Raw genomic sequence first — 56,080 nt, forward strand, 5'->3', positions numbered from 1 at the left:
CAACCAGGGCCAGCACAGTTCCCGCTGGCAGGCGATCATGTCGATCTCCGCGAAGATCGGCTGTTCGGCGCACACTCTGAATGAGTGGGTGAAGAAGGCAGAGGTCGACAGCGGCAAGCGGGCGGGCGTTCCAACCGATGTGGCCGACAAACTGAAGGCGCTGGAGCGGGAGAACCGCGAGCTGCGCCAGGCGAACGAGATCCTCCGCAAGGCATCAGCGTATTTTGCGATGGCGGAGCTCGACCGCCGGTCGAAGTGATGGTGTCATTTATCGACATGCATCGCGCGGAGTATGGGGTCGAGCCGATCTGCACTGTCCTGCCGATTGCCCCTTCCACGTATTACGACCACCTGGCGAAGCGGGCTGATCCGGCCCGGTGGTCGGACCGTGCCCGGCGTGACGCGGCATTGCGGCCCGAGATCCGGCGGGTTTTCGAAGAGAACTGGCGAGTCTATGGCGTGCGGAAGGTCTGGCGGCAATTGCAACGGGAAGGTTTCGACGTCGCCCGCTGCACGGTCGCCCGGCTGATGAGGAGCATGGGTATTCAAGGTATCATCCGGGGCAAGCCGCACAAGACGACTGTGCCCGACAAGAAGGCCCCATGCCCGCTGGATAAAGTGAACCGGCAATTCCGGGTGCCTGCTCCAAATATGCTCCGGGTGAGCGATTTCACCTATGTCGCCACCTGGAAGGGGTTCACCTATGTCGCCTTCGTTGTCGATGCCTATGCCCGCAAGATCGTTGGTTGGCGTGTCAGCACCTCGGCGCATGCCGGGTTCGTTCTCGATGCGCTGGAGCAGGCTGTTCACGAGCGGCGGCCGACAAAGGCGATGGGGCTTGTTCACCACTCCGACCGCGGCAGCCAATACCTGTCGATCAAGTACACAGAGCGGTTGGGAGAAGCTGGTATCGAGCCCTCTGTCGGCAGCGTTGGGGACAGCTATGACAACGCGCTGGCCGAAACGATCAACGGTCTCTTCAAGGCCGAGGTCATTCACCGCCGCGGTCCTTGGCGAAACTTCGAAGCGGTGGAATACGCAACACTCGAATGGGTGGACTGGTTCAACAACCGCCGTCTGCTCGAGCCTATCGGGAACATTCCGCCGGCAGAAGCAGAGGCCAATTTCTACGCCGCTCTGGAAACTGAGGCACGAGCCGCGTAACTAACTGAAATCAGCCTCCGGCAAACCCGGCGCGGTTCAATCCGTTCCCCGGATGCCACTCGACCTGCTGACCTAAACAGCCAGAATTTCCCGACATAGGACGTTGTCGACTCGAATGGTTCGGGGCGCACCGCGCCATTCGATGATCTGGTTCAGTGCCTTGACGACGCGTTCCGCGGGCAGCGAGAAGTCGACCGCGATGCCGAGCCCTTCACGGTTGAAGTCGTCCAGGCGTTCAGGAGCCGGAACTGACGCCCGCCCCCGAGGCGACCCGCCATGAAGCCCATCGACCAGACCTCATTCGGTGCCTCAGGCACGGCCAGTTCATCCGGCTTCTCCCGCTTCAGACGCTTGCGCGGCTTGATTGTCACCCGGCAGGGCATCCCGCAGGGATGTCCCGAGAGGGGCGCAGGTTCAGCTCCAGCTCACAGTAGATCCTGTAGACGCGCTTGTGATTCCACACGTGGCCTTGGACATTGCGCAGATACAGAAAGCACAGCCCGAAGCCCCGGGTCTTCCTCGCCTTCGTAAGCCCAAGCAGCAGATCGGCGATCTGCTCGTTTTCGTCATCCCGCTTCGGGCTGTACCGATAGCAGGTCTCGCTGACATCGAATGCCCGACAAGCCAGCGCGATGCTGACGCCCTTCATCGCCACCGCTTTCACGGCCAGCTCTCGGCGTTGAGCTGGCCGGATCGTTCGATCCTTCTTTCGAACCAGTGGCGTTCAGGATCTTACTTATCCGAGCGCCTCCTTGAGCAGGTCGTTCTGCATGCTGACATCGGCAAACATGCGTTTCAGGCGTCGGTTCTTTTCGGCCATAGCCGCTCGCCATTGTCCTCGGACCAATGGCGGACAAAGGCTCGCTCTCACTGATGAGACTGGCGTCCATGCCGCCATACCTCGCCCGCCACTTGTACAGCGTGGCGCTGCTCATCCCATGCTCACGGCACAGCTCGGCGGCTGGAACACCGCCCTCCATCTGGCGCAGCACACCCATGATCTGCGCTTCTGTGAAAGGTGTCTTCTTCATTGGAATCTCCTCAGTCATCCTGCCGAGAAAATTCTACTTCCGCATCCCCCTAAGATCGGGGGATTACCCTCTCAAGACTGCTTTGATCGAGACAAACTACCCATTCACTATCACATCTGCTGCCAGCGTATCCTCGACGACCCGACGTGCATTCGGGAGGTCGTTAGCATTAATCTTCGCTTCGGCTTCCTCTTCCGGCACTTTATAGAAATGCCAACGTTCGCGCAGGCGCACTTCGAGAACCTCGACAGGCACGTCCAAGCGGATAGAGTAGTCCCAGGATTTTGCGATGTCGCGCCAGATAGGGGCATCCAGGAGAAGGTAATTGCCTTCCACGATTACGATCTCGCAACCGGCTGAGATGCGTCCGGCGCCTGCAATTGACCGATCAGCCTCTCTGTCGAAAACGGGGAAATACACGACATCATCTGATCGAAGCGCGTCCAATAGGCGCAAAAGGCCCGCGGCATCAAAGCTGTCAGGCGACCCTTTGCGGTGAACAAGGTTCATTTCGTACAGAATGCCATTGTCCAGATGAAACCCATCCATGGGAACAACCGCCGCAGGGTTTCCGCGGTCTGTGAGATCCTGAGCGACCTTCGCAGCCAATGTGCTTTTGCCAGAGGCCGGTGGTCCGGCCAAAGCAACAAGCTTGCGCCGCCCGGAAAATGGCGCTCCCAAGATTAAATCCGGCAGCGCCTCGGTCGTTGACAGCACCGTGCTCATGCTGCGCCATGCGCGGGAGGTTCTTTGGCCCCGGTCATAAAGGCCACCGCGTCGGACATGGTGTAGTCCTTCGGGTCGATGGTACACAGGCGCTTACCCAGTCGGTGGATATGGATCCGGTCGGCGACCTCGAACACGTGCGGCATGTTGTGGCTGATCAGAATGATCGGAATCCCCCGGGCGCGCACATCTTTGATGAGCTCGAGAACCCTGCGGCTTTCTTTGACACCAAGCGCCGCCGTTGGCTCATCCATGATGATGAACTTGGTGGCAAAGGCCGCCGCGCGAGCCACAGCAACACCCTGGCGTTGACCGCCCGATAGCGTTTCGACAGGCTGCTTGATGGATTGCACTGTCATCAGGCCAAGCTCGGTCAGCTTTTCGCGGGCAAATTTCTCCATCGCTGGCTTGTCCAGCATCCGAAGGACAGTGCCCGCAAAGCCCGGTTTGCGCAGCTCACGCCCGGTGAACATGTTGTCTGCAATAGACAGTGCAGGAGAGAGTGCCAGGTTCTGATAGACGATCTCGATTCCCATTTCACGCGCTTCGATTGGCGAAGAGAACTTTACAGGCTTGCCTTCAATCAGGATCTCTCCTTCGTCTGGGACCGTGGCACCGCAGATTGCTTTGACGATCGAGGATTTGCCCGCCCCGTTGTCTCCGATTACCGCCAGAATTTCACCTGGGCGTAGTTCAAAATCGGAGTGGTCAATGGCGGTGACATGGCCATAGCGTTTGACGATTCCTTTGGCTTGGACGACAGGTGTCATGCGGAAACCCTCCGGATCCATTGGTCAATTGCGACTGCGATGATGATAAGCCAGCCGATGGCAAAGACCTGCCACAGCACGTCCACGCCGGCCATGCGAAGACCTGATTGAAAGACGCCCACGATCAGCGCGCCAAAGAGCGCGCCCATGATGGATCCACGCCCGCCGAAGAGAGAGATCCCCCCGATCACCACGGCCGTGATGGATTGCAGGTTCCCTTCATAGAAGGATTGCGGGGAGATAGAGCCGACCCGACCGATTGAGGCCCACCCGGCAATGGCGCAGACCAGCCCTGCCAGCATGTAGACCGAAACCAAGGTGCGTTCGGTTCGAATGCCGGACATTTCCGCCGCTTCCATATCATCGCCAATGGCATAGACGTGGCGGCCCCAGGCCGTTTTGTTCAACATGTACCAGAGCACGACGAAAATTACGATCATCAGGATGACGCCAAAGGTGATGCGCGCACCGCCGACCGTGAATGCATTGCCAAAGAATTTCAGGAATTCAGCGTTCTTGTCGATGTCTTGACTGCGAATGGACTGCGCGCCGGACAGCCAGAGGTTCAGCGCAAAGAAGATCGACCACGTGCCCAGCGTGGTGATGAACGGGGGCAGCTTGATCTTGGTAATCAACAGTCCGTTCATAGCGCCCGCAGCCATACCGCCCAAACAACCCAAAAGGATCGCCAGAGGGGACGGGACGCCCATATTCACGGCCAGATTGCCCATGATTACTGACATCAGGATCATGATTGCTGCGACAGACAGGTCGATGCCCGCGGTGATGATGATTAGCGATTGTGCCGCGGCCAGCATGCCGATGATGGACACTTGCTGCATGATCAATGACAGGTTGAACGCGGAAAAGAACCGCCCACCCGCGATGATCCAGAATGCCACCAGGCTTAGCACCAAGACGATGACTGGTACGAAGGTTGGGTTGTTGTGCAAGATGTGCTGGACGCGTTCCAACAATGTGTGGTGCCGGGGCGCGAACTGGGCGACCTTCGTGTCGCTGGACTCCAAGATCTGTTCGTAGCCTGCTTTGATTGTCATGGCGATCTCCCCCCGCCGCTAGCCTAAGCCTGGGCGTCGAGTCTGGTCAAAGATGTTGATGGATCGGTTGAAACCGAGGCGGATTTCGCCCCGGTTCCATTTGCTCAGGCAGGGGTTAGCCCCAGCATTTGTCCATGCCCTCGGCCGAGGTCAGCGACGGAATACCATCCACCGGTTCGTCCGTAATCAGCTCAACACCGGTGTCGTAGAAATCCAGACCCTCGGTGTTCTGCGGCTTGGTACCTGTTTCCGCCCAATTTTTGATGGCTTCGATACCAAGCGAGGCCATCAGCAGCGGGAACTGCATCGAGGTCGCGCCGATCACCCCCTCCGAGATGTTTTGAACGCCGGGGCAGCCGCCGTCCACCGACACGATCATCACATCGTTTTCGCGCCCCAGCGATTTCAGCGCCTCATATGCACCGGCCGCGGCGGGTTCGTTGATGGTATAGACCACGTTGATTTCAGGATCGATCTGCAACAGGTTTTCCATCGCAGTCCGGCCACCTTCTTCGTTGCCATTGGTGACGTCATTGCCGACGATGCGTGGATCGTCTTCGTCGCCAATGTCGGTCGGGTCCTTGATGTCGATGCCAAAGCCCTGAAGGAAACCATTGTTGCGCAGGTAGTCGACAGAGATCTCGGATGCGTTCAGGTCCAGCAGGGCGATCTTGGCGTTTGCAGCTTCGTCACCTAGTTTGGCCGCGGCCCACTGGCCGATCAGAACACCGGCTTTGAAGTTATCGGTGGCAAAGGTTGCATCCGCAACGCTGGCAGGTTCGAACGGGGTGTCCAGAGCGATGACCAAAGCGCCAGCTTCGCGAGCCTGGGTGATCACCGGTGTCAGGGCGCGGCTGTCGGTCGGGGTGATCAGAATGCCTTTGGCGCCGGATGCGATGCAGGTTTCAACCGCTGCGACCTGACTTTCTACGTCGCCATCGATTTTGCCGGCATAGGTGGACAGATTGATACCGTTTGCCTCAGCCGCTGCAGTCGCGCCTTCCTTCATCTTTACGAAAAACGGGTTGGTGTCAGTCTTGGTGATCAGGCATGCGTTGACTTCCGCATATGCCGCGCCAGCCATCGCGGTTAGGGAAATGACCGAAGATGTCATCAGTTTTTTCATGGTTTCCTCCCATCCATGTCAGTTCGAAACATTTGGCCGCCTCCCGCTGGCCACGCACCCGCACTGTCGCAGGCTGGACTATAATAGGCCCGATTCTGCAGTGTGCGTCAATAAGTTTGTAAACTTTACTAACTTATAGTCTCCAGCTATCTTTCCTTCAGATGGTAGGGGAACTATTGTGTCTGACATGGACGGCGACATCACAAACAGGCGGCGCGGAGGCGTGAATCAAAGCGGTCTACGTGACCATAATGAACGCCTGATCCTGTCGATATTTCAGCGCCATAAGTCGGTTCCCGCGGCCGAGCTTGCCCGCCGGACTGGCCTTTCAAAACCTACGGTCTCTGCAATCCTGAGAAACCTCGAAGCAGATGGTCTGGTCCGTCGGGGCGATCCGGTGCGCGGTAAGGTGGGCAAGCCGTCCATTCCTATCGAACTGAATCCTGATGGTGTGTTTTCGGTAGGACTGAAAGTCGGGCGGCGCAGCGCGGACTTGTTGTTGCTAGACTTCGCCGGAACGGTACGCGGGCAACTGCAAACGACCTATGGCTACCCAATGCCCGACGCGGTTTTCGGGTTCCTGGAAACTGGTTTGAAGGCCCTGCTCGGAGGCCTCTCGGAAAGTCATCGGAGCCGTGTGTGCGGAATCGGGATCGGGACGCCATTTGAACTCTGGAAATGGCACGATCTGACAGGCCTGGCCGCCGAAAAATTTCGCTCATGGAAAGATGTGAACTTTGAGAATGAGGTCGCCCGTTTCAGTGACCTTCCGGTCTATATGGTCAATGATTCTACGGCGGCCTGCCATGCGGAACACCTGTACGGACGGGGCAAGGAATACCGAGACTTTGCGTATTTCTTTATTGGAGCATTTATCGGGGGGGGGGTCGCGCTGAATGGAACGGTCTTCGAAGGTAGCCAGGGGAACGCTGGCGCTTTGGGATCTATGCGCACAACTGGCCCGTTGGGGGAAAGTCAACAACTGATTGATACTGCATCCCTTCATCTTCTCGAGGCACGCCTTGTCGAGGCCGGGTTGAATCCGGATCAGCTTTGGCAGGAGCCACAGGATTGGAGCAGCTTGACCCGCTACGTCGATCCATGGATTGGTGAAACCGCTCAGGAATTGGCCAAAGCGTCGCTTTCGATATGTTCGGTGATCGACTTCCAAGCGGTGCTAATCGACGGCGCTTTCCCTGTTGCGGTCCGCGAAACGCTGGTCGAACGGGTGCAGCGTTACCTTGTTAGTCAGGACAAACGCGGCCTGATCACCCCGGAAATCAAGGCTGGCACAGTCGGCAAGAACGCCCGCGGCATCGGTGCCGCCAGCAGCCCTGTCTTCGCGCAATACTTTCTGAATACGAATGCTGGGCTGGCTTCGATTTGACGTCGCAGTTGATGGGTGTTCTCCGCTGTCCCATTCGGGCGTGCAGGCCCGTTTCCCTTTGTCTTTTAACGCTTTCCAACACCAGTCGGGATCACGGCAACGGTCGGCCAGCAGTCCCTCGACCTCTGACAGACTACTCAGCAGTGCCCGCGCAACGGTATAATCACTGACTTGCCCGCCGGTGACGAACAAGCTCAGCGGACGGCCTTGGCTGTCACAGATGGCGTGCAGCTTGGTGTTTGTACCGCCCTTGGTCCACCCCTTCTCGGGACATTGCTGCGCAAGGCCCTGCCGGGCAGTGGATCGCCGGTCCGTGCGTGCAAGCTGAGGCCTCGGAGGCGCGACCGCCTCGCGCTTCACGGCAGGCGATACCACTTATTGGAAACCAGCTCCTTCAGCGCCGTCAGATCCAGCATCTGCGCGGTCAGCAGCTTTTTCAGCTTTGCGGTCTCGCCTTCAAGCGCCTTGAGGACATCTTTTTCTTTTGGACTGCGTTTCAAACGCGGCCAGCCGTTTGCCTGCGCGGCCTGGGGTATGCCGCCGGTTCCACCACCGCGGCTTGCCACGGGGGCCGGTCAGGTGAAGCTGGCGATGGTCTTCAGCGCGCCATCCAGCGCCTCTCCCTTTTCGTCTTGCAGGGCAGCTTCGCGCAGGCGGGCGACCCACTCGGGGCCGTCGTCGCGCGCTTCCACCATGCGCGCCCCGTCCAGCACCCGGGAAAACTTGCTCAGGCCCCGGGCGTGGGTGTCGGAGTAGCCCTTGATCAGGCGTCGGCAGCGGATCACCTCCACCGCCATGCCGTAGCGGGCGGGCAGGTAGCCCATCGCCATCGCCAGCCATGCGTCCAGATGCGCCTGCTCCACCGCGTGGCGGCGGGTGCGGCGGCGCCAGAATTTCAGCCCGCCGAGCACATAGAGCATCAGGAAGCCGCGCAGGCTGTCGGTGCGGATGCGGCGGCCCTTGCTGAACAGCTTCTCCAGCCGCGCCATCTGTCGCGGGTTGGCCTCCACCCTTGCGCCCAGGCGGGCAGGCAGGAGGCTTGCGATCTCCTCCGCCCGCGGGTGCAGGTAGTCGGTGAGGGTCATCAGCTTGCCGTCCGCCTTCATCTCGTCCTCGATCCGGCCAAAGCGGCTGGCCCGGGTCTTGAGGTCGGCCACCCGGATCACGTCGTCATAGGCCATGGCGTTGGCGATGTATTTCGCGGCCTCGCGGCTCAGCTCATACTCACGGTCCGCGCTGTCCATGGACAGTACCTGATCGAGGCGTGAGAGATATTCCCGGCCAAACGCCAGGTCCTGGAACTCCACAACCTTCTGCAGGCCGGGCAGGGCCATCTCCTGCACCGCTTCCGGCATGTCCGCCACGCAGGCGGCGAGCTTCCGCCATTTGCGCAGTTTGCCTGCGGGGCCATGCGGCTGGGCAGGTGCGGCGGGCGCGGGCGCGTCTGCAGGCCGTGGTTCGCCCTCTTTCGCCAGATCGAACCCGGCGGCAAAGGCGCGCAGGCTCGGCTCCACGCCCTTGCCCGCGGCACGGATCGCATCCTCGAAAGCGGAGCGCGGGAAGGGCAGGGCGCCGGAGCCTGCAAGCGCCCCGAAAAGCGACGCGGAAATCACCGATCCGGCCCCGGTAGCGGCGCGCTCCATGTCGGCCATGACCAGCTTGCGCGCCGCGGTCTCCGCCGCCGCGCGCACCTCGGAAGCATCGGCCATCCCGTCGCCCGGCACCATCTTTTCCGACACCGCAAGCGCGCGGTGGGTGGAGGCGATGAGCGTGGTGCGGTCGGGCGTCACAAAACCGCGCAGGATCGAGCGGCCGGCCTCCATCATCTCCGCAGCGATCATGATGTCGACGTCGCCGGGCGCGGGCGCGAGGGAGAACACCGGGTCCGGCACCGTCCCCGGCGCCATTTCGATGTAGTAGATCGTGGCCCCCGTGCGCTGAGCGACACCCGCGACGCTGGTGGCCTGTGCGTGGTAACCTTCAGCGCGGGCGAGCGCTTCGATCCAGCTTGTCAGGACCCCGCCGCCCTGGCCGCCGACGGCGAGGATGGCGAGCTTGATCACCTCGGTGGCGGCAGGGCGGGTGTCAGCTGGGTTGATGGGCAATTCGATGGTCATCAGGCGGCCTCCCCCGTGTTATCGCCGGAGAAAGTGAGCTGCCGCGCACGGCGGCGCGCCTGCAGCCAGGCGATTACCTTGCTGCGCAGGCCGGCCCGGTGGCGCTCCCGTTCGGAAGGATTATTCACCACCCGTGCCTCGTAGAAGGAGGGGCAGAGGATTGCCGCATCGGCCACCTCGCCGCAATTGCCGCAGCCGACGCAGGTCTGGTCGATATGCGCCACCGGGTCGTCGCGCAGCGGGTCGTCCAGCTTCTTCAGCGACAGAGACGGGCAGCCCGACAGCCGGATGCAGGCGTGATCGCCGGTGCAGACATCCTGATCGACGCCGAAACGGGGGATCTCCACCCGCGCGCCGTCCTTGATCGCCTTGTTGCGCTGCGGCTTTTCGCGCCGCTGCCGGTTCAGCATGCATTCCGAGGACGCAACGATCACCTTGGGGCCGTCATAATCGGTGGTCAGTGCCTCGCGGATGGTCGCGCGCATCTGTGTGACGTCATAGGTCCGGTCGATCTGTCGGATCCATTTGACGCCCGCGCCCTCCAGCGCCTTGGTGATCGGGTTGTTGGTGGATTTGCTGGCGTTCTGCGCGCGGCTGGACGGGATGTCCTGCCCGCCGGTGGCTGCCGAATAATAGTTGTCGACGATGATCGCCACGCTGTCCGACTTGTTGAACACCATGTTGCCGATCGAGGTACTGAGCCCATTGTGCCAGAAGCCGCCGTCGCCCAGGATCGAGATCGCCCGTTTCTCGCCGCCGCCGTCAAAGGCGGCGTTGGAGGCCGGACCAAGCCCGTAGCCCATGGTCTGGCCGCCGATTTCAAAGGGCGGCAGCGCGGCAAACAGGTGGCAGCCGATATCGGCAGAGATCTGGTGCTTGCCCAGTTCCTGCTCGACCAGCTTCATCGACGCAAAGATCGGCCGCTCAGGGCAGCCGGTGCAGAACCCCGGTGGGCGGATCGGCACTGTCTGGCTCAGGTCCGGGATCTCGGGCGCGGGCGCATTGGGCGCGCGCACTTGGCCCGGCAGCAGATGGGCGGCGTATGTGCGGAAGAAATCATCCAGCCCGTCCATCATCACCTGGCCGGTGTATTCGCCCGCCTTGGGGAAGATGCCCTTGCCTTCGAGCTTGGTGGAACTGCCCGCCTTGAACAGCATCGCGCCAAGCTGCTGCTCGATGAACTCGGGCTGGCCTTCCTCCACCATCAGGACCGCGTCCTTGCCCTCGCAGAACTCCAGCAGATCGCTCCTCACCAGCGGGTAGGCCACGTTCATCACGTAGAGCGGCACCTCGGTGTTGCCGCTGAGGTCCGCCAGCCCGAGCCGTTGCAGGGCGCGGATGACGCTGTTGTACATGCCGCCGAGGCAGATGAGGCCGACCTTGCCGTCTTTCGGGCCGAAGCGTTCGTTCAGGCCGTTGTCCAGAATGAACTTTTCCGCCGCGGGCCAGCGGTTTTCGATCTTGTCGTGCTCGTGCTGATAGGACATCGGCGGCAGCACCACGCGGGCAAAGTCGCGCTGCGGATTGGCCAGCGCGTCGCGCACGGTGAGCGGCGGTCGAAGGTTGTCGCGGCACTCGAAGCTGCCGGTCACGTGGCAGGAGCGGATGCGCACCATCAGCATCACCGGCGTGTTGGACGCCTCTGACAGGGCAAAGCCGTCGCCCACCGACTTCACGATCGACGGCAGGTTGGGGCGCGGGTCCAGCAGCCAGAACTGCGACTTCATCGAAAAGGCATAAGACCGCTCCTGCATGATCGAGGAGCCCTCGCCGTAATCCTCCCCCACGATCACCAGCGCGCCGCCGGTGACGCCGGAGGAGGCGAGGTTGGCCAGCGCGTCGGAGGCCACGTTGACCCCGACGGAACCCTTGAAGGTGACCGCGCCGCGGATCGGGTAGTGCACAGAGGCCGCCAGCATCGCGGCGGCAGCGGCCTCCGAGGCATTGGCCTCGTAGCGCACGCCCAGCTCGCCCAGCAGGTCCTGGGCGTCGGCCAGCACATCCATCAGATGCGAGATCGGCGCGCCCTGATAGCCGCCGACATAGCCGACACCATTCTCCAGAAGAGCCTTGGTGATGGCCAGGATGCCCTCACCGGTGAAGGTATGACCCTCACCCTTGCGCAGATGTTCGACCTCTGCCTTGAACGACCTTTCGGCCATCGGCTCCTCCTTGAGTAATTTGGTGTTCTATCAGATCTGGTGGATCCGCACATTGCGCAGGACGGTTTGCAGCGTGGCGGTGAACTGCCGCCGTTCCTCCAGCCCGATGCCCTCGAACATCTGCTGGTAGGCGGCGGCCACATGCGGCCACAACTTTTCATGGGCGGCGCGGCCGGTTGGCGAAAGGAAGACGCGGGTGGCGCGGCTGTCGTCCGGGTCCGGGCGCCGCTCGATCAGCCCGTCGCGGGCCAACTGGTCCAGCGAGCGGCTGAGCGTCGATTGCTCCACCACCGCATAGACGGCCAGTTCGCGGATCAGCAGACCGTCGAGGACCGACAGCACCGCCAGCGTCCGCATCTGCGCCGTGGTCAGCCCCAGTGCCGCCATTTCGGTCCGCAAGCTGGCGTTGTAGCGGCCCATGATGCGGTTCATCAGATAGGGCGGGAAATTCTCCAGCCCGATTTCGCCCAACCGCGGCATTGGGTCCTGCGGGTGCGCTTCCGCAGCGTGGTCCGTGGTGTCGTCGCTCATGCTCCCATCCTCTTTGCCAGGTTGTATCCGGAGCCGCCGCCAAGGCCCGGTCCGGGGTGGGTCGAGGCCCCGATCAGCGCCAGGTCCTTCACTCCCGTGGCGTTATTGACCGATTGCGGGAAAGGGCGCCAGACAAAGAACTGGTCGAGTGTGCAGGCGCCGCCATAGGGGTCGCCGCCAGCAAGGTTCATGTTGAGCGATTGCAGGTCGGCGGGCGAATAGGCGCGCCGGGCCAGCTTTATCTGTTCGAAATTGGCGATATGGAGGGACAGGACTGCCTCGATCCGATCGGCAAAGGCCTCGCGGGTGGCTTCGGTCCACTCGGGGCTGGCGGTGATTTCGCCCGCGGCATCGCCCTTGATCACGCGCGGCGCATCCGGGATTTGCAGCCACAGGATGGCTTTGCCGTCCGGGCAGCGGCTGGGGTCAAGCCTATGCGGCTGGCCCACGCAAATGGTCGGGGTCTCCGGCAGCATGCCGCGCTCGGCCTCGTTGGCGGATTTCGACACGCTGTCGATCCCGTCGGCAAGATGAATAAGTGCCACGTCCTCCAGCCCTTCGGCGCGCCACTCAGGCTCCGCGTCCAGCGCATAGTGCAGCTGGAAATTGCCGCGCCCGTGGCGGAAGCTGCGCAGCGGTTCCGGGGCCATCTCTTCCGGCAGCAGGCGGCCATAGAGCTGCCCGGGCGTGACCGAGGCAATGACCGAGGCGGCGCGGATCGTCTCGCCCTCCGCGGTCTCCACCCCGCAGGCGCGGCCGCGTTCGGTGAGAATGCGGGTGACGTCGGTGCCGGTGCGGATCTCGCCGCCATTGGCCTCGATCAGCCGCCGGAATGCGTCTGCCGCCGCCCCTGCGCCGCCTTTCACCACCGGCGCGCCTGCCGCTTCCAGGGCAAAGGCAATGACCTGGCCCATCTGGCCCGAATAGGTGCTTTCGGGTGTAAGCCCGCAATGCAGCACCCAGGGCGCCCAGAGTGCCTGGACATCGGCGCTGTTATAAGACGTCTCCAGCCAGCCGCGCGCCGGCTGGAGAGCTTGGCCACCCCATGCCTTGAGCCCGTTCAGCCCCCGCTTCCACGCCTGTTTCGCGACCAGCTTCGCGGTCTGGCGCGACCACAGCGGCCCGCCGAGGAGGCCGAACAGAAACTCAGCATCCGCTTCGATGCCGCCCACGTCCTGCGCGTGACGCGCGCCGTCGCCGGACGAAAGCGCGTCAAAACGTGCCACATTGGCGGCGCGATCCATCTCCAGCACCACCGCGCGTCCGTCCGGACGCAGGACGGCGGTGGGGTGGGCGGTGTGGCAGAACTCCAGTCCGTGCCTTCCCAGATCCTCTGCCAGCTCGGCGTAGGCGGGGGAGGTGAGGAACAGCACGAAGGTCGCCGCCATTACATCGTGGTGGAACCCCGGCACGGTGATCTCGTCGGTGCGCATGCAGCCGCCGATCCGGTCCGAGCGTTCAAGCATCAGCACCTGCTGCCCCTTGCGGGACAGAAGTGCTGCGGCCACCAGCGCGTTGATGCCGGAGCCGATGATGATATGGGGGGCGGCGGCCATCTGGTGTCAGCCCTTTGGCACCAGCGCCAGCGCGCGGATCGGGCTGCCGGTGCCGCGGGCGATCTTCAAGGGGGCCGCAATCAGGATCGCGCCTTTGGCGGGCAGCTTGTCCAGATTGGCGAGCGACGCGAGCCCGAAGCAATTGTCGCGGTGCAAGAGGTTATGCGCCGGGTAGGGCGGATCCATCAGCCCGGCCTGACCCGCATCGGTGCCGATGCACTGGCTGCCCCAGCCGACGATCCCCTTGGAGAGCAGGTACTCCACCGCATCCGGCGTCGGCCCGGGGCTGTGCGGGCCTTCGGCATCTGCGTTGAGGAACGCAGCCTCGTCATGCGCGCGCGTGTCCCAGTCGGTGCGCATCACCACCCATTCGCCCTTGCGGATCTCGCCGTGCTCCGCTTCCCAGGCCTTGATCAGATCGGCGGTGAGCAGGAAATCCGCGTTCTCGGCGCTTTCCTTCGAACAGTCGATCACGTTGACCGGCGCCACCAGCCGCTGCACGTTCAGCGTATCGGTGAAGCCGTCCTCGTAATCCTTACCGGTGATCCAGTGGTGCGGCGCGTCAAAATGCGTGCCGGAGTGTTCGCCCAGCTTCAACCAGTTCCAGGCGAAGAACGGGCCATCCGCGTCATATTCGCTGATCTTGTGGATTTCGACCTTGGGGGTGTTTTTGGCGAAATCTTCCGGCAGTTGAAGGATCGGCGTGTCCGGCCCCAGCGTGCCGGAACAGTCCACCACTTCAATTTCACCCGAAAGAATCTTGGCGCCAAAGTCCGCCAACACGTTGTTTGAAGTCATTTTATCTCTCCTGTTGCCCGCGGTCTGGCGCCGCTTATTGGGTCGCAATAAAGAAACACTAGACAGGTTTATATGCATTTGCAAATATCAATCCATATTGAGTTGAAGGATAGAAGCAATGCCCGCAAGCGCGGACGCAGTGATCATCGGCAGCGGCCACAACTCCCTGGCATGTGCTGCGCATTTGGCCGCAAAGGGCTGGAGCGTCGCGGTTTACGAACGTGCGGGGGAGCCCGGCGGAGCGGTCAAAACGGGGGAGTATACCTTGCCCGGCTTTCGCCACGACTGGGGCGCGATGAACCTGTCACTTTTTGCAGGCTCCCCTTTTCACAAGGTCTACGGCGAGGAGCTTGCCCGCCATGGTCTGTCGTTCGCGCCCGCATCTGATTGTTTTGCATCGGTCTTTCCCGATAGCACCTGGCTGGGGGTGAGCAATGATGCCGCCGTTACCACGAAGCGCATCGCAGGCGAGGATCCCGCCGACGGCGCCGCTTGGGCGGAGCTGACCGAGGCGTTCCCGACACAGGCAGAGACGCTCTTTGGTCTGCTCGGCTCCCCCATCAGAAAGCGTGCATTTGCATCTTTGGGTTGGAAATCCTTCCGCGGCATGGGCGCGGGCGGCATTCTGGACCTGGGCCGCTTCCTCGCCGCATCGCCCCGGGGCTGGCTGGAGGAGACCTTCCGCTCGCCCAAGGTGCGCGCGCTTCTGGCGGCCTGGGGGATGCACCTGGACTTTGCCCCGGATGTCGCGGGCGGCGCGCTTTTTCCCTATCTCGAAGGCCAGGTGAACCAGGCCTTCGGCATGGTGCTGGGTCAGGGCGGGGCGGATGTGATGATCCGCGCCATGGCGGCGATGATTGAGGCAAGGGGCGGCTCGCTCACCTGCAACGCGGACGTGACGCGCATCCTGCAAGAGGGCGGCCGCGCGACGGGTATTGAGCTCGCCAGCGGCGAAGTGGTGCGGGCAAACAAGGCGGTGATTGCCAATGTCGCCCCCTCAGCGCTGCTGCGGCTCACCGGCGGCACGCCGGACAAGCGCTATGATAAGGGGCTCAGCAAATTCGCCCACGCGCCCGGCACGATGATGATCCATCTGGCGATGGACAGCCTGCCGGATTGGGCTGCCGGAGAGGATCTGTCGCGCTTCGCCTATGTTCACATGGCGCCCAGCCTCGACCAGATGGCGGCGACCTACGCGCAGGCCAAGGCGGGGCTCCTGCCCAGCGAGCCGGTGATCGTCTGCGGCCAGCCCACCGCCATCGACCCCTCTCGCGCGCCGGAGGGCAAGCATGTGCTGTGGCTTCAGGTGCGCATGGTGCCAGGGGAGATCATGGGCGACGCGGCAGGGCAGATCGCGGCGAAGGACTGGAACAGCGCGGCAGAGCCAATGGCGGAGCGCGCGCTTGATATCCTGGACCGCTACGCGCCGGGGGTGCGGGCGAAGATCCTCGGCCGCCACGTGGTGAGCCCCGCGATGCTGGAGGCCGACAACCCCAACCTCGTCGGCGGCGATCAGGTCTGCGGCAGCCACCACCTGTCGCAACATTTTATGTTCCGGCCCCTGCGCGGGTTTGCCGATGGCAGCACCCCGGTGCGCGATCTCTACCACACCGGGGCCGCGGTCTGGCCCGGGGCGGGAACCGGAGCCGGGGCGGGATACCTGCTCGGGCAGAAACTGGCCGGCGCATAGGGGCAAAAGACCCCGGCAAAGAAAACAAGCGCCGGCCGCCAACAACAGGGAAAACAAGATGAAACTGACAAGACGCGCGTTACTGCAATCCTCTGCTGCGGGGGCCATGCTGGCCGCCAGCGGCCTGCCCGTCCTCGCCAAGGAGATCGAGGAACTGGTCATTGCCTATCACGTCAACCTGCCCAGCTGGGACCCGACGGTGGGGCCCTCGGCGGTGAACCCGACCATTCAGGGCATCTACCAGTCGGTGTTTGACATGTTCATCCACCAGAACCCGGATCTGTCCTTCGATGCGGGCATCATCACCGGGTATGGCTGGAACGAGGACAAGTCGCAGATCTGGATGGACGTGCGCGAGGGCGTCACCTGGCACAACGGCGATCCGCTCACGCCGGAGGATGTGGTCTGGTCGCTGGAACGCGCGGGCGCGCCCGACACCGGCAACCCGATCCAGTTCATCTGGGGCAAGGTCGGCAACTACGCGATCGACGGCAACCGGGTGACGGCGGACGTGAAGGAATACGAGCCCACGATCTTCAAGTGGATGAGCTTCCTCACCGGCTATGTGCTGCCGAAGAAATATTACGAGGAGGTCGGCGCCGCGGGCTTCGAGGCCAAGCCGGTCGGCACCGGCCCCTACATGGTAGAGAAATTCGAGCGCAACGCCTACGTCCGGCTGAAGGCCAACGACAACTACTGGGGCGGCGCGCCCGAGTTTAAATCAGTGACCATCAAGTTCGTGACCGACGCCGCCAGCCGCGTTGCCGAAGTGGAATCCGGCAACGCCCATGTCACGTTGGAAATGCCCTACGAGGAGTTCGACCGCCTGAAAGGCAAGGCAGGGATCGACGGCACCGCCGCGCCGGTCTCCGACATCGGGATGATCTTTATCAACGATGTCGAGGCGATGACCGATCCCAATGTTCGCAAGGCGATGGCGCATGCGATTGACAAGCAGCTGATCATCGACCGGTTGCTGTCGGGTTATGGTGTTGCCATCGACACGTTGCAGACGCCGGATTACTCGGCCTTCGACGGCTCGATCAAGGTGGCCTACGACCCTGAGAAGGCCAAGGAACTGCTCGCCGCCTCGGGCTACGGGCCGGACAACCCGGTCAAGTTCACCATCCAGACCACCCGTGGTTTCAAGCCCAAGGATTACGAGATCATCCAGGCCATCGTCGGCCTCTGGCGCAAGGTCGGGATCGAGGCGGAGATCGAGGTCTACGAGATCGCCAAGCACTACGAGCTGCGCGCCGCCGACACGCTGGCGCCCGCGGCCTTCTACAACTGGGGCAACGCCATTGGCGACCCGGCGACCTCCACCGGCTTTGCCATGTTCGGCCCCTCGCCGCACTCCGTCTGGGACGGGGAGGAGCTGATGCAGAAGATCATCCCGCTTTGGGGCGAGCCGGACGAGGAAAAGCGCATCGCGGGCTGGAAGGACGTCGACCGCCACATCGCCGACAACGCGCTGGTGATCCCGCTGCTGCAATACGTCCAGCCGATCCTGCACAGTGCCGCGGTGAAGGTGACGCCGCATGCCTCCGGCGCGCTCTTGCCGCATCTTATGACGCGGGCCTGACGCCGACGCCGCGCATCGGGACAGGGCCGGACCCCTGGCCTGTCCTGGCCGCGGGGGCGGCGGCAGTGATGCCAGCCCCCGCGGCCCTTTTTGACGAAGCAACACTATCAAGGGAACGGAAATGCAGATCCTGCGCCGAGTACTCATCCGGCTGGCCGCCTCTCTGGTGACCCTGGCCGGGGCTGCCGTGATCGTCTTTGTGGTGATCCGCGTGGTGCCGGGCAATCCGGTGGCCATGATGCTGCCGCCCGGTGCCACCGCCGAGGATATCCAGCGGCTGCAAGAGCTGTACGGGCTCGACAAATCCATCTTCCAGCAGTTCTTGATCTGGATCACCGGCGTGCTGCAGGGCGACTTCGGCACTTCGATCTCGCTGCGCCAGCCGGTGGCGGAGCTGGTGCTGGGTCGGCTGCCCGCCACGCTGGAGCTGTCGGTGATGGCGCTGGTGATCGCCGTGGCCCTGGGCGGCGCGATGGCGCTCACCGCCACGCTCCGGCGCGGCACAAGGACCGAGGGCGCCATCGACGTTGCGGGCGGCATGGCGCTGTCGGTGCCGGATTTCCTCTGGGGGCTGGTGCTGATCCTGCTGTTCGGTGTGTTTTGGCCGCTGTTCCACATCTCGGGGCGGATTTCGCCCGCCGAAGGGTTTGAGTTCCAGACCAACTTTTACCTCTGGGAAAGCCTGTTGCGTCTGCGCTTCGACGTCTGGGCCGACATCGTCGCCCATATGTTCATGCCCGCGCTGGCGCTGGCGATCCCGCTGGCAGCGATCATCTCCCAGCTTCTGAAGCAATCTCTGAAGGAAACCATGTACCTCGACTATGTCACGCTGGCCCGCACCAAGGGCTATTCGGAAACCAGCATCATCCTGCGCGAGGCGCTGCCCAATGCGATCCTGCCGACGCTGACGCTGATCGGCGTACAGTTCACCTTCCTGATCGGCGGCACCGTCATCATCGAGCGGCTGTTCTCTTACGAGGGTCTCGGCAACATGGCGATCGACGCGGTGATCAACCGAGATCTGCCGCTGATCCAGGGCATCGTGATCCTGTTTGCACTGCTGTTCACTGTCGTGAACCTGCTGGTGGATATGACCTATGCCGCTCTGAACCCGAGGTTGCGCCATGCGTGATGCACGGGGAGAGATCCGCCGCTTGCCCGGGCCGCGGCTGTGGCTGGCGGGCGGCTGGCTGGCGCTTCTGGTGCTGGCGGCCCTTCTCGCGCCCTGGATCAGCCCGCATGACCCGCTGGCACAAGACCTCTTCGCGGGCCGACTGCCGCCGGTTTGGGAGACGGGCGCAGATCCGAACTTCCTGCTGGGAACCGACAGCCTGGGCCGCGATGTCCTGAGCCGCATCCTGCATGGCGCCCGCCTTGCGCTGGGTATCGCGCTGATCGCGGGCGCGCTTACCTGTCTCATTGGCGCCACGCTGGGGCTGATTGCCGGCTACTACGGTGGCTGGGTGGACCTTGCGGTGTCGCGGCTGGTCGATATCTGGATGGCCTTCCCGCCGGTGCTGTTCGCGATCCTGCTGATTGCGGTGCTGGGCACCGGCATGACCTCCATCATCATCGCCATCGTGGTGATCGACTGGACCCGCTTTGCCCGCGTGGTGCGGGCCGAGGCGATGGGGCAGGCGCAGATGGATTACGTCGCCTCCGCCCAGGTGGCAGGCCGCAGCCGCTTTGGCACGATGCTGGCCGAGATCCTGCCCAACGTGCTGCCAGCCATCGTCGCCCTGCTGACGCTGGAGATGGGCATCGCCGTGATCGTCGAGGCGATCCTGAGCTTCGTGAACCTCTCGGTTTCGACCGACGCGCCGACCTGGGGCGGCATGATCGCCGAGGGCCGCACCTCGGTGCATCAGGCGTGGTGGGTGCTGGTGTTCCCGCTTGCCACCCTGTTTCTCACCGTTCTCAGCTTCTCGCAGCTTGGCGAGGGGTTGAAGGACCATTTCGATCCGGTGTTGCGATGAGTTACCTGAGCATTGAAAACCTCGACGTGCGGCTGCGCGACGGCCCGCCGGTGCTGCGCGGCGTGAGCTTGCGCGTGGCGGCGGGCGAGTCCCGCGCGCTGGTCGGCGAAAGCGGCGCGGGCAAATCGATGATCGGCAAATCTGTGCTGGGTGTCCTGCCGCGTGCCCTTCAGGTGACCGGCGGGCGCATCCTTCTGGATGGCGAGGACCTTCAGGCGCTGCCGCCCCGCACCCGGCGCCAGCGCATCGGTGCCAAGGTGGCGCTGATCCCGCAGGACCCGCTCACTGCGCTCAACCCGTCGCGCCGGATTGGTCCGCAGATCACCAACCGGCTGGTCGATATCCTCGGCTGGTCCAGCAGGGCGGCCGAAGCCCGCGCGCTCGAGCTTCTGGAGGAGGTCCAGATCCATGAGCCCAAGCGGGTGATGCGTGCCTATCCGCATGAGCTCTCGGGCGGCATGCGTCAGCGCATTCTGATCGCCGCCGCCTTTGCCGCGGAGCCGAAGCTCATCATCGCTGACGAGCCGACCACCGCGCTGGACGTGACAGTCCAGAAGCAGATCCTGCGGCTGATCCGCCAGATGCAGGAGCGCCACGGCACGGCGTTGTTGTTCGTGACCCATGATCTGGGCGTGGTGTCCAAGGTCTGCCAGACGATGAGCGTGCTCTATGCTGGTAAGGTGGTGGAGGACACCGACGTGCGCGCCTTTTTCCGCCAGCCGGACCACCCCTATTCCGCAGCGTTGCTGGCGGCGACCCCGAAATACACCGACCCGGACGGCAGCCTGACCCCGGTGCCGCCCGGAGTAATTGCCGCAGTGGAGGCAGAGGTTGCCCGCAGCGACCGCGAGCGGGAGGCTGCCGAATGAGCGATGTAATCTACGATGTGCGCGATCTGCGCCTGAGCTTTCCGGATATGTCGAAAAAACCCCTCCTGGGACCTGCGCCGCGGATGGAGGTGCTGAAGGGCCTGAGCTTCCAGATCCCCAAGGGCGAAGTGCTGGGCATCGTCGGCGGCTCCGGCTCGGGCAAGTCCACCCTGGGGCGCGCGCTGGTGCGGCTGATCGAACCCGACAGCGGCAGCGTTACCTTCGAAGGCCGCGACATCACCCACGCTGGCGAGGATACGCTACGCCCGTTGCGCGCGCGGTTCCAGATGATCTTCCAGGACCCGATGTCATCGCTCAACCCGCGGCGGCAGGTGGGCGGCATCATCGCCGGGCCTTTGCGCGTGCAGGGCAGGGAGGACATCCCCGCCCGCGTGCGCGAGGCGTTGGACATGGTGGGCCTGCCGCAAAGCTTTGCCAGCCGTTACCCGCATGAGCTCTCGGGCGGTCAGCGCCAGCGCGTCGGCATCGCCCGCGCCATTGCGTTGCGGCCCGAGTTCATTCTCGCCGATGAGATCGTCTCCGGCCTTGATGTGTCGAGCCAGGCGCAGGTACTGAACCTCCTGGAGGAGCTGGTGCGCGAGCTGGGGCTGACGCTGGCCTTCATCAGTCACGACCTGTCGGTGATCCGGCGGCTGTGCAGCCGGGCACTGGTGCTCTACCGCGGGGACATCGTGGAAAACGCGGAGACGGCGGCGCTTTTTGCGGCACCGCAAGCCGCCTACACTCGAGAGCTGATGTCAGCGATCCCCCTGCCGGACCCGGATCAGGCCTGGGCCTAAAGCCCGGTGGTCCGCGCAAGCGAAGACCCGCCCGGCAGGGGATGCCGGGCGGGTTTCTCTTTCGTGGATGTTTCCCGAGGCGTGAGAGCAACACAATCCACATGCTCAAAGTCGCGCATCGCCGACGCGTGGGGGCGCGCAGGCGGTTCAGCGCGACGCTCAGTCCGCGATCAGGCCGGGCAGGAAGGTGCCCACCGCGGGCTGCCAGACGATCAGCGCGAGCACCGCCAGCTTGATGACCAGGAAGGGGGTGACCGCGGCGTAGATCTGCTTCATGCCGACGCCCTCAGGCGCCACACCGCGCATCACGAACAGCAATAGCCCGAAGGGCGGCGTCAAGAGGCCGATCTCCATCGTCAGCAGGTAGACCACGCCCAGGATCAGCTCGTTGATGCCAAGCTGCGCTGCCAGCGGCACGAAGACCGGCACCGTCACCATCAGCATTGAGACCTGATCGACGAAACAGCCGAGGAACAGCAGGATTACGATCATGCCGATCAGCACCATTGTGGGGGTCGGATCCACCGCGTTGATCGCCTTGATCAAGCCATTGGTGGCGCCGCTGAAGGACAGGATCTGCGCGAAGGTCTGGCTGGCGGCCATGATGAACAGGATCATCACCGAAAGCTTCACCGTCTCCATCAGCGCCTTGGCCACCTTGGACCAGCTCAGCGCCCGGTAGGCCGCCCCGGCCCCAAGCGCTGCAAGACAGCCAAGTGCGGCGGACTCGGTGGGGGTGGCGAAACCCAGCAGAAGGCTGCCGATCACCACCGCAAACAGCGCAGAGAGCGGCGCCACGTAGATCAGGAACGGCCTCCAGCGCTCGGCCAGCGTCATCTCCGGCAAGTCATCGGGCGGTGCAGCACTGGGGTCCAGCTTGCTGCGCACCACGATATAAAGCACGAACAACCCCGCCAGCAGGATCGCGGGCATCACTCCGGCAACCAGCAGGCCGGAGATCGAGATCCCGGCAAGGCTGCCCACAAGCACCGCCAACGCCGAGGGCGGGATCAGCATCGCAATCGCGCCCGAGGCCATGATCGGCCCCATCGCCATCGTCGGATGATAGCCCCGTTGCAACATCCCCGGCAGCATGGTTGAGCCCAGCATCGCGGTATTGGCAATGGTGGAGCCGGACAGCGCTGCAAAGATCGTGCCGCCAAAGACTGTGACCACCGACAGGCGGCCCGGCAGGCGGGTCACCACCCGCTCGATCGCCTCGATGGCGCGGTGGGCGATGCCGGTCTGGAACAGGATCTCGCCCATCAGGATAAACAGCGGGATCGGCGCCATCTGGAAATTCGCCACCGACTGGGTGGCATTGCGGGCCAGCTGCAACAGGCCGCGCTCGCCGCCCAGCACCTCATAGGCGCCGATCATGGTAACGGTGATGAAGGCAAAGGCCACCGGCAGGCCCGCCAGCAGCAGTGCCGCCAGCCCGCCCAGCATCAGCGAAAGGGTGAAGATCCAGTCCATGGCAGGTCCTTTCAGAGGCCGGAGAGCGGCGCGTTGTGCGGATCGGGACGAACCAGCTTGCGCAGGAATTCCACGGCGCAAAGCGCCATCGACAGGGGCAGCACGGTCAGCGTCCACCACTCGGGGAAAGTAAAGGCCGTGCGCACCATCGAGCCGCGCGCATAAGACTGCCACAGCGCCTGCAGCCCGGCCCAGCACAGGACCACGCAGGCCGCGGCTCCCAGCCCGCAGGCCAGCGCGGTTGCAACCCGGCGCGCGCCGGGCGGCAGGCCGCGTGTCACCAGGTCAACCTGCACGTGGGCGTTGCGCATCAGCACCCAGGGTGCGCCCAAGAAGGTCGCCGCCATCAGCCCGTATTCGATGGCATCCAGCGCGCCGTAGATCACCGGTAGGCCAAGGTTGCGCAGCGCCACGTTGAGCGGGATTACCAGGGTGATCGCGGCGAGAATGGCGGCGCTGGACACGGCAAGAGCCGTGAGCAGCGCGCTGAAGCACCGGGAGAACGTGGTCATGATGGTGTCACCGTATTGTCAGGAGCAAAAGGCTGGGGCCTGGCGGAGCGGGGCGGCACCGGTCTGATCCGGCCCGCCCCGTCCGGTCATTTCACCAGCAGGCAGGCCTGCAGTTTTTCGGCCATCTCCGGGTCGGTCTTCATTACTTCGCCCCAGCCCTCGGATTGCGCGGTGGCGCTCCAGAGGGTGGCGTTCTCGCCCTCGAAGGTGATGGTCTCGATGCCGGCGTTGGCTTGCGCCTCGGCCTCGGTTGCATTGCGGGCGAGATTCTCGGCGTTTTGCGCCTCGATCCAGGCGGCGCCGTCCTCGAGGACCGCGCGCTGCGCGTCACTGAGGCCGGACCAGGTGTCGAGGTTCACCAGGAAATTCACGTCCACCTGGTAGAAGCCCGGATCGACCCGGTAGGCGGTCTGCTCGTGCCAGCCGAGGTCCAGCACACCCTGGCTGGGCCAGCCGTAGCCGTCGATCGCGCCACGCTCCAGCGCGGTGTAGACCTCGCCCGGGGCGGTACGCACCAGCGTGGCGCCGAGCTTTTCGAACATCGCGCGGTAAACCGGTGTTGTGCGGATGGTGAGCCCCGACAGATCCGGCCCCTCCAGCGGTTTGGTCAGATACAGGTGGTAGTTCATGTGGTCGCCGACCCGGGCCAGATATTTGACGTTCATCTGCTGCTGGTGCATCCCGTCAATGATGTCATAGCAGCCGTTGGCCCGCTGATCCTGGATGGTGTTCTGCGCCAGGTGCAGTGCCTCGCCCGCAGGTAGCAGGTTCGGGTAGTAGGCGGTGGTGTTGTTGGCGATATCGACGATCCCTGCCTGTACCGCGTTTCCAAGCTCGAAGGGCGGCACCGCCTCCGGCCCGCCGAGGAGCTGGATCTGCACCTCCCCGGCACCGTTTTCGTTCACCCAATCGACAAAGGCCTCGAAGTCGCGGGAAAAGGTGGTGCCGGTGGCGAAGGCGGTCACCGCCTTCAGCGTGACCTCTTCGGCCTGGGCTGTGGCCCCGGTGAGGGTGGCGGCGCCGATCATGGCGGCGGTGGCGAGTGAGCGGTACGTCATTTCAGTCTCCCTGGGTAGATGAAAGCGCATGGACCCGGGGCTTCGGCGCCCGTTGTTTTCCCGTGCGAATAGGGAAAAGCCTAGAGAGAGCTTCGCATTGCTTCAAGATAGAAGTTTTAGGGTTGAAGTATTTTTATGTGCATATGCATTCGATTCTGGCAGGTTTCTGACTCTATGGCGCGGTTGGGCGCGTACAGCAAGGCGCGTGGTCCGCTCTTCATGGCAGACGGGGCGTTTGCGGTCGTGGCTGCAGCTTTGCGCGCTTTCCGAGGTTCTGGCGATGGCTTCGGGGGGGAATTCGTCGCCTGCGCCGAATGGGCCGCGCAATCAAAGCCGTTCCAAACCGAGGATGCGGTTTAGGTGGGCGAATACCATCTCTACCTGAATAGGCCCGTGTTTCTTAGACGCCTCCGGGTGTCAGTTTCCCTTGTCGTTCAATGTCGACAGGCGACTGCAGCCCGTTCTGCGCATGCTTGCGCTTTGGAGTGTAGGACATTTTGATGTAATCGAACAGAACCTGCCCAGCGACCGGGGCGTGGCTCATTTCGGAATGTCAGCGCGCTTGACTTTGTCTGGCTCACTTCTCACTTTTGATCATGACAAAGGATCAACCCGTCGCCAGAACCACCGTCGTCGCGGATCATGTCGATCCTCAGAAACGGTTCCAGTCATGGAGGGCGCATATCGAACCCTTCTTCGATGTGGCGCTACCGGGCGGCGAAGCTGACTCTGACTTTCATGCGCAGGTGGACGTGACGCTTATCGATCAGCTCATCGTGGGACGTTGCGCCGCATCAGAACAGACTTTTGAACGATCGCATCTGAAGGCATCCAAGGACGCGCACGACCATTTCATGATTCAGGTGTTTCACCGCGGCCACACCGAAGCCAAGTGCGGACGACATCGACCAACGGCCCTGCCTGGAGACGTGTGGATCCTGGATATGGCCGAGGACCTGAGCGCGAGGAACAGTGCCTTCGCGAACCTCACGCTGGTTCTGCCTCGCTCGCTGCTCGACCCCGGCGCAACGCTTGCGCGGCAGCATCTGCGCACAATCCCACGCGATCTGCCTATCGCCCGCCTTTTCACGGCCTATCTGAACAGCCTCGCCGACAGCGTTTCTACCATGACGCAGCAGGAGGCCGAGCAGATCGTGCCCGCTACCGCTGGGATAGTCACGGCCCTGTTGAATGCGAAGGACGGACGTGATCCTGACTTGGCCCGCTCGCATGTCGAAGAGGCGACGTTTCTGGTTGCGCGGCAATTGGTCGATCGGCGGCTCACAGATCCGTCGCTGTCGCCACAGGTGACCGCTGAAGGGCTGGGTCTTTCGCGGACCGCGCTCTACCGCTTGTTTGCCAAGACCGGCGGCGTCGCGTGTTACATCCGCAACCAACGGCTTCGGCGGAGTGCGCGCGACCTGTTTGATCCCTGCAAATCGCATCTTCGAATCTACGAAATTGCCCTGAAATGGGGTTTTTCCAGCGAAAGCGATTATTCCCGTTCTTTCCGTCGCCGCTTTGGCATCGCACCGCGGGATGCGCGTGTCGCCCGCTCTCTCGCACGATCACAGTCGGGCTTGGCGCTAGACCAGCCCGACGCTGTGTTGGAGCGCTGGTTGCTGGATCTGCGCTGACAGCTTGGCGTTCAGACGAACACGAAGTCATCAAAGCTGAGCTCGAACCGCTCTGCGCTGTCGGGCTCGATGGTGGCGAGTAGAATTTCTGGCGCTGAGGCAAAGCCGTCTGAGTCATAGGACAGGCTGCCCGTGCTGCTGTCGTAAAACAACCGGTCGTCGACATCGGCACTACCTAAAAAGGTGTCCTTGAACAGGGAGTCGAAATTGGAGGCGGTGATCCCCAATTCCTCGTCCAGAACGATCTGGTCACCGGTCTTGAACAGGATCACGTCCGCATCGTCGGACGTACGATTTGAAGCAGACAGAAGGTAGTGATCCGCCCCCGCCCCACCGTCAAGCGTGTCCGCTCCCTTGCCACCGACGAGCGTATCGTTTCCTTTGCCGCCGCTCAATTGATCCGCGCCAAAGCCCCCCCGCAGGATATCTTCGCCACGCCCGCCGGCCAAAACGTCGTCACCGCCTCCCCCCAGAAGCGTATCACTGCCGGAATTGCCACTCAGGTCGTCGGCGCCCTGGCTTCCCCGCAGTCGATCGGCGCGCAGACCCCCGGCAAGCACGTCATCGCCGCTCTGGCCCAAGAGCGTGTCCGCCCCGTTTCGGCCGAGCAGTATCGCACCGGTTTCGTCGGCCATCAGCCGGTCGTCGAACGCGCTGCCGATCACTTTTGTCACCTCTGCCGAGACACTCCCTGACCCGCCCTGACCAGTCGTGTAGCCCATGTAAGGAGGGGAGATTATGTAAAACGACGAATCCGCGCTGGCCCCGAACGACACGGCGCCGGTGGTGTTAGAGAAATCAAGTGTCAGCCCGCCATCGGTTCCCTGACTGCCGTCGATCAACGTCTCGGCGCCATCGTACAGCACCAGCCGGTCGTCGGCCTCGCTCGAGAATGCTGCGATGTAGGTGAATTGATCGCCCCGTACGAACACGTTGTTGTTGCCCGCTTCGGAGAAGAACGTGGCGCTGTCCCCCTTGACCACGATGCGGTCGTCGCCCGAACCGTCCGTGACCACTCCGCTATCGCCGAGCAGGCGCACCGTATCGTTGCCCCGTCCGGTTTCGACCGAAACCGCGTTGCCAGCCACGACAACCTCGTCGTCGCCATCGCTCGTCAGAACCCGCATGCCGTTCGCCGAGATGTTCAGCCTGTCATTGCCATTGCCGACCTTGATGTACTCCACGCTGGAGACGGCGGTGGTGCCACCGTCTGTGGTGACCGAGCCAAGTCCATCGGCGTCGAAACGGACGACGGCATCGCCATTGATCGCGCGAAAGTCTGCGGCGTCCCGACCTTTGCCACCGTCCAGCGTATCGGAGCCTGCGCTGCCATAGATCGTGTCGTCGCCCGCGCCGCCAAGAACCAGGTCATCGCCCGCGTTGCCAAACAGATGGTCGTCTCCAAGCCTGCCGCGGATGGTGTCATTGCCGTGGCCGCCGTTGACCCTGTCCGGTTCGTCGCCGCCGACAATCAAATCGTTGCGTACGCTGCCAAAGGCCGTGTTCTCAAGGTCATCGGCCTGCAGAGAGAGGCCATTGGTCTCGGTGTCGGCGGATACCGCATCCATGATCCCGCGCGCACGTTCAAGCGTATCTTCGACGGAGGTAAAACCTGTGAAATGCCCCAGCACCTCGCCTGTGACCTGGTCAATCACAAGGAACGTTGGATAAACGGTCAGGTCGTCGATCAGTCGAAGCTCCTGAGAGTCGAGGTAGTTGCCGGTTGTATAGACGTCTCGGTCAACGCCGAACCGCACCGCGTATTCCGCCAGATCCGCGACCGTCGCATTGTTGCCTCTGTCAGAGCCTTCCATCAGCAATGTCTTTGAGACAAATTCGTTGCCAAGCGCGGCGCTGTAGGCGTCTTCGAGATATCCCAGTTCCCGCGTAGGATTGCACCAGGTGGCCGCAAGCTCCACGATCGCGGGCCGCGTGTCCTTGGAGTCCAGAAGGTCCACAGTCTCACCGGCCTGATTGACGAACTCGAAATCGGGCATGACCGCGCCGGGTGAGGTCAACGCGGGATACTCGGACACGTCATACGTCAGTTGCCTGTCGTAAATCTCCTCGCCGTTTTCAGTCACGGTCACGTCGACTCGCTGACCGGCGGCGAAAATGTCTTCATTCACCTGCGGATCGAAGAGGAACATGATCTGCGTGTCGACAGACACGAAGGCGCGCACCCCCTCGGCGACCTCGACAGGGCCATTCTCCAGCGGGCCATTGACTGTGAAGGCAGTGCCATTCACGTCAATTTCGATCACCGCTCCGGTGTCAGGCAAACGGTTGAAACGCAATAGAAGTTGAATAGGATCGTCGCTCCCCGGCAGCAGATAATCCGTTACGTAGCTGTAGGTGATACGAAACTGCTGGGCCATGGGGAACCTTTCATGCGGGAGCGCACGGTCTGCGTCGGGGAAAGCGGTCCTTCCTCAACACGGAGGTTCTGAGAACCGGTGCGACAGCTGGCGCATAAAGCGTTTTTTTTGTAAGGTATGGAATTCCAAGATAGATACTTTGGCTGCTCGCATAAGACCATCGCAGAGTGTTCCATTTTTTTGACAGTGCGTTCCACCTCCTGCGACACAACCGGCGTCCCCTTAGTGCCAAGAAGCGGCCTCATCGCTTGCGAAAGGGCTAAGAGAAAGGGACTGAGACGAGCCGGTTGCTCTAGTTCGAGCAATGAGCAGCCAGGTTCACGCCCGACGCACCACCGTTTTCATAAAGTGTCGGATGCGCGCCTGCGACGTTCGGGATCACGTCTCCTGCAGTTGGGAGGCAGGCCGGTTTCCCGCCCTTGGATCATATGCTGGGTTGGCTGAAGGTGTTGTCGGCCTGGGTCCGCTCTGCGCTGGTGGCCACCAATCTGCGGTAGCACATGCGCTGTTCAAAGCAAGGGCGGCTGCGGGCTCACGCCGGACTTGCAGCGGTGCGGCAACGGGGGTGCAGCAAGATCGCCCGCAATCTCGACCGCCGGATGACTCCAGCCAGTCCAAAGCGGTCAGCGAGTTGAGAACCCTTGCAGGTGGACGCAGACATTCACGGTGTTCCGATCACGCGGGAAACCGCCTAAATATCCTTAAATCCGCTCTTGGGGGGCAAAAGCCTGCCGCACGCGATTTGCGAAGAACCAGTAACTGGACCGACTGCGCACGAGGTCTGACTGTCGACGTCAGACTGGGGAACTGAACTGAAAAGGCAAGCTTCTGCCCGTCGGTCCACTCAAACTGCCGATAGATTCTGACAGTTCAGGGAGTGCTTTTGTTCCTCGCGATACCGGGCCAGCATCTCATATGCGCTGGTGCGCATGCCGCTGGCGCTGCACATCGCCCGGCCTGCCAGGGTGCAGGTCCAGTTGCTGATGCGCGCCGTAACGCCGTCTTCTGACGCAGTCACATGAAAATGGATCACGCCGTCCAGGATGCCGGTTACGGACTGATCGTCGAGTTGGTTGATTTTCAAAGCCATTTTTGTTTTCCTTTGTTGGCCAAGAGGAGGGTTTCGCCCTTTGCCCGTCCGCATTCAGACGAGACTTGTGGGGCGAGATGACGTCGTGGCAGCACGCACTGTTGTCGCGAGCTGACGGCCATATCTCGGGTATGTGTCCCCCGGAAACCGACCCGGCCTTCGGAGGACACATTGGCAATGCTTACTGCAGCTGCAGGTTTTCTGCGGAGGATTTTCCGCGCATCCGGTCTTCTTTCAGATCGAAGCCAACTTTGTCGCCTTCGTTCAGACCAGTCAGGCCAGAGCGCTGAACCGAACTGATGTGAACGAATGCGTCGCCGCTGCCGTTGTCCAGTTCGATGAAGCCGTAGCCTTTAGTTTCGTTGAACCATTTTACTGTTCCGGTTGTCATGAGATTATCCTTTCAATGACATGTGTGCCTGCCATGTATGGCCGGGCAGATTGCAGCCCCTTAGGCCGCAGGTTTTGGTGACTGGTCAGTATTGGCCAGCATGCACGCAATCGCTCTGAGTTCGGTCAGAACCGGGATTGGGGCGTGAATAGTCGGTCCGCCTTTAAGGGGCGGGATTGGTCGTGCGGCCATTGTGCGATTGTTTCGCATTGGCGTCGCGCACGGGCTTTGGTGTTGATCCGGCGGTCTAACGCCACGGACACCAGGTCTCTCTGATCTAATGGGAAGCTCGCGTAGAATAGCTACCGTTGTTTCTGCGCCCTCTGGGGCTATTCAAGGCAACAATCGGTAGATCACGGACGAGAATACTTTGCCGTTGATCGGGTCATCCACACGCGGCAATTCAGCCTTCCTAAAGGGCAAAGACTGAGAATGCAACACCTGATTTCGGTGCCGACGCGGCATCGGTGGCCGGGTTGCCTTGTGTGACATTTCGATCACCTGCGGGACGTCGAACATGGCTCTGTTGAATATGGTCAGTGCGCTTGGTTGGGACGGGCAAGGGGTAGGTCAGTGGATTGGCCGCGTCCCGGCGCCCGGCGCTTCGCCGCTCATTTGCCGGTGGAGGGAACTTAACCCGAAGTCTGCGCGTTTCCACTGAACGCGCGAGAGGAGCCATCATGTCGACGATTACCACGTTAAATCCCGCAACTGGCGAGACGATCGAAACGTATCCGCTGATGAGCAAGCAAGAGGTCATCCAAAAGCTGGAGGCCGCGCAGGACGCGTTTCTGGACTGGCGAAAGCTGTCCCATGCAGAGCGCGCGCCCTACCTGACCAAGATCGCGGAAACGCTCCGGGCCAACGCCGACGACTTGGCGGCGCTGATGACCCGAGAGACCGGCAAGCTGTTGAAAGACGGCAAGCGTGAAGTCGAACTCTGCGCCGCGATCTTTGAGTATTCCGCAAAGCACGGCCCCGATGCCCTGGCCGACGAAGAGCGCAGCTACGGCACAAACGGTGGGCGCGGCATTGTAAGCTACCAGCCAATTGGTGTGATCTACTCGATCCAGCCGTGGAACTTTCCGCTGTATCAGCCCGTCCGCGTGCTGGCGGCGAACCTGATGACGGGCAACGCCTGTGTGCTCAAACACGCCTCGATCTGCACCGGCTCGGGCCTGCGCTTGCGTGAGCTTTGCATCGAAGCTGGCCTTCCCGAAGATCTGTTTCAGGTCATCCTGATCGATCACGACACCAGCGACGAGGTGATCGCCCACCCTCTTGTACGCGGGGTGACGCTCACCGGCAGTGATGGTGCGGGCAGCCATGTGGCCGCGGTCGCTGCCAAGGCGCTGAAAAAGACGGTGTTGGAGCTGGGGTCGAACGACGCCTACCTTGTGCTGGAGAACGCCGACATCGAAACGGCGGTCAAACACTCTGTCATCGGGCGGGTATACAACAACGGCGAAACCTGCGTTTCGGCCAAACGGTTCGTGGTGGCGGACAAGGTCTATGACGGCTTTGTGTCTGCCTTTGTCGATCAGATGAACGCCATCAAGATGGGGGACCCGACGGACCAGGACACCCAACTGGGGCCGCTGTCGAGCCAAGATCAGTTCGATAGGGTCAAGGATCAGGTGGATGAAAGCGTGGCGAAGGGGGCCAAAGTGCTGTGCGGTGGCGAGGCCCCCGAACGAACCGGAGCGTATTATCCCGCGACTGTTTTGGTGGACGTGGAACCCGGAATGCCGGCCTATGATGACGAAATATTCGGCCCCGTGGCAGCCGTGATCCGCGCAAAGGACGACGAAGACGCGATGCGTATCGCCAATGATAGCCGATATGGTCTGGGTGGCGGGATTTTCTGCAAGGACGAAGCGCACGCTGTGAAGCTGGCACGCGACCACTTTGATACCGGCATGGTCCGCATCAACTCTTTCGGCGCGGCCGATCCGAATATGCCCTTTGGCGGCGTCAAGGATTCAGGCTACGGGCGCGAACATGGCGGCTTTGGCATGAAGGAATTCGTCAATGTGAAAGCGATCTTTTTGCCATGATCACACTCCATGCACTGCAATACTCCCGCGCCACCCGTGTTCTCTGGCTTCTGGCCGACCTGGGACAGCCCTGCAATCGCATCGACTATGACCGGACCGATGCCTTCCACGCACCGGACGCTTTGTCCAAGGTGCATCCCTTGGGTAAATCCCCGGTGATTGAGGACGACGGCGAGATTATCGCCGAGTCCGCCACGATCCTGCGATACCTGGCGGCCAAGTTCGACGACGACTCCCACACGCCGCCCCGCGGCACGTCACAGTTCTGGCAACATGAGGCGCTTCTGGATTACGTGGAGGCGTCCCTGGCCGAGGTTGCGCTGCGCGCCATCTTGCCTGCTTTTGGTGGCGAGCCCGTGCCAAAGGACGCCAAGACCGCGCTCGACACCCATCTCGATTATATCGCTCAGGCCATCGGCGACGGGCCGTTGCTGTTCGGCGACAAGGCGATGCTGGCGGATATTCAGCTGTCCTACATCGTTGCGCTTCTGGCGCGGTTTGACCTGTTGGCAGACCATCCCAAGGTCGCGGCCTACTGGGACAGCTTACAAACGCAGCCGGGCTACATCACCGCCACGCGATCCGCCGGACCGATGGCGCCGCCGGCTTGACCATACAGAAAGGACGTCCCATGCCCATGAATATCCTGATCGCCGGTGCAACCGGCAAGACCGGCCGAATTTTGACCCAAGACCTGCTGGAGCAAGGCCACAACCTGACCGCGCTTGTACGGGAAAGTTCAGATACCAGCAGCCTGCCAGAAGGCACCAAGCTTCGCCATGGCGATCTGACCGACTTGCAACAAGGCGCGTGTGACGGCGCGGATGTGGTGATCTTTGCCGCAGGCTCTGGCGGGGGGACCGGGCCGGAGATGACAGAGAAAGTGGATCGCGACGGTGCCAAGCGACTGATCGATCTGGCAAAGGACGCCGGTGTCGACCGCTTCGTAATGCTGAGTTCCATCGGTGCGGACCAGTCCGACCCGTCGGGCGATCTGGCGCATTACCTGAAGGCCAAACATGCCGCCGACGAACACCTCAAGAATTCCGGGCTGACCTATGCCATCCTGCGGCCGGTATCGTTGACAGATGGCGGTCGCAACGACGACGTCATCCTTGGTGATCAGGTCGACAAGTCAGCAAAGGCCAGCCGCGCCGATGTCGCTGCGGTCTTGGCTGAGGCCGCCACGACCGGCCGGTTGGACGGACAGGCACTGGACATGCAATCAGCCTGAAAAAGAACCCGCGTCCGGCCCTGCTGTCGCCGGACGCCCCATGATTTCACCTGCACAAGCTCGTTACACCATCCCAAGACCGTTTCTGCTCAATTCGGTCAAGGGTTTCACGTTATGAACCCAACGTGATTGCTTAGACGCATCAGCCATTGGGCCCCTACGACCTACAAGACCACGAATTGGCCGGCCTCCAATGAGGCACTGAGGCGGCGCGGTTTTCCATGCAGTCCCCTCTCATCGAAACTTCGTTTCGGCTACCGGGCAGCGGGACGGTGGTTCTCGTAGGACTGACTTGGGATCGACACTGACCAGCCTTCAGGCCCGGCGCCGCGGGGTGTCATGATGCCGCATCACCCTGAGCGCTGCGTCTCGCCGCGTGGTCACTGCCGTCAGTTCTTTCCCAGGGGGTTCTTGAGAACCACGTTGCCCACCATCGTACCCTGTCGCCTCAGGCCGGTGTCAGTTGATGTCCTGAACCTTCATGACCAGGTCGTTCCAGTTGCGCTGGTTTTCGATGTCATGTTCCAGCCCCTGATCCTCTGCGATGGTGAACCGCTTGATTGCCGGTGTCTTGTTGGTCGCCTGATAAAGCCAGTACGCTTCTGCCTTGAGGGCGTCGCGGATCGGCTGGTCGATGGATTCGTACACCATCTGCTTGCACGCATTGATCGCATGGACAGGGAAGCGGGCAATGCGGTTGGCCAGCGCGTCGACATAGGGGCCGATCTCATCCTGATCCAGTGCCTTGTTTATGGTGCCGAAGCGTTCTGCGTCATCCGCATCATAGTCCTGGGCGCTGAGGATGATTTCCAGCGCCCGGCCCAGACCCGTCTGCCGGGCCATCCGCGATGCGCCGCCGCCGCAGGGCAGGATGCCCATGCCGACTTCCATCTGCATGAATTTGAACTTGCCGCGGGCGGCAAACCGCATGTCCATTGCAAGCGCCAACTCGTGGCCGCCGCCACGCGTGAAACCTTCGAGTTTGGCAATAGTGGCCTGGGGTACCTTGCTGATGCGTTCGCAGATGATTTGCAGGTCCAGCATCCTGGCGTCCTGGCGCGACACGGCTTCGGTGGACATGTCCTTGAGCAGTTCGGTGTCGTAGTGGCTGACCCAGATTTCTGGGTTTGCAGACTGAAAGATCACGACCTTGAGCGACCGGTCCCGCTCGAGCTTCATCGCGAGATTGCTCAGATCCGCCAGCATTTCCTGGCCTTGGATATTCACGGTCTTGTAATCGAAGGTAACCGTGGCGATGGCCGCGTCGATCGCGACTGTGAAAGTGGTAAAGTTGTCGTAGTTCATTCTGGTCCCCAATCTGGCTGGGCGCCTTTCCCTGCAGGGCCGCCGAGGCAGCGTCTTGGGGCAGCGCGGTGAAAGAGCAATGCAGAAGCTCTCCTGCCAATGACCATATTTCCGATAATACCCGGCATTAATCCGTGGGTTATCGGTTCAGAATACCGATTATCTATATAATGTCGGGGGATCACGGGTGGAGCGCAAACAATGTCTGCCGCGCCCGAGAGCCTTTCAACACATGGGTCCCCATGGGTTCCGGGAGGGGATCCAGCAGGCTCGCGACTTGCTCGGAAACCAGAATGCTGCGCTTCAGCGGCTTGCAGAGGCTTTCAATGCGGTTGGCAATATTGACGGCTTCGCCAATGACGGTGAAGTCCAGCCGCCTGGACGCACCAATATTGCCGAAATACACCTCGCCAGCGTGCAGCCCGATCCCGCTCTGGAGCGGCGGCAGCCCTTGCCGGGGGAGGTCCGTTGCGTTGGTCTCTGTCAGGTGTCTGATTGCCTCTTGGGCCGCGCGGGCTGCGGCACGGGCTGCGCCGCCGCGGCCACGAAAATCATTCGCAGGAAAGATCGCCAGCATGCCATCCCCGATGAACTTCAATACATCTCCGCCATGTGCGGTCACAGCCTCGGCCATGACAGAGAAGTAACTGTCCAGCAGTGCCGCCAGTGTCTGACTGTCCAGAGTGTCAGCAAGACGGGAATAGTCCCGCATGTCGGATTGCCAGACGATAGCATCCACCACGACGCCAGTACCGCGCTTTATGGTGCCCTTGACGACCTTGCTCCCGGCTTCCCGCCCCAGATAAGTGTGGGAGATATTTTCGGTTATCTTGATCGCAATGTGCCGATCCACATGCAGGGAGAAGAGTTTCAAGAGCTGGTCCAGCTTCCGGATCTGGCTGTCTGCAAAGCCGCCCGCCTGGTGGGTCGCCAAAGTAACGGCATTGAAGCGTTCGCCACTGGCTGACAATGGAATTGCCAAGTATTCGGTAAAACCTTCGTGTCCCAGCGCTTGCAACAGTTTGCTTTCGGCCTTCGGCCCGGGCCGACGCAGTGGTTCCTTGACGATCTCGCCATGCTCCATCGCGCGGTACAGAGGATTTTTCATGTAGGCGTCCGTTCGTAGAACCTCTTGGCGGATCTGGATCTCGTCGCAGAAACCATCGGTGCTGCTCCAGTTCCAGGCATAACCTAGGGCTTGGGGGTGCAGGGTGCCGACGTTCAGGCTCAAGCGGCTGACACCCAGGCCTGCCTGCGCAAGCAAGCTTACAAAACCTTCGATCAAGCCGATCATGTCGGTGGCGCGGGAAGCATCACCGAGCAGCCACCGGCTGATAGCCTCCGCATCCATGCCATCCCCTGTTTCTAACGACAATTGGCAACGCCGCAGGAGGCTGACGCCGGGAGGGTAGTCTCTCGTGGAATGGCTTGCCATGAGGGCGTGGCCTTTTCTTCGGCAAAGAGAAAGGGCAGGCAGCGCAGCCGGTTTCGGTGCGCTGCCCGCAGCAGGTTTAGCGGAGCGGGCCGCTTAGATGTCGATGACAACCTTGCCGATGGCCTTGCCACTGGTCAGGCGGTCATAGGCTTTGCCAACCTCGGCGAAGCTGAAGGACATCTCGTCAAGCAAGGGTGTCATGGCGCCGGCGTCGACGATGTCAGCCAGTTTGGCCAGGATGTCGCTATGTTCTTGGCGCTTATGATCGTGGATCATCGGGATCAGCATGAAGATGATGTGCATCGACAGCCCTTTGAAATGCGCGGGGGAGAGGTCGAGTTCCAGCAGCGCGACGGTCGTTGCGACATGCGCATTGAGCGCCGCCGCCGCGAAGGAATTGGTCAGATTGCCGCCGCCGACGGTATCGAAGATCTTCCCGAAGCCAGCGCCGCCGGTGTATTTCTCGACGTATTCTGCAACCGGCTCCTCCATGAAGTCGATTGCTGTCGCACCGTAGCCTTCGATCGTCTCGATCTGCGCTGCGCCGGTGCCGGTCGAGTAGACGTCCGCACCAAGATGCCGGGCCAGTTGAACTGCCAGGTGGCCAACCCCACCGGCCCCGCCCTGCACGAGAACCTTGCTGCCAGCTTCCACGCCGGCCCGTGCGAGGCCTTCCCAGGCGGTGATCCCGACCAGCGGCATTGCGGCGGCTTCCCGCATTGAGAGGGTCTTTGGCTTGTGGGCAATTAGGCGGGCATCAGCGGGCATGTATTCGGCCAGAGCACCTTGCAAGTCCAGCAGGCCGCCGGCGCAGCCATAGACTTCGTCACCCGGTTTGAAACCGCTCACGCCTTCGCCGACCGAGTCGATCGTGCCTGCAAAGTCCATGCCCAGAACGGCGGGCAGACCGGGGGAGAGTGGAAGGTCCTTGCCCATGCTGCGGATCATCGTGTCGACAGTGTTCACGCTGGTCGCCGCTACGCGGACGACAACGTGGCCTGGCTTTGCTTCGGGCTTTGCGATCTCTGCAGACACGAACTTGGCGTCTGCGCCGTACTCAGTTAGGGTCATGGCTTTCATCGGGCTTCTCCTGGTGGAAGTTGATGAGGAACATCTAGATCATCTCCCCTGCCATGATAACTGAGCGTTCGGCGGCTTCAGTTTTTAGATTATCTATATAAATTTGCTTACCAGGCTCGGATGGCCTACCCAAACCTGAATGGCACCCGCCCGGTGGACCGGACCGGAAGCCCGCACAAAATGGTTGTATCGGTCAGCGTTCCAAAGTGTCTCAAACTGTCTCACCTTGAAACAGGTAAGCCCCTCGAGGCCCGGCTCGCCGGTCTACCTGATTGCAGTGTTGGGTGCTCTCCCCGCAACCTCTGGACAGTTATCTGAGCGGCACGTCAGCCGCAGTTCTGGGAGGAGCAGATGATACCAACACGGGAAGAACAGCATTGGATGTACCGCAACATGGTCACGAGCCGGAGGTTCGAGGAGGCCATCGCGGGGATCTATTTCGAAGGTAAATCGCCGGTGTTCAATATGGCCAACGGCCCGATACCCGGCGAGATGCACCTGTCCGACGGGCAGGAGCCGGTTGCGGTGGGTGTCTGTGCGCACCTGGCTCCCGAGGATGTGGTCACGGCCACTCACCGCCCGCACCATCAGGCCATTGCCAAGGGCGTGGATCTCGACCGGATGGCGGCAGAGATCTTCGGGAAGAAAACAGGTCTGTCCGGCGGGCGCGGCGGGCATATGCACATCTTCGATGCGGATGTGAATTTTGCCTGCTCGGGCATTATCGCGCAGGGCATGGGTCCGGCTGTCGGAGCGGCGCTGTCTCGCAAGATGCGCGGGCTGCCGGGTGTCGCCGTTGCATTTGTCGGCGAAGGCGCGGTCAACCAGGGTGCATGGCACGAGGCGATGAACCTGGCCGCGGTCTGGAAACTGCCCTTTGTCTGCGTGATCGAGGACAACGCCTGGGGCATTTCGGTTTCGAAAACAGCCTCAACCGCAATCGAGAACAACGCCGAGCGCGCCGCTGCCTACGGTATCCCGGGGCAGCGGGTCGAGGGCAATAACCCTTACGCCATATACGAAGCGGCGGGCGAGGCAATTGCGCGCGCCAGGGCCGGTGAGGGCCCCAGTCTGCTGGAAGTCGAAACCTACCGTCTGGCGGGCCACTTCATGGGCGATGCAGAAGGTTACCGGCCCGAGGGCGAGAAGGATGCGCTGTTCGAAAAGGATCCGATCCCGAAGATGCGCGCGCGGCTGCTGTCCGGGGGAGTGGCCACGGAGGCAGAGCTGGCGACGATCGAAGCCGACAGCGCGGCCCGCGTGGACGCCGCCATTCAATTCGCCCGCGAAAGCGAAGACCCGGCCCCCGAAGACGCGCTGACAGCCGTCTTTGCCTGAGCCCGAGGGAGGAAAACATGACCAAATCGAACGAAAGAAAGTTGACCATTGCCCGCGCCATGGCCGAAGCGATGCAGCAGGAAATGCAAATCGATCCTTCCGTCTTCGTGATGGGAGAGGATATTGGCGCGCTTGGCGGTGTTTACGGCAACACCCGCGGGCTGTTGGAGGAGTTCGGCCCCGAGCGGGTGCGCGACACGCCGATCTCGGAAACCGCCTTTATCGGGGCCGCAGTGGGGGCCGCGCAGGATGGCATGCGCCCGGTCGTCGAACTGATGTTCGTGGACTTCTTCGGCGTCTGCTTTGACGCGATTTACAACCTGATGGCCAAGAACACCTATTTCTCCGGCGGAAAGTTCAAGGTGCCGATGGTGCTGATGACGTCCACCGGCGGCGGCTATTCGGATGCAGGCCAGCATTCGCAATGCGTCTACGGTACTTTTGCGCATTTGCCGGGGATGAAGGTGGTAGCGCCGTCCAATGCCTATGACGCCAAGGGGCTGATGACGGCGGCGATGCGCGACGACAGCCCGGTGGTCTACATGTACCACAAGAGTTTGCAGGGTATGGGCTGGCTCGGTACCGAACCAGGGGCAACCGTGCATGTGCCGCAGGAAAGCTACTCCGTTGAAATCGGCAAGGCCAAGGTTGTGCGCGAGGGCCGGGATGTCACCATCGTCAGCCTCGGCATGGGGGTTCACAATGCGCTCAGGGCGGCGGCCACGCTGGAAGCTCGGGGCGTCAGCGCCGAAGTCGTGGACCTTGTCAGCCTGGTGCCGCTCGACCGTGACACGATCCGCGCGTCGGTGGCCAAGACCGGCCGACTGATCGTGGTGGACGAGGATTACATGAGCTATGGCGTCTCGGGCGAGATCATCGCCACGGTGACCGAACATGACATTTCGGTGCTGAAAGCCGCGCCCAAGCGGGTCGCCTTCCCCGATGTTCCGATCCCCTTTGCCCGCGTGCTGGAGCAGCATTGTCTGCCCAACGCGGACAAGATCACCGCCGCCTGGGACGCGATGAACGCGGCCTGACCCGCCACAGCCAAAAAAACTTAAACAGCGGGGTCGCGCGTTGCGGCCCCGGACAGAGAAGGAATGCCGCAATGGCTATCGATATCGTAATCCCCTCGGATCTCTGGGAAGAGGATGAGGATACCGTCATCACCGGATGGCTGGCGGATGACGGTGCAAGCGTCGAAGAGGGCGCGCTGATCGCCGAAATCATGACCGCCAAGGTCCAGTATGAAATCCTTGCGCCTGCCTCCGGCACGTTGCGCATCAAGGAGGAGGCCGATGCCGTCGTCGCCAAGGGCGCGGTTATTGGATCCGTCGAATGACCAGAGAGATTAAAACCGTACCGCTAAAAGGCGTGCGCGGGATGATTGCCGATGCGATGGTGGGCAGCCTGCAGACCGCAGCGCAGCTCACCCATCACGGCAGCGCCGATGCGACCGCGCTGCTGTCGGAAAAGGTGCGTCTGGCAGAGGCGGGCACCAAGGTCTCGGTCGAGGACCTGCTGATGGCCGCCGTCATCCGCGCGCTGAAAGGACATCCTGACGCCAATGGCCGGGTTGAGGACAGGGAGGTCAAGCTTTCAAGCGCCATCGATCTGTCAGTGGCGATTGCCCTGCCGGGCAATCTGCTGGTCGCCCCGGCGATCTTTGGCGCCGGAGACATGGATGTATCCGAATTGCGCGCAGCCCGGCAGGATCTGGCTGCCCGTGCCAAGGTCAATAAGCTCAGTGTGACGGAGATGACCGGCGGAACGTTCACCGTCAGCAACCTCGGCCTCACCCGGGTGGAGCACTTTACGCCGATCCTCAACGCCCCGCAGATTTGTATCCTCGGGATCGGACGTCTGACGGACAGGGCCGTTCGCGCTGCGGATGGCGGTATTGAGCTGCGCCCGCATGTGGGTTTGTCGCTGACCTTTGACCACCGGGCGCTTGATGGGGCCCCGGCCGGTGATTTGCTGACCGCGATCTGTGAGGAGATCGAAAGGATGGGACAATGACTGGCGTCCTCAAGGAGTTTTCCGACGCCAGAGAGGGGCTGGCCTTTGAGGCGGACCTCCTGAATGCGCGGCAGCCCGTTGCAGGCGTCTGGACCAGCAAGGCCAACATGCTTGTCTGCCCGTTCTCCTATCGCAGGAAGCCAGGTTTCCGTGCTGCCGCTGTTGCTTCATCGGGAGACGGCTGGCCTGTCTTGCTCAGGCCGACGGGCGGCGGTGCTGTGCCCCAGGGAGCGGGTGTGCTGAACTTGGCAGTTGCCCTCACTGTGCCGCGCGGGTTTGCGATTGCAGACGGCTACAGGCTGATAACGGGCATCGTCCGCCGTGCGCTTGGTGATGTTGGCTCCGTTATGACCGCGGGCCCTACGCCGGGCAGCTTCTGCGACGGTGACTGGAACCTGTCAATCGTAGGGCAGAAGGTTGTTGGCACCGCCCAGCGGTGGCGGCCTGTTGGCGCGGGATGCAGCCGTGTTCTGGCCCATGCGCTGATCCTGGCTGGCGGCGGGATCGAAGCACGGGCCGATGCCGTCAGCGCGTTCAACAGGGCTATCGGCCTTGGACCCGTCTTTGCAAAGGCGCACACCACGCTTGACCGCGTGCAGGGCAGGAGCCGACCGGAACTGGGAACGCTTGCGCGTGATTTGCACACAGCCGCACTCGCGGACCTGCAAGCCCTCGAAATGACGAGGGCCTGCGCGGTGGCGTGATCTGTCAGTCAGCTGCCGGAGGAGGGCTCAGCCACAGGTACGGCTTTGCAGCCTCCGCCCCGCAAGCCGTATTTGCCGATCCGGTCGTCGTGCCGGAGATGACCGACTTCGTGACCGGACTGGAGGTCTGCGAGTTTGCAATCTAGGCCTTTGTACTGGCTGTGATCCGGTTCGCGGACCGTGTTATTTCCGGCTTGGACATAGCTTGGTGAAACGGACTGGCGGCTTGCATCGCGGTCCCGGGAGGACATGTCGCCGCCATCCGGGCCGCACGGCTGGCGCAGGATATTTCGGCATCCGCCGCGCGGCGATATGATGCATGCGAGCGTGCTCGATGCATTCGGTAGGGTTCTCCACAAGTGGCCGCACGCTGGGGGTCGCCCGTAGCGGCCTTACGCGTGGGTCCCTCCAGCTGTCATGGCCGGGAGATGCCGTATCGTTTCATCTTCCGATGAATGGTCGCGCGCCCGATACCGAGGTTGCGGGCGGCTTGTGAGACGTTCCAGCGGGCTCCGGTGAGGGCATCCTCGATCATAGCGCGCTCGTCGTAATCCCGTGTTGGCATATCTGGTTGGTCAATGGACAGGGCAACGGACGCAGCGGCGCAGTGTGGAGCGGGTCTGATGAGATCGAGCAAGTCAACTCCGGTTATCCGTCGCCCGTCGCCTTCCATCAGCGCATGCTGGATCACGTTCTTCAGCTCGCGGACATTACCGGGCCAGCTGTGCGCAGAGATGGTGGCCATGGCTTCCTTGGTGATCTCGGTCGGCGTTCCGGAAAGTTGTTCGGCAATATGCGCAGCCAGTTCCTGCAGCCGCTCACGCTGACGCAGAGGCGGAAGTTCAACCACCGTTTCGGCCAGAAGGAAATACAGGTCGTCTCGGAACGTGCCACGGATAACCGCCCCCATCAGCGCCTGCCGACACGTGGCCAGGATCTGCGGGGGTGTGTGTACCGCCTGATCCCGGTTCTGCAAGGTGTCCGCTTCGATTTCGCCCAGGAGCATACGCAGCCCCGCTTGGGCAAATCCCGGTAGCTCGTCCACATTCTCTAAAACCAGCGCGTTCGGGCATGCGTAAGTCGTGTCGAAAGCACCGCTGATGCGGGCTTGTTCCAGTATTGTCTGAAAAAATTGGCGGTCCTCAGGCTCGTCGCTGAGGCTGGCGCAATCGATGGTCAAAAACCGCACCGCGTCCGTGCCGTCTGCCGTGCGGAGTGCGTCGATCAGCGCGGATTTTCCGGTGCCGGATTCCCCCTGGATCAGGAACGGCAAACCTTTTCGGAAGTAGGTCAGCGCCCGGCTGCACATGGTCGCCATCCGCCCGCCGCCGGTGGCCAGCTCGCGAAAGGAGGGCGCCAGTCGCACACGTTTCGGCTTGCTGCGCTTCGGTGCGCGACGTACCGCTCCCGGCGGAGAACGGCTCCGGCTCCGCTCCTCTGCTTCCGGGGCGATGCGCAGTTCCAGACCTGGGCCGTTTCCTGCATCTATTCGCTGCTGCCGCACGCGCGTGAGGGTCTGTGCATCAGTGCCGAACACCAGCTCGAAGGCGCGCCCCTTGAGCGATCCGAGCGTGCTTTCGCCTGCCAGACTGTGCGCCCCTGCTGTGCTGCCAAGGATGATCCCCGACTCGTTGATTGCCACCAGTTCATCCCGTTTCAGCAGGTTTCGGTCCTGCGGCACAGAAATTGAGACGATCATCGCGCCCTGGAAACGCCGCTCGAACAACACGCGCTGTATGCGGTCGGCGGCAGTACTTAACAGCTGCGTGGCAAACAGGTGGTCAGAGGCATTCCGCCGGTCCAGCATGGAGAAATTCAGCGCTCCGAGAATGTCGTTCTCGGCATCGAACAGCGGCACGGCGGAGCAGGCGAACGGGCGCAAAGCAGAGAAATAGTGCTGCTGTCCGCTGACGGTGAAGGGTTTTCCCTGCGACAGGGCCATGGTCACGCCGTTGGTACCGGCGATGCGTTCGTCCCAGCAGGACCCCACGGCGATTCCGTGCTCTTCAAAAGTGGCGCGTCCTTTTTCGTTGCCTTCCAGACGGACCAGAACGCCATCGGCATCGGTGACCACCAGGCAATGCCCGGCCTTGGCTGCGATCTCTGCCAGCTGGCGAATGATACCCTGGCGCCCGCCGCTGCGCTCCACCATCTCTTCAAGGCGTGGAGCCACTTCGGTGGACTGCAACCGCAGGATCGGACGGGCCGCATCGCGCGCCAGCTTGTAGCGCAGCTCGCACCGTTCCCAGGATGCCGTTATGGCATTGCCCAGCTGTGACGCATGTCCTGTCACTGCCATCCGTTCCTCCCTCACACCAGTCTACAGCACCGGTGGGCGCTGCGGCAAATGAAGTTGCGTGGCACTTTCGCTGCGAACGCGCCGCGGGTGCGGGGCATCATCGGCAGCTGTTCAAAGTACCCGGGATGCGAGCGCGCGGATGCCCTCCATCACTTCCTTTCGATGACCTGCGTCCAGCGCTGCGGCATGCGGCTCGGCGAAGTGGCCTGCGTCATTGTCAAAATACCTGCCAGATGCAGTGGCAAACTCCGCGTCCAGCGCAGCGCGGCAAAGGATTTTTGCGCCGATGTCGATGTCATTCCCGGCAACGCCAAAGCCGTCCTTCACCATCTTGGACGCCAGGAGGGATCCGGGATTGACTGAGATCACCGCCGGACCCTCGGGGAGGGCGCGGGCCAACTCCTGCGTCCAGATGGTCAGGGCGAGCTTGCTTTGCGCATAGGCTGCAAAGTCGGCAAGGGCGCTGTGTCCCTCCAATGCCTGGAGGTCCACGGGTGCTTGGGCTGCGGATGACAGGTTCACGATCCGCCCGTCCAGAGGCATGATGGGCAGCAGGTGCTGGGTGAGCACCCAAGGCGCGAGTGTGTTCACCACGAACCGCAGATCCAGCCCGTCCGCCGTGCGCGCCTGCGGCACCTTGTAAACACCGGCGTTGTTGATCAGCACGTCCAGCCGACCGTGTCGTTCAGTGACTTCCTCCGCCAGCGCCGCCGCAGCGAAAAGATCCGAGAGGTCGGCCCGGTAAGACTTGTTCGTGCCGCCCACATCCGCCGCTGCGGTCTCCAGTTTTTCTTGGCTTCGGCCATGCAAAAGGACCGTATGGCCCTGGTCCGCCAGCCTTTTTGCGGTTTGCAGCCCGATGCCGTCGGTGGAGCCGGTGATGAGAATGGTCTTGGGCATGGTTGCCTCCTATCAGGTGAATTCGGGCAGCAGTGTTTCTGCCAAGCGTTTGAGCGTGTCCTCCTCGTCGCGGCTGTTGAACCGGAGGTTGAGGGCCACGTGGTTGACGCCAACCGTGTGCAACTGCGTCAGGTGGTGCCGCAGCGCGTGAATGCCAGATTGAAACCCCAAGTGGATCGGGCGGGCAGGCGCGTCGGGGTCTTCCAGCAGATCGACGTAGAGCGACTGCATGACGGGCTTGTCGGTTTGCCCGGCGTCCCGGACACGGTGGCGGTAGTCGGCGATTACCTGCCCCTGCATCTCGGGCGGGCGGGGATAGGTCATCCATCCATCGCCGTTTGCGCCAACCCAGTCCGGCGCCTGCTGGCTGCCACCGGTGATCAGCAGCGGCAGACGGGTGCCTGCTGGTTTTGGCAGCATGTCCATCTGCCCGGACAGCGTACCCTGCGTCGTCTCCGCCGCGGGATAGGAGTCCGCCATGGCGCGGATGTAGCGGACGGCTTCGCGATAGCGGGCGCCGCGGTCGGCGAAGCTCTTGCCGAGTGCGGGGTATTCTTCGGGCCGATCGCCGGAGGCCACTCCCAGCAGCAGACGTCCGCCCGAAAGCACATCGACCGATGCGGCGGCCTTGGCCACATGCGCCGGATGGCGCAAGGGGAGCACGATGCTTGCTACGCCGAGGGCGATGTCCTGTGTCGCTACCGACAGCGCGCCGAGATAGACAAACGGGTCGAAGATCTGCCCGGCATCACCGAATTCGGGCACATTGAATGGCACGTCGCGCAGCCAAAGCGCAGCAAAGCCGAGGCGCTCAGCAAGTTGCGCCCGTTCGAGATGCCGCTCCATTGAGGCCACCGGATTGGCGCCGTGCGCCTCGATTGGCACCACAAGACCGAGGCTCAGCCGGTTTGGGCGGAACACGGAAGCATAGGCCCGGTTGATCGGGGCAAAATTGGTTTGCTCGGGCAGGTCTCGCATTCGGGACTCCCGGTTTAGGATCAGTACCGCACCACGGCGCGGCTCTCGACGCTTTGGCGGATCGTGTTCAAGCCGGGGTCTTCAACGCGGTCGACGGCGCTATGGGCCACCGACGGCAAACCGCGGTTGTCGTAGATGTTGAAATAGACAACCTCCTCCGGCGTCATCCGGGAGATGTAGATCCATTCGTGGTCCGGATTGGCGGCAAGGCCCAGAATATGTCCGTGGCGGTCCGGATAAATCAGGTCGATGTCGACCCAGTCAGCGGGGGCAACGCTGTCCGGGCGGATGAAGCCGAGAGGTGCGCTGTTGACCGGATTTCCGACCGGTCTCCAGAGATTGATGAAGGCATAGTGTCCCGCGCGCCACTCGGCGGCCTGCGCCGGACCCAGCAGATCTTCCAGCCGTTTTGCCGCGCCTTCCGGGCTGTAGTCGCTGTGGACGTTGCGCGCAGGCTTGCGGTCCGAGGCGGGGTCGTCGGTACGCAGGGTATGGTCAAAGATCACTACGTCGCGCGCGCCGATGCGTCGGGAGAGCAGGCTGCGCAGTTCGGCCTCGTAGCCCGCCTGCCAACTGTCCGTATCCGTCGAGGAGTTAACGGTGCTGGGGGCGTGATCGAAGGCGACACCGTCGCGGGCAAAAATAGGCTGATCCGTCCCGGCCGCGCGCAAGTCCGTAAGCGTTATCTGTGTTTCGATCAGTTCTGGCGCGATGAGCCGGCCGGGCTGACCGTCGGCATCGATGTGAAAGGCCTGACGGTCGGGGGTGTGAACGTGGTAGTTGACATATCCGACTTTGGACATGGGAGGTCTCCTGCCTGACGGCCAATTACTGTTGCTTCCCAGATTTATGTATTGCCCAGGCCGAATAAATGGCCGATTCAGGAAATCATAATTCGGATTTCGGGTATAAAGATGGACACAGATGCGCTTCGCCTGTTTGTGCTGGCGGCGGAAAAGCTCAACATCAGCGCCGCGGGGCGGCAGCTTGGCCTCGCGCCTGCGGTGGCCGGGGCACGGCTGGCCAAGCTGGAGAATACGCTGGGCGCGGATCTGCTGCATCGCTCTACCCGCAAGGTGTCATTGTCGCTGGAGGGCGCCGAGTTCCTGCCGTATGCGCGCGAGATGCTGGCGCAGGAAGATGCCGCTCGGGCCGCGCTGGGGCAGGGCAGGGCGCGTCCCGCCGGCGTTTTGCGCTTTACCGCGCCCAGCACGTTTGCGCAGCTTTATGTGGCGCCGCTGCTGCCTGATTTTCTACAGGAGTTTCCCGAGATGACGCTGGACATGCGCCTGTCCGACAGCATCTTCGACTTGATCGAGGGCAGCTTTGACTTGGCCGTGCGCAATTCGCCGTTGGCGGACACCAGCCTCAAGGGGCGCAAATTGGCGGAGGACCGGCGGGTGCTGTGCGCGTCCCCGAGCTATCTCGCGCGCCACGGCACGCCCGCGCATCCGGAAGACCTTGCCCGGCACCAGCTGATCGGCTTCAAGAGCCAGTCTGCACGTCCCTTGGCCGGGCCAAACGGCGCAGCTGGGGCGTTCGATCCACGCCTGGCGCAGGGGCGGCTGATCCTGGACGACGGGCTGACACAGAAGCTCGCGACAGTGGCGGGGGCGGGGATTTCGATCAACTCTCTCTGGAGCGTACATCAGGAACTGCAATCCGGCGCGCTGGTGCAGGTGCTGCCGGGGTATGAGGTAGCAGACAAGTCCGTGCTCTGGCTGGTCTATCCCAAGGCCAACGTGCTGTCGCCCAAGGTGCGCGCATTCATGGATTTCCTGATCGCCCGCATCGGCAGGACGCCGGTATGGGAAGCGGACGACAGCAGTGCTGCTTAAAGAGAACCGCGCCCATCACGGGGCGCGGCCTGTTGAAAGCGCGTTGGCGGTCGTCGTCAGAACCAGCTGACGGTGTCTGCCATCGCGCGGCGGGTCTTTGGGAACTGCGGATCGGCGGCACGGTGGCCAAAGGCGAACATCACCGCAGGCTTGTACTGCTTGGGATCGACGCCGAAGTGGTTCTGAAGCGTTGCGATGGTTTGTGCCATGTCGAAGCCTTCGATCGGGCAGGAATCGATGCCCATCAGCGCCGCAGTGGTCATCATGTTGGCGAGCACGATATAGGCCTGTTTGCCGGCCCAGTCGGTGATTTCGCGATCCGTGGTGATCTTGTGGTCCGTGGACTGGAACTTGCCGTAGGCGCCGTTGAAGATTTCGATGACATCTTCCGGCAGCTGCTTCACGCTGCGGTAGAAGTCCTGAAGGTACTCGGATCCGGCGGTCATCGCTTCGGCCGTGTTCACCAGGATGATGCCGAAGTGGCTGGCGGTTCCCAGCTGGCCGGTTGTGCCGTTCATCATGCCGTTTGCCCCCCAGGAGAACTCGCGGAACAGCTCCCGTTTTTCCTGAGATTGAATCATCAGGATCTTGAACGGCTCGTGTCCGAAGGAGGTCGGCGACAGACGGGCGGCCTCAAGGATGGTCTCGAAATCGTCCTCGCTGATCTTGCGCGCGGGGTCGAAGACCTTTGTGGCGTGGCGAAAGTTGAAGGCCTCGATGATCTCGGCCTGGATGCGGGCGGTCTCGGTCATGTCTTTCATGGGTCTTGCTCCAAATCTGATGACGCCGATCTAGGCCATGGCGGGTCGGCTGATTAGCAGCCGGATCACCAAAACAGAATTCGAGTTTCAGGCATTAAGAACGCAACGCAAGGCAGGGCTCGTATACGACAAGCCCCGAAACGCCCGGTGCAACTGCACCCAGATGATGAGTTGACCGCAGCAACAGGGTCAACGGCCTGATTGGTGATGTCTGGCCTGCTGCCGGTTTCGTGGACGGCTGCTGGTATTGCTTAAAATCCGGGCATCCTCGGCCTAACGGCCGCCTGCTTTCATCGCTGACATTTGACAGCCATGGCGATGCGGCGAAAACATAGGGAGCGTACCGGAGGTGTTGTGCCGGAGTTTAAACGGGAGCTGTGAGCCAAGTGAGCCATGCAACAACCGCATTCGACGCACGTCTGGCCGCACTTCTGGGGCATATATATCCGAACCACGATTCTGCGCAGCTTGCGGCACGGATCGTCTCAGCCTTCTGGCCCGAGGGCACGCACCGTCGCAAACGCGGACGCAGGCCGGGCAACCGGCTGTGGTCCGAACGCGACGCGGTTCTGATCACCTACGGCAACTCGCTTCAGGACGGCAGCCACAAGCCGCTGGATGTGCTTTATGATTTCGTGCTCAGCCGAATGCGGGGGGTGGTCAATGGCATCCATATTCTGCCGTTCTTTCCCTATACATCGGATGATGGATTTGCGGTGACAGATTACCGCGCGGTCAACCCACAGCTGGGAGACTGGGAGGACATCACCCGGATCGCGCAGCATTTCCACCTGATGTCGGATCTGGTGCTGAACCACGTTTCCAGCCAAAGCCATTGGTTCAATGAATACCGTCAGGGCAACGCCCCTTTTGACCGCTATTTCTTCGAAGCCAGCCCCGATGACGACCTGTCACAAGTGGTGCGCCCTCGCACAACGCCGCTGCTGCAGGCCGTCGAGACCCGCAGCGGCCAACGCCACGTCTGGTGTACCTTCAGCCATGACCAAGTTGATCTGGATTTTTCCAACCCTGAGGTGTTGCTGGAGATGCTGGCCATCATTCGCCTGCACATCAGCAAGGGCGTGCGCATCTTGCGGTTGGATGCGGTGGCGTTCATCTGGAAAGAAGTCGGCACCGGCTGCATTCACCTGCCGCAGGCGCACGCCATCGTGCAGCTGATGCGGCTTCTGTGTGACTTTGCGACTGAAACAGTTGTGTTGCTGACAGAGACCAATGTGCCACGCAGCGAGAATCTCAGCTATTTCGGCAACCGCAACGAGGCGCATGCAATCTACAACTTCCCGCTGCCGCCACTGATTTTGCACGCCATGCAATCGGGGACCGCGCGCTACTTGCATCGCTGGCAATCGGGCATGCCGCCGGCGCAGCTGGGCTGTGCCTACCTGAACTTCACCGCCAGCCACGACGGCATCGGTATGCGGCCCGCCGAAGGCGTCCTGCCGCCGGAAGAAAGGGCGCGGATGATCGTGGCCGCCCGGCAAGCGGGCGGGCTGGTGTCGATGCGGGCCAAACCGGACGGGGGCGAGGAGCCCTATGAGCTGAACTGTTCCTTCTTCGAGGCGATGCGCTGCACCTTCTCCGGCGCGGATGCGCTGCAAATCCCGCGGTTCCTGTGCTCCCAGACCATCGTCATGTCGCTCGAGGGTATCCCGGCCTTCTATATCCATTCGCTGCTGGCAACCCCGAATGACCATGAGGCCGTCGACCGGCGCGGCATGAACCGTGCCATCAACCGGCACCAATGGCATTATCCGGACTTGTTGAAACGGCTGGATGACCCGAACACGGACCAGTCGCGGGTCCTGCAAGAGATGAGTCGGCTGCTGAAGCTGCGCGGCCGACAGTCGGCTTTTCACCCCAACGCAACGCAGTTCACGCTGGCGCTGGATGAACGCCTGTTCGGGGTCTGGCGACAAAGCCTGGACCGGGACCAGTCAATCTTTGCGCTGCACAACGTCAGCAGGGACACCGTGACCGTCAGTCCCACAGCAATCAACCTGATCGAAGGCGACGCTTGGACTGACCTGATCACCGGGGAGCAGATTGCGCCGACCGGGCCCGGCATTCCCTTTGCCCCCTACCAGTGCCGCTGGATCAGCAACAAGCTCTGAACAGGTTGGATCAGGCGAACTCGTCCTGGTCAGCCGCGGCCGCTGCCCTGAGGTCCGAGAGGAAAACCGGGTCGGCCGAATGCACCCGGTTCCAGGTCGGGATAAAGGGCGTTTCATGGGGTTTTTCCAGAAAAATCTGGCCCGCGCGCAGGATGTTCTCCGCGAAAAGCTCGATCGACTTTTCTTCGTTGTGGCGATCGACTGACAAGCCGTTCATTTTTGCATCGCTGTGGTAGCCTTCCAGCAGATCCAGTGCCGAGCGGTAGTAGGTCGCCTTGAGCGTGCGGAACACATTGGGTGTAAAAACCGTGCCGTCCGCCGCCAGCTTGCGGATGATCGCCTTGCAAATGTCGGTGGACATGCGGCTCAGCCCCCGCGAGGCGTCCTCGGGCGACAGCTCCTGATGTTTGTGGTCATAAGCGTCCGAGATCTCGACTTGGCAGACCGATTTCGGTGCCAGGTTGCGCCAGGCTTCGGAGAGCACACCGATCTCCAGCCCCCAGTCCGACGGAATGCGCAGGTCCGCCAGCACGTGGGTTCTCATGGCGAACTCACCCGACAGCGGGTAGCGAAAGCTGCGCAGGTAATCCAGGTAGTCACGGTCTCCGACCACGCGTTTCAGAGCAATCAGCAGCGGGCTCACCAGCAGGCGGGTCACCCGCCCGTTCAGCTTGCCCGCTCCGATGCGCGGGTAAAACCCCTTTGACATCTGATAGGAGAACCCCGGATTGACAACCGGGTACACCAGCCGCGCCAGCATCTCGCGGTTATAGGTCACGATATCGCAGTCGTGGATCGCCATGACTTCGCTGTCGGCGCAGGCCAGAAGATAGCCAATGCAGGACCAAACGTTCTTGCCCTTGCCTTGCTCCTGCGGGGCAAGCCCCAGGGTGCCCAGCCGGGTCTCCAGCATCTGCATCCGCGGGCTGTCATTCCAGATCACAATGTGGTCCTGCGGCAGCCGGGAAAAGAACGTGCGCGCCCGACGGAACTGTGTCTCGTCTGCTTGGTCCAGCCCGATTATGATACGGTGCAAATAGGGGACCTGTGCCAGCTCTGCCACAATGTGCCTTAATGCTGGGCCTTCCAACTCGGAATAGAGACAGGGCAGGATCAAGGTGATGCGCCTGGTTTCGGCGTGGACCGACAGTTCATGCGTGAGGTCATCAAGGCCGCGAGTACGCAGATTATGCAACGTCGTAATATTTCCGTTCTGGTGAAAATCAGCCATCCCTTGCCTTCTCCGTGGTCAGATTGAGGTCTTTGAGCAGACCAAGGATTGCGGCGTTCCAGCCGGCAGGACCTGCAAGGTCCGTGCGCCGGATGCGCCCCTCTGCTTCGCCCGGCAGGGACGGCAGATCCGGCCCATGCGGGTTTTTAACGATATATCCGACATCCGCGGCCTGTAGCATCGCAGCGTCGTTGGGCGCATCGCCAAGGGCCGCGGTTCGCCCGGCGCAATAGTGGTTTGCCAGCTCCTGCACCCTGTCCGCCTTGTTTCCGCCAAAGGAAAGCGTCAGGAAACGCCCGCCCCGCTGCGCTGTCAGACCACCAGACCGGGCGGCCTTCAGAAACAGGGCGAGGCCCTCTTCGGTGCCTTGCCAGATACCGGGTTCGCTGAAATCGCGGGTCCGGGCCTTGCGGGCGGCCTCAGGTTTGAGGGCGGTCAGATCTGCAACCTCATGCGCGGACATGGCTGCAAAGCCGCGAAAACCCGGCGGCAGCCCGGCGATCCGGTCCAGCAGGTCGGGGTACCGGTTGCTTTGACCGACAGTCGTGGCGTTCGCCTCGAGCAACCCGGCGCCGTTTTCCACAATTGCAGGCCAGCGTTCGAGACCCATCGCACGCCGTAGCGGTGCGACCTCGGCTGCCGTCTTGCTGGTGGCCAGAATGACACCTGCGCCGACGTCTTTCAGCGCTGTCAGCGCCGGCCGGGCGGGTTCCCAACAATAATCCTCATGCCGCAGCAAGGTGCCATCAAGATCAGAGAAAACAAGAAGCGGAACAGCTTGCGTCATCCGTCTAACATAGGCCGCCGGTGCTGTGTTTCAGAGGATTCCGTGTCCAAGTCGTGCACGTGTGCTGAAACCGTAATCGCCCTCGGGGCTCCTGCTCAATTTTCGGGCAGGAAAACACCCGTTGAAAATCCATCTCTGCCTCAGGTCCTAAAGTGGCTTTTGCTTCACGGCCGCGATCAAGAGTTGCCGATTGTCCCAGGTGCAGCATGAAAATGGCATCGCGTACCCGGTGGCCTGCCACGGGATTGTTCTTTCTCCATTGAATAGAGCCCTCCGCTATGGCGTGATTTCTGGCAGAGAGATGCGCACAAGGGTGCCGAGTCCAGATGGCTGAAGCTGGACGGTTCCCTCGTGCCGGCGCATCACGTCCTGCACGATCGACAGGCCCAGCCCGCTGCCCTCGCCGCTGCGAAGCTGGCCGAAGCGGCGGAAAGCGGTGTCTGCCTTGCCCGCCGGGATGCCGATGCCATCGTCTTCGACCAGAAGGACCACTTCGCCCTCCTCGCGCAGCGTGCGCACTGAAATGCGGGTCATTCCCGGACCGCCGTGGGTAAGGGCGTTCTCGATGAGGTTGGTGATCGCCTCGCCGATCAGGACCGGGTCGCCGTCCGTCATAAGTGGCTCCGGGGCGCGGGCAAGCTCGAATTCCAGGTCGCGCGACAACACCTCTGGCCCCAGATCGCGGCACACCTTTGCCGCAAGATCGCTGAGGTCGAACCGCTCGCTCGCGGGCGCGCCCTCGTAGCGGAGCCGCTCAAGAGACAGTAGCTGGTTGGCCAGCCGGGCCAATTTGCGCGCGGCGTTCACCAGGGCGTGTTCATGCGCTTGGCGCGCGGCGGGTTCGCGCACATCCGGCAGGGTCTCCGCCAGCGACAACAGGGCCGACGCCGGGTTGCGCAGCTGGTGGGCGGCGTCCGAGATGAATGCCTGGTGCGCCTCGAAACTGCCCTGTAGCCGGGAAAACAGCCGGTTCAGGGTGGCGACGATGCCCGAAACTTCCTTGGGCACAGGGCGGCGGATATGGCCAAGATCGCTGGGGGAGCGGCGTTGGATCGCTTCTTGCAGGTCGTTCAGCGGCCGCAGACCGATCTGGACGCCGAACCAGACCACCAGTGCCAGCGCCAGAATCAACCCGGCCATCAGCGCCGCTGCCCGCAGCGCCAGCGAGGCGGCAAAGGCGTCTCGGTCGCTCACCCGTTGCCAGACGGTGACCGCCGTCTCCCCGGTGAGATTGCCGATGGTTGTGGTCTCGGACATGCGCAGCACGCGCACGGGCTCGCCGCGGTAGTCCGCAACGAAGAACTCCGGCATATCGCTGCCGCCGGGTCCTGTGGACCTGGGCGGGTAGGCATAGCCGGTCACGTAGATTCCGCCTGGACCGGTGACGTGATAGAAAATATCGCCACCGCCGGCATCCGAAACGAACCGCCGGGTCCGCGGCGTCAGCGCATCACCTTCGGAGATCGCCACATCGCGGGAAATCGCCAGCGCGGCGGCCAGCAGGCTGCGGTCGAAAAGATCCTCCGTGGTGCGCTGTGCCACCGCGAAGCGCCAGATTCCGAGCAGCACCGACACCAGCAGCAGCGGCGGCAGGATCAGCAGGAACAGCCGCATCCGCAGCGACATGGATGTCATGCGCTGCCAACCTCCAGCATGTAGCCGAGGCCGCGGGCGGTCTTGATCTTCACGCCGTAGGGATCCAGTCGCTTGCGCAGGCGCGAGACATGCGGTTCGATCGCGCTTTCGTCCTGGTCTGCGCCGGTGCCGTAAACATGGGCGATCAACTGCGCCTTCGACACGATGCGGCCGCGCCGCTCAAGCAGGCATTCCAGCGTCGCCACCTCCTTGCGCGGCACATCCAGCGGTTGCTCATCCAGCATCAGCTGGCGGCTGGTGCGGTCAAAGACCAGCGGCCCCAGCGTGTCGCGGGCCGCGAACTGCAGGTCCTTGCGCCGCGCCATCGCGCGCAGTCGCGCCTCCAGCTCGTCAATCTCGAAAGGTTTGGTCAGATAGTCGTCGGCACCGGCATCCAACCCTGCTACCCGTTCGGCGGTCTCCGACCGTGCGGTGAGCAGGATCACCGGCGTGCCGTCGCCGCGGCGGCGCAGCGCCCGCAGCACCTCCAGCCCGTCCCGCCCCGGAAGGTTCAGATCCAGCACGACGAGATCGGCCCCCTCCTGTGCCAGGAAGGTGTCCGCGGCATCGCCATCGTGCAGCAGGTCGACGGAATGGCCCCGGTCCCGCAGACGGGACGCGATTCCATGGGCCAGGGCCTCGTTGTCTTCGATCACGGCGATACGCATGGCTAATACTTTGTCAGGTTGCGCAAGTTTCACGCAAGGTTGGAACGGCATGGTGACGCAATTGGAGGAGGGATTCGATCCCTTAATCAAAATCGAACGTGCCGCCCGGCCAAGTCCCGGCGGCGAGATAGATCTACGGGAGGAAACCAATGAACATCAAGCAACTTGCAACTTCGGTTGCGGCAACCGCTCTTATCGCATCGCCAGCCTTTGCCGAGGTCGACTTTTCCGGTGAGACGATCGAATGGGTGATCCCGTTCTCGGAGACCGGCGGGTCTGCCAAATGGGCCAATTTCTTTGCGCCCCTGTTGTCCGAAGAGCTGCCAGGCAAGCCCACGGTGGTCGTGAAATTCATGCCGGGCGCGGGCTCCACCAAGGGTGCGAACTGGTTCCAGGAACAACAGCACGAGGATGGCACGCTGCTGTTCGGCACCTCCGGTTCGACCCAGTTCCCTTATCTGCTTGGCGATCCGCGTGTGCGTTATGAATATAGCGACTGGGTTCCGGTCATGGCTTCGGGCACCGGCGGCGTTGCCTACCTGAACGCCGAGGACGGGGCCAAGTTCGACGGCTCCGCCAACAACCTCAAGGACATCGACTTCATTTATGGCTCGCAAGGCGCGACGCGGCTGGATCTGGTGCCGCTCCTGGCCTGGGAAATGCTGGGCATGAATGTCGAGCCGGTCTTCGGCATCAAGGGGCGCGGCGATGGCCGCCTGATGTTCGAACGCGGCGAGGCCACCATCGATTACCAGACTTCTTCGGGCTACCTTGGCGCGTCGGCCGATCTGGCCGCGCAGGGCAAGGCAGTGCCGATGATGACTTGGGGCGCGCTGGACGAGGACGGCAACATCGTTCGTGATCCGACTTTCCCGGACATCCCGACCTTCAAGGAAGTCTGCGAAGCCACCGATGGCTGTGCGACCGAGGGCGAGGCCTGGGAAGCATGGAAAGCCTTCTTCGTTGCCGGCTTCCCGGTGCAGAAGATCGCCTTCCTGCCCGCGGGCACCCCGGATGATGTGCGCGACGCCTACACCGCGGCCTTCGACGCCGTTCGCAACCGCGAGGACTTTGCCGAGATCGCTTCCAAACGCGTGGGCAAATATGGCGTCTTCGTCGGTGACGGCGCGCAGAAGGCCACCAAGGCGGGCACCACCGTGTCGCCGGAAGCCAAGGCCTTTGTCGTCAACTGGCTTCAAGACGCCTATGGCGTTTCGCTGAACTAAGCGCAACAGCCTGAGGCCCCGGCGCTGTCCGGGGCCTGCATTTCAAATACTTTCACACAACTTGAGGTTGGGGCGATGGATCTATTCGCTACCGCCATGCCGGCGCTTGGCCAGGCATGGGCGCTAATTCTGCAACCTATGGTCCTGGGCTATCTGGTGCTGGGCGTGGTCATGGGGCTGGCCGTGGGGGTGTTTCCCGGGCTTGGCGGCATCGCCGGTCTGTCGCTGCTATTGCCTTTCATGTTCGGTATGGACCCGGTTCTGGGTCTTGCGCTGATGGTTGGCATGGTGGCGGTGGTGCCGACCTCGGACACATTCGCCTCCGTGCTGATGGGCATCCCAGGTTCGTCGGCGTCGCAAGCGACGGTGCTGGACGGTTTCCCGCTGGCCAAAAAAGGCCAGGCGGCACGGGCGTTGTCGGCGGCTTTCACCTCCTCTCTGTTCGGTGGCCTGTTCGGGGCGCTCTTCCTCACAATGTTCATCGTCGTGGCGCGGCCGTTGGTGCTGGCCTTCGGGCTGCCCGAGATGCTGATGATCTCTGTTCTCGGCCTGTCGATGGTGGCGG

48 protein-coding genes, 3 pseudogenes and 1 other annotated feature (1 of these 52 cut by a window edge) are annotated in these 56,080 nt (G+C 62.3%); of the genes and pseudogenes, 21 read left to right on the top strand and 30 right to left on the bottom strand.

Annotation, left to right across the window (positions count from 1 at the left end; genetic code table 11):
* Positions 1–1,164, top strand: a protein-coding gene (locus AC0IPL_RS10465; protein ID WP_474272577.1) for an IS3 family transposase whose coding sequence is annotated in 2 segments (ribosomal slippage) — positions 1–224 and positions 224–1,164 — 1,165 coding nt annotated over the 2 segments. Because the reading frame shifts where the segments join, the coding sequence is not laid out codon by codon here. This gene is flagged as partial in the annotation.
* Positions 217–333 (top strand) — a sequence feature (AL1L pseudoknot). (Overlaps the previous gene by 117 nt.)
* A gap of 102 nt (positions 1,165–1,266) precedes the next feature.
* On the opposite strand, the pseudogene AC0IPL_RS10470 reads toward AC0IPL_RS10465, so the two are convergent.
* From AC0IPL_RS10470 to AC0IPL_RS10490, 5 genes and pseudogenes are all read right to left on the bottom strand, one after another.
* Positions 1,267–2,195, bottom strand: a pseudogene (locus AC0IPL_RS10470) (transposase); the annotation flags it as partial.
* A 96-nt stretch (positions 2,196–2,291) separates the two neighbouring features.
* Positions 2,292–2,921: a nucleoside/nucleotide kinase family protein gene (locus tag AC0IPL_RS10475; protein WP_474274268.1), complete on the bottom strand. Its 630-nt coding sequence runs from the start codon at positions 2,919–2,921 to the stop codon at positions 2,292–2,294.
* On the bottom strand, positions 2,918–3,712 hold the full coding sequence (locus AC0IPL_RS10480) for an ATP-binding cassette domain-containing protein (RefSeq protein WP_474274270.1): 795 nt from the start codon (positions 3,710–3,712) through the stop codon (positions 2,918–2,920). Before AC0IPL_RS10480 ends, AC0IPL_RS10475 begins: the two co-directional genes overlap by 4 nt.
* Entirely contained in the window at positions 3,688–4,749 is a 1,062-nt protein-coding gene (locus AC0IPL_RS10485) for an ABC transporter permease (RefSeq protein ID WP_474274272.1), read from the bottom strand. The genes AC0IPL_RS10480 and AC0IPL_RS10485 overlap by 25 nt, the downstream gene beginning before the upstream one ends.
* A gap of 115 nt (positions 4,750–4,864) precedes the next feature.
* A complete protein-coding gene (locus AC0IPL_RS10490) occupies positions 4,865–5,875 on the bottom strand; it encodes a substrate-binding domain-containing protein (protein WP_474274273.1) in 1,011 nt (336 codons plus the stop codon).
* A 187-nt stretch (positions 5,876–6,062) separates the two neighbouring features.
* Between AC0IPL_RS10490 and AC0IPL_RS10495 the strand changes: the two genes are divergently transcribed.
* Positions 6,063–7,262 (top strand): ROK family transcriptional regulator, encoded by a 1,200-nt coding sequence (locus AC0IPL_RS10495; protein ID WP_474274644.1) that lies wholly within the window; start codon positions 6,063–6,065, stop codon positions 7,260–7,262.
* A gap of 36 nt (positions 7,263–7,298) precedes the next feature.
* Here the strand turns inward: AC0IPL_RS10495 and AC0IPL_RS10500 are convergent.
* The 7 genes and pseudogenes from AC0IPL_RS10500 to AC0IPL_RS10530 all read right to left on the bottom strand — a co-directional run.
* Positions 7,299–7,523 (bottom strand): annotated as a pseudogene (locus AC0IPL_RS10500) (IS5/IS1182 family transposase); the annotation flags it as partial.
* A 39-nt stretch (positions 7,524–7,562) separates the two neighbouring features.
* Positions 7,563–7,732, bottom strand: a pseudogene (locus AC0IPL_RS10505) (IS3 family transposase); the annotation flags it as partial.
* Between the two features lie 105 nt (positions 7,733–7,837).
* Complete coding sequence (locus tag AC0IPL_RS10510; protein WP_474274275.1) at positions 7,838–9,379, bottom strand: indolepyruvate oxidoreductase subunit beta family protein; 1,542 nt, start codon at positions 9,377–9,379, stop codon at positions 7,838–7,840.
* Positions 9,379–11,541, bottom strand: coding sequence for a thiamine pyrophosphate-dependent enzyme (locus AC0IPL_RS10515; protein ID WP_474274277.1), 2,163 nt, complete (start codon positions 11,539–11,541; stop codon positions 9,379–9,381). The genes AC0IPL_RS10510 and AC0IPL_RS10515 overlap by 1 nt, the downstream gene beginning before the upstream one ends.
* A gap of 30 nt (positions 11,542–11,571) precedes the next feature.
* Complete coding sequence (locus AC0IPL_RS10520; RefSeq protein ID WP_474274279.1) at positions 11,572–12,072, bottom strand: MarR family winged helix-turn-helix transcriptional regulator; 501 nt, start codon at positions 12,070–12,072, stop codon at positions 11,572–11,574.
* The gene (locus tag AC0IPL_RS10525) at positions 12,069–13,628 is read right to left on the bottom strand and encodes a phytoene desaturase family protein (RefSeq protein ID WP_474274281.1); all 1,560 of its coding nucleotides are present in this window, start codon (positions 13,626–13,628) and stop codon (positions 12,069–12,071) included. The genes AC0IPL_RS10520 and AC0IPL_RS10525 overlap by 4 nt, the downstream gene beginning before the upstream one ends.
* A 6-nt stretch (positions 13,629–13,634) precedes the next feature.
* Positions 13,635–14,426, bottom strand: a complete 792-nt coding sequence (locus AC0IPL_RS10530; protein WP_474274283.1) for a cyclase family protein — start codon at positions 14,424–14,426, stop codon at positions 13,635–13,637.
* Between the two features lie 118 nt (positions 14,427–14,544).
* On the opposite strand from AC0IPL_RS10530, the gene AC0IPL_RS10535 reads away from it, so the two are divergent.
* The 6 genes from AC0IPL_RS10535 (at position 14,545) to AC0IPL_RS10560 (ending at position 21,346) form a co-directional block, all read left to right on the top strand.
* Positions 14,545–16,116: a phytoene desaturase family protein gene (locus AC0IPL_RS10535; protein WP_474274285.1), complete on the top strand. Its 1,572-nt coding sequence runs from the start codon at positions 14,545–14,547 to the stop codon at positions 16,114–16,116.
* Positions 16,117–16,174: 58 nt separating this feature from the next.
* Positions 16,175–17,701: an ABC transporter substrate-binding protein gene (locus AC0IPL_RS10540; RefSeq protein ID WP_474274287.1), complete on the top strand. Its 1,527-nt coding sequence runs from the start codon at positions 16,175–16,177 to the stop codon at positions 17,699–17,701.
* A 121-nt stretch (positions 17,702–17,822) separates the two neighbouring features.
* On the top strand, positions 17,823–18,833 hold the full coding sequence (locus AC0IPL_RS10545; protein ID WP_474274289.1) for an ABC transporter permease: 1,011 nt from the start codon (positions 17,823–17,825) through the stop codon (positions 18,831–18,833).
* The gene (locus AC0IPL_RS10550) at positions 18,826–19,677 is read left to right on the top strand and encodes an ABC transporter permease (protein WP_474274291.1); all 852 of its coding nucleotides are present in this window, start codon (positions 18,826–18,828) and stop codon (positions 19,675–19,677) included. Before AC0IPL_RS10545 ends, AC0IPL_RS10550 begins: the two co-directional genes overlap by 8 nt.
* Positions 19,674–20,546 carry an ABC transporter ATP-binding protein gene (locus AC0IPL_RS10555; RefSeq protein WP_474274293.1) on the top strand — a complete coding sequence of 291 codons (873 nt, stop codon included), beginning with the start codon at positions 19,674–19,676 and terminating at the stop codon, positions 20,544–20,546. Before AC0IPL_RS10550 ends, AC0IPL_RS10555 begins: the two co-directional genes overlap by 4 nt.
* Positions 20,543–21,346 (top strand): ATP-binding cassette domain-containing protein, encoded by an 804-nt coding sequence (locus AC0IPL_RS10560; RefSeq protein WP_474274295.1) that lies wholly within the window; start codon positions 20,543–20,545, stop codon positions 21,344–21,346. The genes AC0IPL_RS10555 and AC0IPL_RS10560 overlap by 4 nt, the downstream gene beginning before the upstream one ends.
* Positions 21,347–21,505: 159 nt before the next feature.
* Here AC0IPL_RS10560 and AC0IPL_RS10565 read toward each other — a convergent pair whose 3' ends face one another.
* From AC0IPL_RS10565 to dctP, 3 genes are all read right to left on the bottom strand, one after another.
* Positions 21,506–22,822 carry a TRAP transporter large permease gene (locus tag AC0IPL_RS10565; RefSeq protein ID WP_474274297.1) on the bottom strand — a complete coding sequence of 439 codons (1,317 nt, stop codon included), beginning with the start codon at positions 22,820–22,822 and terminating at the stop codon, positions 21,506–21,508.
* Positions 22,823–22,833: 11 nt separating this feature from the next.
* Positions 22,834–23,334, bottom strand: a complete 501-nt coding sequence (locus AC0IPL_RS10570) for a TRAP transporter small permease (protein WP_474274299.1) — start codon at positions 23,332–23,334, stop codon at positions 22,834–22,836.
* Between the two features lie 86 nt (positions 23,335–23,420).
* Entirely contained in the window at positions 23,421–24,392 is a 972-nt protein-coding gene (gene dctP / locus AC0IPL_RS10575) for a TRAP transporter substrate-binding protein DctP (protein WP_474274301.1), read from the bottom strand.
* 596 nt (positions 24,393–24,988) lie between these two features.
* Here dctP and AC0IPL_RS10580 point away from each other — a divergent pair.
* Positions 24,989–26,029 carry a helix-turn-helix domain-containing protein gene (locus tag AC0IPL_RS10580; protein ID WP_474274303.1) on the top strand — a complete coding sequence of 347 codons (1,041 nt, stop codon included), beginning with the start codon at positions 24,989–24,991 and terminating at the stop codon, positions 26,027–26,029.
* Between the two features lie 11 nt (positions 26,030–26,040).
* On the opposite strand, the gene AC0IPL_RS10585 is transcribed toward AC0IPL_RS10580, so the two are convergent.
* The 3 genes from AC0IPL_RS10585 to AC0IPL_RS10595 all read right to left on the bottom strand — a co-directional run bounded on the left by AC0IPL_RS10585 (position 26,041) and on the right by AC0IPL_RS10595 (position 29,888).
* Complete coding sequence (locus tag AC0IPL_RS10585; RefSeq protein WP_474274305.1) at positions 26,041–28,407, bottom strand: calcium-binding protein; 2,367 nt, start codon at positions 28,405–28,407, stop codon at positions 26,041–26,043.
* Between the two features lie 844 nt (positions 28,408–29,251).
* Complete coding sequence (locus AC0IPL_RS10590) at positions 29,252–29,497, bottom strand: hypothetical protein (protein WP_474274308.1); 246 nt, start codon at positions 29,495–29,497, stop codon at positions 29,252–29,254.
* Between the two features lie 181 nt (positions 29,498–29,678).
* Entirely contained in the window at positions 29,679–29,888 is a 210-nt protein-coding gene (locus AC0IPL_RS10595) for a cold-shock protein (protein WP_225264652.1), read from the bottom strand.
* Between the two features lie 680 nt (positions 29,889–30,568).
* Between AC0IPL_RS10595 and AC0IPL_RS10600 the strand changes: the two genes are divergently transcribed.
* From AC0IPL_RS10600 to AC0IPL_RS10610, 3 genes are read left to right on the top strand one after another with little or no spacing between them, the layout of a single operon-like run.
* Positions 30,569–31,945, top strand: a complete 1,377-nt coding sequence (locus tag AC0IPL_RS10600; protein WP_474274310.1) for an NAD-dependent succinate-semialdehyde dehydrogenase — start codon at positions 30,569–30,571, stop codon at positions 31,943–31,945.
* Positions 31,942–32,556, top strand: a complete 615-nt coding sequence (locus AC0IPL_RS10605) for a glutathione S-transferase family protein (protein ID WP_474274312.1) — start codon at positions 31,942–31,944, stop codon at positions 32,554–32,556. Before AC0IPL_RS10600 ends, AC0IPL_RS10605 begins: the two co-directional genes overlap by 4 nt.
* Before the next feature lie 26 nt (positions 32,557–32,582).
* Positions 32,583–33,179 (top strand): SDR family oxidoreductase, encoded by a 597-nt coding sequence (locus AC0IPL_RS10610; protein ID WP_474274646.1) that lies wholly within the window; start codon positions 32,583–32,585, stop codon positions 33,177–33,179.
* A gap of 459 nt (positions 33,180–33,638) precedes the next feature.
* On the opposite strand, the gene AC0IPL_RS10615 is transcribed toward AC0IPL_RS10610, so the two are convergent.
* The 3 genes from AC0IPL_RS10615 to AC0IPL_RS10625 all read right to left on the bottom strand — a co-directional run bounded on the left by AC0IPL_RS10615 (position 33,639) and on the right by AC0IPL_RS10625 (position 36,999).
* Positions 33,639–34,484 (bottom strand): enoyl-CoA hydratase/isomerase family protein, encoded by an 846-nt coding sequence (locus AC0IPL_RS10615; protein ID WP_474274314.1) that lies wholly within the window; start codon positions 34,482–34,484, stop codon positions 33,639–33,641.
* 181 nt (positions 34,485–34,665) lie between these two features.
* The gene (locus AC0IPL_RS10620; protein ID WP_474274316.1) at positions 34,666–35,835 is read right to left on the bottom strand and encodes an adenylate/guanylate cyclase domain-containing protein; all 1,170 of its coding nucleotides are present in this window, start codon (positions 35,833–35,835) and stop codon (positions 34,666–34,668) included.
* Positions 35,836–36,012: 177 nt separating this feature from the next.
* Positions 36,013–36,999 (bottom strand): zinc-dependent alcohol dehydrogenase family protein, encoded by a 987-nt coding sequence (locus AC0IPL_RS10625; RefSeq protein WP_474274318.1) that lies wholly within the window; start codon positions 36,997–36,999, stop codon positions 36,013–36,015.
* A 351-nt stretch (positions 37,000–37,350) separates the two neighbouring features.
* Between AC0IPL_RS10625 and AC0IPL_RS10630 the strand changes: the two genes are divergently transcribed.
* From AC0IPL_RS10630 to AC0IPL_RS10650, 5 genes are all read left to right on the top strand, one after another.
* Entirely contained in the window at positions 37,351–38,337 is a 987-nt protein-coding gene (locus AC0IPL_RS10630) for a thiamine pyrophosphate-dependent dehydrogenase E1 component subunit alpha (protein ID WP_474274320.1), read from the top strand.
* A gap of 17 nt (positions 38,338–38,354) precedes the next feature.
* A complete protein-coding gene (locus AC0IPL_RS10635; protein ID WP_474274322.1) occupies positions 38,355–39,374 on the top strand; it encodes an alpha-ketoacid dehydrogenase subunit beta in 1,020 nt (339 codons plus the stop codon).
* A gap of 71 nt (positions 39,375–39,445) precedes the next feature.
* Positions 39,446–39,679 carry a biotin/lipoyl-containing protein gene (locus AC0IPL_RS10640; RefSeq protein WP_474274324.1) on the top strand — a complete coding sequence of 78 codons (234 nt, stop codon included), beginning with the start codon at positions 39,446–39,448 and terminating at the stop codon, positions 39,677–39,679.
* Positions 39,676–40,356 (top strand): 2-oxo acid dehydrogenase subunit E2, encoded by a 681-nt coding sequence (locus AC0IPL_RS10645; protein ID WP_474274325.1) that lies wholly within the window; start codon positions 39,676–39,678, stop codon positions 40,354–40,356. Before AC0IPL_RS10640 ends, AC0IPL_RS10645 begins: the two co-directional genes overlap by 4 nt.
* Entirely contained in the window at positions 40,353–41,060 is a 708-nt protein-coding gene (locus AC0IPL_RS10650) for a lipoyl protein ligase domain-containing protein (protein WP_474274327.1), read from the top strand. Before AC0IPL_RS10645 ends, AC0IPL_RS10650 begins: the two co-directional genes overlap by 4 nt.
* Before the next feature lie 415 nt (positions 41,061–41,475).
* Here the strand turns inward: AC0IPL_RS10650 and AC0IPL_RS10655 are convergent, their stop codons facing one another.
* From AC0IPL_RS10655 to AC0IPL_RS10670, 4 genes are all read right to left on the bottom strand, one after another.
* On the bottom strand, positions 41,476–43,359 hold the full coding sequence (locus AC0IPL_RS10655) for a sigma-54-dependent Fis family transcriptional regulator (RefSeq protein ID WP_474274329.1): 1,884 nt from the start codon (positions 43,357–43,359) through the stop codon (positions 41,476–41,478).
* A gap of 111 nt (positions 43,360–43,470) precedes the next feature.
* Positions 43,471–44,259 (bottom strand): SDR family NAD(P)-dependent oxidoreductase, encoded by a 789-nt coding sequence (locus tag AC0IPL_RS10660; protein WP_474274331.1) that lies wholly within the window; start codon positions 44,257–44,259, stop codon positions 43,471–43,473.
* 12 nt (positions 44,260–44,271) lie between these two features.
* A complete protein-coding gene (locus AC0IPL_RS10665; RefSeq protein ID WP_474274333.1) occupies positions 44,272–45,237 on the bottom strand; it encodes an LLM class oxidoreductase in 966 nt (321 codons plus the stop codon).
* Between the two features lie 20 nt (positions 45,238–45,257).
* The gene (locus AC0IPL_RS10670) at positions 45,258–46,040 is read right to left on the bottom strand and encodes a CmcJ/NvfI family oxidoreductase (RefSeq protein WP_474274335.1); all 783 of its coding nucleotides are present in this window, start codon (positions 46,038–46,040) and stop codon (positions 45,258–45,260) included.
* A gap of 111 nt (positions 46,041–46,151) precedes the next feature.
* Here AC0IPL_RS10670 and AC0IPL_RS10675 point away from each other — a divergent pair, with 111 nt between their 5' ends.
* A complete protein-coding gene (locus AC0IPL_RS10675; RefSeq protein WP_474274337.1) occupies positions 46,152–47,075 on the top strand; it encodes a LysR family transcriptional regulator in 924 nt (307 codons plus the stop codon).
* Between the two features lie 56 nt (positions 47,076–47,131).
* On the opposite strand, the gene AC0IPL_RS10680 is transcribed toward AC0IPL_RS10675, so the two are convergent.
* Complete coding sequence (locus AC0IPL_RS10680) at positions 47,132–47,836, bottom strand: NAD(P)H-dependent oxidoreductase (RefSeq protein WP_474274338.1); 705 nt, start codon at positions 47,834–47,836, stop codon at positions 47,132–47,134.
* Between the two features lie 386 nt (positions 47,837–48,222).
* Here AC0IPL_RS10680 and AC0IPL_RS10685 point away from each other — a divergent pair, with 386 nt between their 5' ends.
* Positions 48,223–49,968, top strand: a complete 1,746-nt coding sequence (locus tag AC0IPL_RS10685) for a sugar phosphorylase (protein ID WP_474274340.1) — start codon at positions 48,223–48,225, stop codon at positions 49,966–49,968.
* Between the two features lie 10 nt (positions 49,969–49,978).
* On the opposite strand, the gene AC0IPL_RS10690 is transcribed toward AC0IPL_RS10685, so the two are convergent.
* The 4 genes from AC0IPL_RS10690 to AC0IPL_RS10705 all read right to left on the bottom strand — a co-directional run bounded on the left by AC0IPL_RS10690 (position 49,979) and on the right by AC0IPL_RS10705 (position 54,289).
* Positions 49,979–51,199, bottom strand: a complete 1,221-nt coding sequence (locus AC0IPL_RS10690; protein ID WP_474274342.1) for a glycosyltransferase family protein — start codon at positions 51,197–51,199, stop codon at positions 49,979–49,981.
* Positions 51,192–51,986, bottom strand: coding sequence for an HAD-IIB family hydrolase (locus AC0IPL_RS10695; protein ID WP_474274344.1), 795 nt, complete (start codon positions 51,984–51,986; stop codon positions 51,192–51,194). The genes AC0IPL_RS10690 and AC0IPL_RS10695 overlap by 8 nt, the downstream gene beginning before the upstream one ends.
* Positions 51,987–52,262: 276 nt before the next feature.
* Positions 52,263–53,621 carry a sensor histidine kinase N-terminal domain-containing protein gene (locus AC0IPL_RS10700; protein WP_474274346.1) on the bottom strand — a complete coding sequence of 453 codons (1,359 nt, stop codon included), beginning with the start codon at positions 53,619–53,621 and terminating at the stop codon, positions 52,263–52,265.
* Positions 53,618–54,289 carry a response regulator transcription factor gene (locus tag AC0IPL_RS10705; RefSeq protein ID WP_474274348.1) on the bottom strand — a complete coding sequence of 224 codons (672 nt, stop codon included), beginning with the start codon at positions 54,287–54,289 and terminating at the stop codon, positions 53,618–53,620. The genes AC0IPL_RS10700 and AC0IPL_RS10705 overlap by 4 nt, the downstream gene beginning before the upstream one ends.
* A gap of 149 nt (positions 54,290–54,438) precedes the next feature.
* On the opposite strand from AC0IPL_RS10705, the gene AC0IPL_RS10710 reads away from it, so the two are divergent.
* Together AC0IPL_RS10710 and AC0IPL_RS10715 are read left to right on the top strand one after the other, a co-directional pair.
* Positions 54,439–55,515, top strand: a complete 1,077-nt coding sequence (locus AC0IPL_RS10710; RefSeq protein ID WP_474274350.1) for a tricarboxylate transporter — start codon at positions 54,439–54,441, stop codon at positions 55,513–55,515.
* 75 nt (positions 55,516–55,590) lie between these two features.
* Positions 55,591–56,080: the start of a tripartite tricarboxylate transporter permease gene (locus AC0IPL_RS10715; RefSeq protein ID WP_474274352.1), read on the top strand. The gene runs 1,541 nt beyond the window's last position; only the first 490 of its 2,031 coding nucleotides appear in the window; the start codon lies at positions 55,591–55,593; the stop codon falls past the right edge of the window.

This window comes from Leisingera sp. SA32 (genome assembly GCF_056033425.1).

What these genes read in the sequence shown, in the direction of transcription:
- AC0IPL_RS10490 (WP_474274273.1), bottom strand. Translation starts at nt 5,875, where the DNA reads ATGAAAAAACTGATGACATCTTCGGTCATTTCCCTAACCGCGATGGCT.
- AC0IPL_RS10545 (WP_474274289.1), top strand. Translation starts at nt 17,823, where the DNA reads ATGCAGATCCTGCGCCGAGTACTCATCCGGCTGGCCGCCTCTCTGGTG.
- AC0IPL_RS10495 (WP_474274644.1), top strand. Translation starts at nt 6,063, where the DNA reads ATGGACGGCGACATCACAAACAGGCGGCGCGGAGGCGTGAATCAAAGC.
- AC0IPL_RS10565 (WP_474274297.1), bottom strand. Translation starts at nt 22,822, where the DNA reads ATGGACTGGATCTTCACCCTTTCGCTGATGCTGGGCGGGCTGGCGGCA.
- AC0IPL_RS10605 (WP_474274312.1), top strand. Translation starts at nt 31,942, where the DNA reads ATGATCACACTCCATGCACTGCAATACTCCCGCGCCACCCGTGTTCTC.
- AC0IPL_RS10630 (WP_474274320.1), top strand. Translation starts at nt 37,351, where the DNA reads ATGATACCAACACGGGAAGAACAGCATTGGATGTACCGCAACATGGTC.
- AC0IPL_RS10615 (WP_474274314.1), bottom strand. Translation starts at nt 34,484, where the DNA reads ATGAACTACGACAACTTTACCACTTTCACAGTCGCGATCGACGCGGCC.
- AC0IPL_RS10625 (WP_474274318.1), bottom strand. Translation starts at nt 36,999, where the DNA reads ATGAAAGCCATGACCCTAACTGAGTACGGCGCAGACGCCAAGTTCGTG.
- AC0IPL_RS10595 (WP_225264652.1), bottom strand. Translation starts at nt 29,888, where the DNA reads ATGACAACCGGAACAGTAAAATGGTTCAACGAAACTAAAGGCTACGGC.
- AC0IPL_RS10710 (WP_474274350.1), top strand. Translation starts at nt 54,439, where the DNA reads ATGAACATCAAGCAACTTGCAACTTCGGTTGCGGCAACCGCTCTTATC.
- AC0IPL_RS10520 (WP_474274279.1), bottom strand. Translation starts at nt 12,072, where the DNA reads ATGAGCGACGACACCACGGACCACGCTGCGGAAGCGCACCCGCAGGAC.
- AC0IPL_RS10535 (WP_474274285.1), top strand. Translation starts at nt 14,545, where the DNA reads ATGCCCGCAAGCGCGGACGCAGTGATCATCGGCAGCGGCCACAACTCC.
- AC0IPL_RS10555 (WP_474274293.1), top strand. Translation starts at nt 19,674, where the DNA reads ATGAGTTACCTGAGCATTGAAAACCTCGACGTGCGGCTGCGCGACGGC.
- AC0IPL_RS10700 (WP_474274346.1), bottom strand. Translation starts at nt 53,621, where the DNA reads ATGACATCCATGTCGCTGCGGATGCGGCTGTTCCTGCTGATCCTGCCG.
- AC0IPL_RS10510 (WP_474274275.1), bottom strand. Translation starts at nt 9,379, where the DNA reads ATGACCATCGAATTGCCCATCAACCCAGCTGACACCCGCCCTGCCGCC.
- AC0IPL_RS10580 (WP_474274303.1), top strand. Translation starts at nt 24,989, where the DNA reads ATGACAAAGGATCAACCCGTCGCCAGAACCACCGTCGTCGCGGATCAT.
- AC0IPL_RS10560 (WP_474274295.1), top strand. Translation starts at nt 20,543, where the DNA reads ATGAGCGATGTAATCTACGATGTGCGCGATCTGCGCCTGAGCTTTCCG.
- AC0IPL_RS10610 (WP_474274646.1), top strand. Translation starts at nt 32,583, where the DNA reads ATGAATATCCTGATCGCCGGTGCAACCGGCAAGACCGGCCGAATTTTG.
- AC0IPL_RS10585 (WP_474274305.1), bottom strand. Translation starts at nt 28,407, where the DNA reads ATGGCCCAGCAGTTTCGTATCACCTACAGCTACGTAACGGATTATCTG.
- AC0IPL_RS10680 (WP_474274338.1), bottom strand. Translation starts at nt 47,836, where the DNA reads ATGAAAGACATGACCGAGACCGCCCGCATCCAGGCCGAGATCATCGAG.
- dctP (WP_474274301.1), bottom strand. Translation starts at nt 24,392, where the DNA reads ATGACGTACCGCTCACTCGCCACCGCCGCCATGATCGGCGCCGCCACC.
- AC0IPL_RS10550 (WP_474274291.1), top strand. Translation starts at nt 18,826, where the DNA reads ATGCGTGATGCACGGGGAGAGATCCGCCGCTTGCCCGGGCCGCGGCTG.
- AC0IPL_RS10655 (WP_474274329.1), bottom strand. Translation starts at nt 43,359, where the DNA reads ATGGCAGTGACAGGACATGCGTCACAGCTGGGCAATGCCATAACGGCA.
- AC0IPL_RS10635 (WP_474274322.1), top strand. Translation starts at nt 38,355, where the DNA reads ATGACCAAATCGAACGAAAGAAAGTTGACCATTGCCCGCGCCATGGCC.
- AC0IPL_RS10540 (WP_474274287.1), top strand. Translation starts at nt 16,175, where the DNA reads ATGAAACTGACAAGACGCGCGTTACTGCAATCCTCTGCTGCGGGGGCC.
- AC0IPL_RS10485 (WP_474274272.1), bottom strand. Translation starts at nt 4,749, where the DNA reads ATGACAATCAAAGCAGGCTACGAACAGATCTTGGAGTCCAGCGACACG.
- AC0IPL_RS10705 (WP_474274348.1), bottom strand. Translation starts at nt 54,289, where the DNA reads ATGCGTATCGCCGTGATCGAAGACAACGAGGCCCTGGCCCATGGAATC.
- AC0IPL_RS10665 (WP_474274333.1), bottom strand. Translation starts at nt 45,237, where the DNA reads ATGCGAGACCTGCCCGAGCAAACCAATTTTGCCCCGATCAACCGGGCC.
- AC0IPL_RS10475 (WP_474274268.1), bottom strand. Translation starts at nt 2,921, where the DNA reads ATGAGCACGGTGCTGTCAACGACCGAGGCGCTGCCGGATTTAATCTTG.
- AC0IPL_RS10650 (WP_474274327.1), top strand. Translation starts at nt 40,353, where the DNA reads ATGACTGGCGTCCTCAAGGAGTTTTCCGACGCCAGAGAGGGGCTGGCC.
- AC0IPL_RS10640 (WP_474274324.1), top strand. Translation starts at nt 39,446, where the DNA reads ATGGCTATCGATATCGTAATCCCCTCGGATCTCTGGGAAGAGGATGAG.
- AC0IPL_RS10690 (WP_474274342.1), bottom strand. Translation starts at nt 51,199, where the DNA reads ATGGCTGATTTTCACCAGAACGGAAATATTACGACGTTGCATAATCTG.
- AC0IPL_RS10695 (WP_474274344.1), bottom strand. Translation starts at nt 51,986, where the DNA reads ATGACGCAAGCTGTTCCGCTTCTTGTTTTCTCTGATCTTGATGGCACC.
- AC0IPL_RS10525 (WP_474274281.1), bottom strand. Translation starts at nt 13,628, where the DNA reads ATGGCCGCCGCCCCCCATATCATCATCGGCTCCGGCATCAACGCGCTG.
- AC0IPL_RS10600 (WP_474274310.1), top strand. Translation starts at nt 30,569, where the DNA reads ATGTCGACGATTACCACGTTAAATCCCGCAACTGGCGAGACGATCGAA.
- AC0IPL_RS10570 (WP_474274299.1), bottom strand. Translation starts at nt 23,334, where the DNA reads ATGACCACGTTCTCCCGGTGCTTCAGCGCGCTGCTCACGGCTCTTGCC.
- AC0IPL_RS10590 (WP_474274308.1), bottom strand. Translation starts at nt 29,497, where the DNA reads ATGGCTTTGAAAATCAACCAACTCGACGATCAGTCCGTAACCGGCATC.
- AC0IPL_RS10530 (WP_474274283.1), bottom strand. Translation starts at nt 14,426, where the DNA reads ATGACTTCAAACAACGTGTTGGCGGACTTTGGCGCCAAGATTCTTTCG.
- AC0IPL_RS10480 (WP_474274270.1), bottom strand. Translation starts at nt 3,712, where the DNA reads ATGGATCCGGAGGGTTTCCGCATGACACCTGTCGTCCAAGCCAAAGGA.
- AC0IPL_RS10515 (WP_474274277.1), bottom strand. Translation starts at nt 11,541, where the DNA reads ATGGCCGAAAGGTCGTTCAAGGCAGAGGTCGAACATCTGCGCAAGGGT.
- AC0IPL_RS10620 (WP_474274316.1), bottom strand. Translation starts at nt 35,835, where the DNA reads ATGGATGCGGAGGCTATCAGCCGGTGGCTGCTCGGTGATGCTTCCCGC.
- AC0IPL_RS10675 (WP_474274337.1), top strand. Translation starts at nt 46,152, where the DNA reads ATGGACACAGATGCGCTTCGCCTGTTTGTGCTGGCGGCGGAAAAGCTC.
- AC0IPL_RS10645 (WP_474274325.1), top strand. Translation starts at nt 39,676, where the DNA reads ATGACCAGAGAGATTAAAACCGTACCGCTAAAAGGCGTGCGCGGGATG.
- AC0IPL_RS10670 (WP_474274335.1), bottom strand. Translation starts at nt 46,040, where the DNA reads ATGTCCAAAGTCGGATATGTCAACTACCACGTTCACACCCCCGACCGT.
- AC0IPL_RS10660 (WP_474274331.1), bottom strand. Translation starts at nt 44,259, where the DNA reads ATGCCCAAGACCATTCTCATCACCGGCTCCACCGACGGCATCGGGCTG.